The 56,358-nt window shown below is 72.3% G+C and carries 52 protein-coding genes (1 of these 52 only partly in view); 33 read left to right on the top strand and 19 right to left on the bottom strand.

Translation table 11 applies throughout. From position 1 onward, the window contains the following. Both ACIHAR_RS30695 and ACIHAR_RS30690 read right to left on the bottom strand, forming a co-directional pair. Positions 1-1,046: the 5' portion of a PH domain-containing protein gene (locus ACIHAR_RS30695; protein WP_400022725.1), read on the bottom strand. It extends 298 nt beyond the left edge of the window; 1,046 of the gene's 1,344 nt are visible here — the first part of the coding sequence; it begins with the start codon at positions 1,044-1,046; its stop codon lies off the left edge, out of view. Beyond that, entirely contained in the window at positions 1,043-1,546 is a 504-nt protein-coding gene (locus ACIHAR_RS30690; protein WP_365461571.1) for a PH domain-containing protein, read from the bottom strand. Before ACIHAR_RS30690 ends, ACIHAR_RS30695 begins: the two co-directional genes overlap by 4 nt. Before the next feature lie 31 nt (positions 1,547-1,577). Between ACIHAR_RS30690 and ACIHAR_RS30685 the strand changes: the two genes are divergently transcribed. Continuing rightward, a complete protein-coding gene (locus ACIHAR_RS30685) occupies positions 1,578-2,729 on the top strand; it encodes an NADH-quinone oxidoreductase subunit D (protein WP_384652103.1) in 1,152 nt (383 codons plus the stop codon). 131 nt (positions 2,730-2,860) lie between these two features. Here the strand turns inward: ACIHAR_RS30685 and ACIHAR_RS30680 are convergent, their stop codons facing one another. Continuing rightward, positions 2,861-4,084 (bottom strand): SAM-dependent methyltransferase, encoded by a 1,224-nt coding sequence (locus ACIHAR_RS30680; protein ID WP_400022724.1) that lies wholly within the window; start codon positions 4,082-4,084, stop codon positions 2,861-2,863. A gap of 118 nt (positions 4,085-4,202) precedes the next feature. Between ACIHAR_RS30680 and ACIHAR_RS30675 the strand changes: the two genes are divergently transcribed. The 3 genes from ACIHAR_RS30675 to ACIHAR_RS30665 all read left to right on the top strand — a co-directional run bounded on the left by ACIHAR_RS30675 (position 4,203) and on the right by ACIHAR_RS30665 (position 7,085). After that, a complete protein-coding gene (locus ACIHAR_RS30675; protein ID WP_365461565.1) occupies positions 4,203-5,405 on the top strand; it encodes a sensor histidine kinase in 1,203 nt (400 codons plus the stop codon). Positions 5,406-5,496: 91 nt separating this feature from the next. After that, positions 5,497-6,165 (top strand): response regulator transcription factor, encoded by a 669-nt coding sequence (locus ACIHAR_RS30670; protein ID WP_365461563.1) that lies wholly within the window; start codon positions 5,497-5,499, stop codon positions 6,163-6,165. Positions 6,166-6,377: 212 nt separating this feature from the next. Then, positions 6,378-7,085, top strand: coding sequence for an AAA family ATPase (locus ACIHAR_RS30665; RefSeq protein WP_400022723.1), 708 nt, complete (start codon positions 6,378-6,380; stop codon positions 7,083-7,085). A gap of 123 nt (positions 7,086-7,208) precedes the next feature. On the opposite strand, the gene ACIHAR_RS30660 is transcribed toward ACIHAR_RS30665, so the two are convergent. Continuing rightward, positions 7,209-8,315 (bottom strand): DUF5937 family protein, encoded by a 1,107-nt coding sequence (locus ACIHAR_RS30660; RefSeq protein ID WP_400022722.1) that lies wholly within the window; start codon positions 8,313-8,315, stop codon positions 7,209-7,211. 160 nt (positions 8,316-8,475) lie between these two features. On the opposite strand from ACIHAR_RS30660, the gene ACIHAR_RS30655 reads away from it, so the two are divergent. Next, positions 8,476-8,691 (top strand): hypothetical protein, encoded by a 216-nt coding sequence (locus ACIHAR_RS30655; RefSeq protein ID WP_365461557.1) that lies wholly within the window; start codon positions 8,476-8,478, stop codon positions 8,689-8,691. Between the two features lie 119 nt (positions 8,692-8,810). On the opposite strand, the gene ACIHAR_RS30650 is transcribed toward ACIHAR_RS30655, so the two are convergent. After that, complete coding sequence (locus ACIHAR_RS30650; RefSeq protein ID WP_400022721.1) at positions 8,811-10,019, bottom strand: threonine aldolase family protein; 1,209 nt, start codon at positions 10,017-10,019, stop codon at positions 8,811-8,813. Between the two features lie 431 nt (positions 10,020-10,450). Between ACIHAR_RS30650 and ACIHAR_RS30645 the strand changes: the two genes are divergently transcribed. From ACIHAR_RS30645 to ACIHAR_RS30600, 10 genes are all read left to right on the top strand, one after another. Next, positions 10,451-11,380, top strand: a complete 930-nt coding sequence (locus ACIHAR_RS30645; protein WP_400022720.1) for a Rossmann-like and DUF2520 domain-containing protein — start codon at positions 10,451-10,453, stop codon at positions 11,378-11,380. Beyond that, entirely contained in the window at positions 11,377-12,369 is a 993-nt protein-coding gene (gene panC, locus ACIHAR_RS30640; RefSeq protein ID WP_388757757.1) for a pantoate--beta-alanine ligase, read from the top strand. The genes ACIHAR_RS30645 and panC overlap by 4 nt, the downstream gene beginning before the upstream one ends. After that, entirely contained in the window at positions 12,366-14,081 is a 1,716-nt protein-coding gene (locus ACIHAR_RS30635) for an L-aspartate oxidase (protein ID WP_400022719.1), read from the top strand. The genes panC and ACIHAR_RS30635 overlap by 4 nt, the downstream gene beginning before the upstream one ends. A gap of 5 nt (positions 14,082-14,086) precedes the next feature. Then, positions 14,087-15,079 carry a carboxylating nicotinate-nucleotide diphosphorylase gene (gene nadC / locus ACIHAR_RS30630; RefSeq protein ID WP_400022718.1) on the top strand — a complete coding sequence of 331 codons (993 nt, stop codon included), beginning with the start codon at positions 14,087-14,089 and terminating at the stop codon, positions 15,077-15,079. A gap of 13 nt (positions 15,080-15,092) precedes the next feature. Then, entirely contained in the window at positions 15,093-15,890 is a 798-nt protein-coding gene (locus ACIHAR_RS30625) for a type III pantothenate kinase (protein WP_365461545.1), read from the top strand. Between the two features lie 307 nt (positions 15,891-16,197). Continuing rightward, entirely contained in the window at positions 16,198-16,896 is a 699-nt protein-coding gene (locus tag ACIHAR_RS30620; RefSeq protein ID WP_365461698.1) for a hypothetical protein, read from the top strand. A 120-nt stretch (positions 16,897-17,016) separates the two neighbouring features. After that, positions 17,017-17,196 carry a hypothetical protein gene (locus ACIHAR_RS30615; protein WP_365461543.1) on the top strand — a complete coding sequence of 60 codons (180 nt, stop codon included), beginning with the start codon at positions 17,017-17,019 and terminating at the stop codon, positions 17,194-17,196. 135 nt (positions 17,197-17,331) lie between these two features. Beyond that, positions 17,332-17,754 carry a BlaI/MecI/CopY family transcriptional regulator gene (locus ACIHAR_RS30610; RefSeq protein WP_384652129.1) on the top strand — a complete coding sequence of 141 codons (423 nt, stop codon included), beginning with the start codon at positions 17,332-17,334 and terminating at the stop codon, positions 17,752-17,754. Between the two features lie 9 nt (positions 17,755-17,763). After that, the gene (locus ACIHAR_RS30605; protein ID WP_189943627.1) at positions 17,764-18,297 is read left to right on the top strand and encodes an amino-acid N-acetyltransferase; all 534 of its coding nucleotides are present in this window, start codon (positions 17,764-17,766) and stop codon (positions 18,295-18,297) included. 225 nt (positions 18,298-18,522) lie between these two features. Then, a complete protein-coding gene (locus ACIHAR_RS30600) occupies positions 18,523-18,858 on the top strand; it encodes an Lsr2 family protein (protein WP_365461538.1) in 336 nt (111 codons plus the stop codon). Here the strand turns inward: ACIHAR_RS30600 and ACIHAR_RS30595 are convergent. Then, a complete protein-coding gene (locus tag ACIHAR_RS30595) occupies positions 18,837-19,508 on the bottom strand; it encodes an SCO3374 family protein (protein WP_400022717.1) in 672 nt (223 codons plus the stop codon). The genes ACIHAR_RS30600 and ACIHAR_RS30595 overlap by 22 nt on opposite strands. Positions 19,509-19,940: 432 nt before the next feature. Here ACIHAR_RS30595 and ACIHAR_RS30590 point away from each other — a divergent pair, with 432 nt between their 5' ends. Then, positions 19,941-22,466 carry an ATP-dependent Clp protease ATP-binding subunit gene (locus ACIHAR_RS30590; RefSeq protein ID WP_365461534.1) on the top strand — a complete coding sequence of 842 codons (2,526 nt, stop codon included), beginning with the start codon at positions 19,941-19,943 and terminating at the stop codon, positions 22,464-22,466. Positions 22,467-22,550: 84 nt separating this feature from the next. On the opposite strand, the gene ACIHAR_RS30585 is transcribed toward ACIHAR_RS30590, so the two are convergent. Next, positions 22,551-23,207, bottom strand: a complete 657-nt coding sequence (locus tag ACIHAR_RS30585; protein WP_400022716.1) for an HAD family acid phosphatase — start codon at positions 23,205-23,207, stop codon at positions 22,551-22,553. 531 nt (positions 23,208-23,738) lie between these two features. On the opposite strand from ACIHAR_RS30585, the gene ACIHAR_RS30580 reads away from it, so the two are divergent. Further along, on the top strand, positions 23,739-24,329 hold the full coding sequence (locus tag ACIHAR_RS30580) for a M23 family metallopeptidase (RefSeq protein WP_400022715.1): 591 nt from the start codon (positions 23,739-23,741) through the stop codon (positions 24,327-24,329). A gap of 104 nt (positions 24,330-24,433) precedes the next feature. Here the strand turns inward: ACIHAR_RS30580 and ACIHAR_RS30575 are convergent, their stop codons facing one another. After that, on the bottom strand, positions 24,434-25,021 hold the full coding sequence (locus ACIHAR_RS30575) for a TetR/AcrR family transcriptional regulator (protein WP_400022714.1): 588 nt from the start codon (positions 25,019-25,021) through the stop codon (positions 24,434-24,436). Between the two features lie 168 nt (positions 25,022-25,189). On the opposite strand from ACIHAR_RS30575, the gene ACIHAR_RS30570 reads away from it, so the two are divergent. From ACIHAR_RS30570 to ACIHAR_RS30560, 3 genes are all read left to right on the top strand, one after another. Next, positions 25,190-26,779: an MDR family MFS transporter gene (locus ACIHAR_RS30570; RefSeq protein WP_400022713.1), complete on the top strand. Its 1,590-nt coding sequence runs from the start codon at positions 25,190-25,192 to the stop codon at positions 26,777-26,779. Positions 26,780-26,923: 144 nt separating this feature from the next. Next, positions 26,924-27,406, top strand: a complete 483-nt coding sequence (locus ACIHAR_RS30565; protein ID WP_365461524.1) for a helix-turn-helix transcriptional regulator — start codon at positions 26,924-26,926, stop codon at positions 27,404-27,406. After that, complete coding sequence (locus tag ACIHAR_RS30560) at positions 27,403-27,837, top strand: VOC family protein (protein WP_365461522.1); 435 nt, start codon at positions 27,403-27,405, stop codon at positions 27,835-27,837. Before ACIHAR_RS30565 ends, ACIHAR_RS30560 begins: the two co-directional genes overlap by 4 nt. Before the next feature lie 41 nt (positions 27,838-27,878). Here ACIHAR_RS30560 and cseC read toward each other — a convergent pair whose 3' ends face one another. The 5 genes from cseC to ACIHAR_RS30535 form a co-directional block, all read right to left on the bottom strand. After that, positions 27,879-29,234, bottom strand: a complete 1,356-nt coding sequence (gene cseC / locus ACIHAR_RS30555) for a two-component system sensor histidine kinase CseC (RefSeq protein WP_400022712.1) — start codon at positions 29,232-29,234, stop codon at positions 27,879-27,881. 12 nt (positions 29,235-29,246) lie between these two features. Next, a complete protein-coding gene (gene cseB, locus ACIHAR_RS30550) occupies positions 29,247-29,948 on the bottom strand; it encodes a two-component system response regulator CseB (protein ID WP_365461518.1) in 702 nt (233 codons plus the stop codon). 204 nt (positions 29,949-30,152) lie between these two features. Beyond that, entirely contained in the window at positions 30,153-30,815 is a 663-nt protein-coding gene (locus ACIHAR_RS30545; protein WP_400022711.1) for a hypothetical protein, read from the bottom strand. Continuing rightward, positions 30,800-31,342, bottom strand: a complete 543-nt coding sequence (locus tag ACIHAR_RS30540) for a SigE family RNA polymerase sigma factor (RefSeq protein ID WP_365461514.1) — start codon at positions 31,340-31,342, stop codon at positions 30,800-30,802. The genes ACIHAR_RS30545 and ACIHAR_RS30540 overlap by 16 nt, the downstream gene beginning before the upstream one ends. A gap of 453 nt (positions 31,343-31,795) precedes the next feature. Further along, the gene (locus ACIHAR_RS30535; RefSeq protein WP_365461512.1) at positions 31,796-32,791 is read right to left on the bottom strand and encodes an A/G-specific adenine glycosylase; all 996 of its coding nucleotides are present in this window, start codon (positions 32,789-32,791) and stop codon (positions 31,796-31,798) included. 325 nt (positions 32,792-33,116) lie between these two features. Here ACIHAR_RS30535 and ACIHAR_RS30530 point away from each other — a divergent pair, with 325 nt between their 5' ends. Beyond that, the gene (locus ACIHAR_RS30530; RefSeq protein ID WP_400022710.1) at positions 33,117-33,956 is read left to right on the top strand and encodes a hypothetical protein; all 840 of its coding nucleotides are present in this window, start codon (positions 33,117-33,119) and stop codon (positions 33,954-33,956) included. 303 nt (positions 33,957-34,259) lie between these two features. Here the strand turns inward: ACIHAR_RS30530 and disA are convergent, their stop codons facing one another. Together disA and radA are read right to left on the bottom strand one after the other, a co-directional pair. Next, complete coding sequence (disA, locus tag ACIHAR_RS30525; RefSeq protein ID WP_365461508.1) at positions 34,260-35,384, bottom strand: DNA integrity scanning diadenylate cyclase DisA; 1,125 nt, start codon at positions 35,382-35,384, stop codon at positions 34,260-34,262. Between the two features lie 81 nt (positions 35,385-35,465). Beyond that, the gene (gene radA, locus ACIHAR_RS30520; RefSeq protein ID WP_365461506.1) at positions 35,466-36,875 is read right to left on the bottom strand and encodes a DNA repair protein RadA; all 1,410 of its coding nucleotides are present in this window, start codon (positions 36,873-36,875) and stop codon (positions 35,466-35,468) included. A gap of 252 nt (positions 36,876-37,127) precedes the next feature. On the opposite strand from radA, the gene ACIHAR_RS30515 reads away from it, so the two are divergent. Next, complete coding sequence (locus ACIHAR_RS30515; protein WP_400022709.1) at positions 37,128-38,843, top strand: hypothetical protein; 1,716 nt, start codon at positions 37,128-37,130, stop codon at positions 38,841-38,843. A gap of 158 nt (positions 38,844-39,001) precedes the next feature. On the opposite strand, the gene ACIHAR_RS30510 is transcribed toward ACIHAR_RS30515, so the two are convergent. Further along, positions 39,002-39,973, bottom strand: a complete 972-nt coding sequence (locus ACIHAR_RS30510; protein ID WP_400022708.1) for a hypothetical protein — start codon at positions 39,971-39,973, stop codon at positions 39,002-39,004. A gap of 95 nt (positions 39,974-40,068) precedes the next feature. On the opposite strand from ACIHAR_RS30510, the gene ACIHAR_RS30505 reads away from it, so the two are divergent. The 4 genes from ACIHAR_RS30505 to ilvD all read left to right on the top strand — a co-directional run bounded on the left by ACIHAR_RS30505 (position 40,069) and on the right by ilvD (position 45,231). Next, on the top strand, positions 40,069-41,001 hold the full coding sequence (locus ACIHAR_RS30505) for a Ppx/GppA phosphatase family protein (protein ID WP_365461500.1): 933 nt from the start codon (positions 40,069-40,071) through the stop codon (positions 40,999-41,001). 772 nt (positions 41,002-41,773) lie between these two features. Further along, positions 41,774-42,598 carry a sugar phosphate isomerase/epimerase gene (locus ACIHAR_RS30500; RefSeq protein WP_365461498.1) on the top strand — a complete coding sequence of 275 codons (825 nt, stop codon included), beginning with the start codon at positions 41,774-41,776 and terminating at the stop codon, positions 42,596-42,598. Continuing rightward, the gene (locus ACIHAR_RS30495) at positions 42,595-43,200 is read left to right on the top strand and encodes a TetR family transcriptional regulator (protein ID WP_365461496.1); all 606 of its coding nucleotides are present in this window, start codon (positions 42,595-42,597) and stop codon (positions 43,198-43,200) included. Before ACIHAR_RS30500 ends, ACIHAR_RS30495 begins: the two co-directional genes overlap by 4 nt. Before the next feature lie 177 nt (positions 43,201-43,377). Further along, positions 43,378-45,231, top strand: coding sequence for a dihydroxy-acid dehydratase (ilvD, locus tag ACIHAR_RS30490; protein ID WP_365461494.1), 1,854 nt, complete (start codon positions 43,378-43,380; stop codon positions 45,229-45,231). A gap of 73 nt (positions 45,232-45,304) precedes the next feature. Here the strand turns inward: ilvD and ACIHAR_RS30485 are convergent, their stop codons facing one another. Beyond that, positions 45,305-47,449, bottom strand: a complete 2,145-nt coding sequence (locus ACIHAR_RS30485) for a serine/threonine-protein kinase (RefSeq protein WP_400022707.1) — start codon at positions 47,447-47,449, stop codon at positions 45,305-45,307. Between the two features lie 181 nt (positions 47,450-47,630). Between ACIHAR_RS30485 and ACIHAR_RS30480 the strand changes: the two genes are divergently transcribed. The 6 genes from ACIHAR_RS30480 to proC all read left to right on the top strand — a co-directional run bounded on the left by ACIHAR_RS30480 (position 47,631) and on the right by proC (position 53,019). Then, the gene (locus ACIHAR_RS30480) at positions 47,631-47,954 is read left to right on the top strand and encodes an SH3 domain-containing protein (RefSeq protein WP_365461490.1); all 324 of its coding nucleotides are present in this window, start codon (positions 47,631-47,633) and stop codon (positions 47,952-47,954) included. Positions 47,955-48,000: 46 nt separating this feature from the next. Then, positions 48,001-48,522 (top strand): EamA/RhaT family transporter, encoded by a 522-nt coding sequence (locus tag ACIHAR_RS30475; RefSeq protein ID WP_400022706.1) that lies wholly within the window; start codon positions 48,001-48,003, stop codon positions 48,520-48,522. Between the two features lie 892 nt (positions 48,523-49,414). Then, a complete protein-coding gene (locus tag ACIHAR_RS30470) occupies positions 49,415-50,185 on the top strand; it encodes a class I SAM-dependent methyltransferase (protein WP_400022705.1) in 771 nt (256 codons plus the stop codon). A 331-nt stretch (positions 50,186-50,516) separates the two neighbouring features. Beyond that, the gene (locus tag ACIHAR_RS30465) at positions 50,517-51,341 is read left to right on the top strand and encodes an ABC transporter ATP-binding protein (protein ID WP_400022764.1); all 825 of its coding nucleotides are present in this window, start codon (positions 50,517-50,519) and stop codon (positions 51,339-51,341) included. Continuing rightward, entirely contained in the window at positions 51,338-52,111 is a 774-nt protein-coding gene (locus ACIHAR_RS30460; protein WP_400022704.1) for an ABC transporter permease, read from the top strand. Before ACIHAR_RS30465 ends, ACIHAR_RS30460 begins: the two co-directional genes overlap by 4 nt. 95 nt (positions 52,112-52,206) lie before the next feature. Further along, positions 52,207-53,019 (top strand): pyrroline-5-carboxylate reductase, encoded by an 813-nt coding sequence (proC, locus tag ACIHAR_RS30455; protein ID WP_365461480.1) that lies wholly within the window; start codon positions 52,207-52,209, stop codon positions 53,017-53,019. A 16-nt stretch (positions 53,020-53,035) separates the two neighbouring features. Here proC and ACIHAR_RS30450 read toward each other — a convergent pair whose 3' ends face one another. Next, on the bottom strand, positions 53,036-53,620 hold the full coding sequence (locus ACIHAR_RS30450) for a cysteine hydrolase family protein (RefSeq protein WP_365461478.1): 585 nt from the start codon (positions 53,618-53,620) through the stop codon (positions 53,036-53,038). Positions 53,621-53,707: 87 nt separating this feature from the next. Between ACIHAR_RS30450 and ACIHAR_RS30445 the strand changes: the two genes are divergently transcribed. Then, a complete protein-coding gene (locus ACIHAR_RS30445; RefSeq protein ID WP_365461476.1) occupies positions 53,708-54,703 on the top strand; it encodes a helix-turn-helix domain-containing protein in 996 nt (331 codons plus the stop codon). Here the strand turns inward: ACIHAR_RS30445 and trpS are convergent. Continuing rightward, positions 54,643-55,668 carry a tryptophan--tRNA ligase gene (gene trpS, locus ACIHAR_RS30440; RefSeq protein WP_400022703.1) on the bottom strand — a complete coding sequence of 342 codons (1,026 nt, stop codon included), beginning with the start codon at positions 55,666-55,668 and terminating at the stop codon, positions 54,643-54,645. The genes ACIHAR_RS30445 and trpS overlap by 61 nt on opposite strands. Positions 55,669-56,358 lie beyond the last annotated feature (690 nt).

Below are 56,358 nucleotides of genomic sequence, written 5' to 3'. Positions count from 1 at the left end.
GGGACGCAGCGCCCGGCGCGGCGCGGCGGCCGGGACAGCGCGGCCGTCGCCGGGACGGTCACTCCGGGCAGCACGCGCGCGATGACGGCTTCCGCGGCCGCGCGCGGGGCGACCGGCACGAGCACGGAGTTGGACGAGCCGGCCACGTCCAGCTCGATCCGCACCCAGCCCCGGCGCCGCCACAGCAGAGGCTCGACGACCCGGACGGTCTGCACGCGCCCGGGCGGCACCGTCTCGTGCGTGCGGTCCAGCAGACCGTGGTCGATGCGCAGCCCGTCCGGCGACTCGCCGACCGTCCAGTCGTACTCGCCGACGAACCGCCCCACGCTGCTCGCGCCCGCCGCGCCGAGCAGCGGCACGCCGGTCGCGAGGACCGTCCACACGCTGTGGGTGGCCAGCCACAGCACCGGTGGGACGACGAGCGCGGCGGCGAGCGCGCCCCAGGTCGCGCCGGTCAGCACCAGCGCGATCGCCAGCTCGCGCGCCGGTACGCGCAACAGCTCACGCGCCGGCGCTTCGCCGACCTCGTGCGCCGTCTCGGGCGCGAAGCCCGCCGCGCGCGCGAGCAGCTCGGCCCGCAGCGCGCGGGCCTCGGCCTCGCCGAGGAAGGCCAGCTCGTCCTTCTTGTCGGCGCCGACGACGTCGAGCCGCAGCTTCGCGACGCCCGCGATCCGCGCGAGCAGCGGCCGGGTGACGTCGATCGCCTGGATGCGTTCCAGCCGGATGTGCGCGGCGCGCCGGAACACCAGGCCGGTGCGGATGCGCAGTTCGCTGTCGGTGACCGCGAAGTGCGTGAACCACCAGGACAGGAACCCGTAGAGGGCGGCCGCCGGGACGATCACCGCGAGGGCGATCAGCAGTGTCGTCGTGGTCAGCCGGGCCAGGTGCTCCTGCGCCTGGTTGGGGTCGTGCGCCGCCCAGCCGACGAGCACCGCGACGGGCGCCCACGCCCGCCGGAACGGCGTCACGGGATGCAGCCGGCGCTCGGTGACGTCCCGCTCCGGGAGTCCGTCGCGTACGCCGTCGTCGACGCCCGGCGCTGTCACAGCCCCGCCGATCGGGCCTCGCCGAGCTCGGTGAGCCGATCCCGCAGCCGCTCCGCCTCGGCCGGGTCCAGGCCCGGGATCGTCGCGTCCGTCGCGGCCGCCGCGGTGTGCAGCTGGACGCTCGCCAGCCCGAAGTGCCGCTCGACGGGTCCGGAGGTCACCTCGACGAGCTGCATCCGCCCGTACGGCACGACCGTCTCCTCGCGCCACAGCACGCCGCGGCTGATCAGCAGGTCGTCGGCGCGCTCCGCGTACCGCCAGGAGCGCCAGTTGCGGCCCAGCATGACCCAGCCCCAGCCGATCCCCGCCAGTGGCAGCAGCGCGAACAGCGCCCACGCCGGGCCGGCGAGCAGGCTCAGCAGTACGCCGAGGCCGACGGCCGCCAGTCCCAGCCACACCACCAGCAGCAGCCGCCGCATCCGCAGCAGCCCCGGAGGCAGCCCGGTCCACCCGGGCCCCGCCCCCGTCGTCTCCACCCCAGCCGCGCTCCCCGTTTCCATACGGCCAGCGTACGTAGGAGAGACTGGGTCCATGACTCCTACGACGGAGACCACGGTCGGCATCGGCGGTGCCGCGGAGAGCACCGACATGGTGCTCAACATCGGCCCGCAGCACCCCTCCACGCACGGCGTGCTGCGGCTGAAGCTCGTGCTGGACGGCGAGCGCATCAGGCACGCGGAGCCCGTGATCGGCTACATGCACCGCGGCGCGGAGAAGCTGTTCGAGGCGCGCGACTACCGCCAGATCATCGTGCTGGCCAACCGCCACGACTGGCTCTCGGCCTTCTCCAACGAGCTGGGCGTGGTCCTCGGCGTGGAGCGCATGCTCGGCATGGAGGTCCCCGCGCGCGCGGTGTGGACGCGCACGCTCCTCGCCGAGCTGAACCGGGTCCTCAACCACCTGATGTTCCTGGGGTCGTATCCGCTGGAGCTGGGCGGCATCACGCCGGTCTTCTACGCCTTCCGCGAGCGCGAGGTGCTCCAGAACGTCATGGAGGAGGTCTCCGGCGGGCGCATGCACTACATGTTCAACCGCGTCGGCGGCCTCAAGGAGGACCTGCCGGCCGGATGGGCCTCCCGCGCGCGGGGCGCCGTCGCCGCCGTGCGCTCGCGCATGGACGTCTTCGACGACCTGGTGCTCGGCAACGAGATCTTCCGGGGGCGCACGCGCGGGGTGGGCACGCTCACCCCGCAGGCCGTCCACGCGTACGGCGTGAGCGGGCCGATCGCGCGCGCCTCGGGCGTCGACTTCGACCTGCGCCGCGACGAGCCCTACCTCGCCTACGGGGAACTGCAGGACACCCTGAAGGTGGTGACCCGGACCGAGGGCGACTGCCTCGCCCGCTTCGAGTGCCTCCTGGAGCAGACGCACAACGCGCTCGACCTCGCGGACGCCTGCCTGGACCGCCTCGCCGACCTCCCGCCCGGCCCGATCAACCAGCGGCTCCCCAAGGTCCTCAAGGCGCCCGAGGGCCACACGTACGCGTGGACCGAGAACCCTCTCGGCATCAACGGCTACTACCTCGTCAGCAAGGGCGAGAAGACCCCGTACCGGCTGAAGCTGCGCTCGGCCTCGTACAACAACATCCAGGCGCTCACCGAACTGCTGCCGGGCACGCTGGTCGCCGACATGGTGGCAATCCTGGGCTCGATGTTCTTCGTGGTCGGGGACATCGACAAGTAGAGCGACAAGTAGGGGGCGGCAACGGGTGCGCGGCGCGCCTGGGCAGGCGGGGCGCTTGGAGCCGACGGGGCGCCTGGGGCACGGCGCGCGGGGGCTGGCGCGCGGGGCGCCCGGGTGCTGCGGTGCGCCGGTCAGGCGGGCCGGGGCTCCGGACGGAACGGGTCGGGAATCCCGACCGGCTGGAGCAGCCATAGGAAGTCGCCGAGTCCGCCCGCGGCGGTGAGCTCGGCGGCCTCCCCGGCGCTCGCGAGGGCGCGTACGTAGGCCGGGGGGTTCGTGGAGGCGAGCGCGAGCGGGGGGCGCTCGCCTGAGACGCCGAGGGCGCGCAGGGCGGCGCGTTGGCTGAGCAGTCGCGCACCGGGGGGCGTGCACGCCGTCGCGCCCGCGCCCGTTCCCGCTTCCGCCCCCGCGCCCGCCCGCGTTCCTGCACCCGCCCGCGTTCCTGCTCCCGCCCGCGTTCCTGCTCCCGCGGTCCCGCCCGCGCCCGTTCCTGCTCCCGTCTCCGCGCCCGCCACGGCCTGCGCTCCCGTCTCCGTACCCGCCCCCGCCCCCGTCTGCGCCTGCGCTCCCGCCTCCGCGCACGCGTCCAGTGCCACGTGCGCCGTGATGTCGCACGAGCCGTCCGGCACGGGTGCCGTCTCGCGGCCCTCCCGGAAGCCGGTGAGCGTCCCGAACGGAGGGCGCGCACCGGCCGTGTGCGCGTAGTCCACGGCCACCGCGAGCCCCCGCGTCACACGCGAGACGGCCGACGCCCAGGCGAGGTCCCGGGGGAGCCCGATCTCCGCCCGCAGCCCTTGCTCCTCCGGCAGCGGCCACCAGCGCGCGAGCCACGCTGCGTCCGCGCCCGACACCGGCTCCCCGAGCCGCTCGGCGCCGTCCTCCCGGACGAGCACCCGCCGGGCCACGCCCGCGGAGTCCACCTCGGCGACCTCGACGGGCACGTTGTCCAGCCACTCGTTGGCGAACAGCAGCCCGGTCACCCGCGGCGGAGGTTCGGGCAGCCACACGATCCCGTCGGCGAGGCCCGGCGGGCGGGCGGCGATCTCGACGGCGTACGCGCGCGTGCGGGCGGCCACGTCGGAGGGGAGCGCGGCGAGCACGCCGGTCACCAGTTCGCCGCGGCCGGCGGCCACGTCGACGAAGTCGAGCGACTCGGGCCGCCCGAGCGCCTCGTCGACCCGGCACAGCAGCCCGGCCACGGCCCCGGCGAACAGCGGGGAAGCGTGCACGGACGTACGGAAGTGCCCGGCCGGGCCCTCGGGGCGCCGGTAGAAGCCGTCCGCTCCGTACAGGGCGGTCTCCGCCGCCGTCCGCCAGCCGCGCCACCCGCCGGGGTCCGTCACCTTCTCCACCACCTGGTCAGCCTATGCGCACGACCGATCACGGCCTCCACCTTGCGGAGTACGTCCGTCGGCCTCGGATCGGCCCTCCGGTTGACCCCTGCACGCATCGCGCTTCCCTACGCTGGGTTACGTGCAGCGCCTCTATGACTTCCTCCGCAGACACCCGACCGGGGTCGATGGCTTCTGGGCCCTCTTCCTGCTGGGTATCTCGCTCACGGCGGAGACGACACGGCAGGAGGCCACGGGCACGGACGCCCCGGCACTGGTCGTCCCGATCGTGCTCCTGTTGTGCCTGGTGATCGCGCTGCGCCGCCGCATGCCCGAGAAGATGCTGGTGCTGGCCGGCGCGCTCGGACTGGCGCAGCTGGTGCTGGACGTCCCGACCAGGGCGGCCGACTTCGCGATGCTCGTGATCGTCTACACCGTCGCGGCGACCGGCGCCCGCTGGGCCTCACGGCTCGCCCTGGCGATGGGCCTGTGCGCGGCGACCCTGGCACAGCTGCGCTGGCCGAGCGACCAGACGGGCGTGGCGGGCAACGTGGCGCTCGTCGTCTTCCAGACGGTGCCGTTCGCGCTCGCCTGGGTCCTCGGCGACTCCATACGCACCCGCCGCGCCTACTTCGCGCAGCTGGAGGAGCGCGCGGCGCGCCTGGAGAAGGAGCGCGAGGCCCAGGCGAAGGTCGCGGTCGCCGCCGAGCGCGCCCGGATCGCGCGCGAACTCCACGACGTCGTCGCGCACAACGTGTCGGTGATGGTGGTGCAGGCCGACGGCGCCGCCTACGTCCTCGACGCCGCCCCCGACCAGGCGAAGAAGGCACTGGAGACGATCTCCTCCACCGGCCGTCAGGCCCTGGCCGAGATGCGCCGCCTGCTGGGCGTGCTGCGCACCGGCGAGCACCAGGAGGGCGGCGAGTACGTGCCGCAGCCGGACGTCGAGCAGATCGAGGACCTCGTCGAGCAGTGCCGCGGCTCCGGCCTGCCCGTGGACTTCAAGATCGAGGGCACCCCGCGGCCACTGCCCAGCGGCGTCGAGCTCACCGCGTACCGCATCGTGCAGGAGGCGCTCACCAACACGCGCAAGCACGGCGGGCCGAACGCCGGCGCGAGCGTGCGCCTGGTCTACTTCGACGACGGCCTCGGCCTGCTCGTCGAGGACGACGGCAAGGGCGCCCCGCACGAGCTGTACGAGGAGGGCGGCCCCGACGGCCAGGGCCACGGCCTGATCGGCATGCGCGAACGGGTCGGCATGGTCGGCGGCACCCTGGACGCGGGCCCGCGCCCCGGCGGAGGATTCCGCATCAGCGCACTGCTCCCGCTCAAACCGGCGCACTGACGTCGACGCACGCCTCCTGTTGACACCTGTCACACCTGACACACTTTTGACGCCGCCGGCCACGGCACAGACCGAAACGGAAGAGGACCCGATGACGATCCGCGTGATGCTCGTCGACGACCAGGTGCTGCTGCGCACCGGGTTCCGGATGGTGCTCGCCGCCCAGCCGGACATGGAGGTCGTGGCGGAGGCGGGCGACGGTGTCGAGGCCCTCCAGGTGGTGCGGTCCACGGCGGTCGACGTGGTGCTGATGGACGTGCGCATGCCGAAGCTGGACGGCGTGGAGGCCACCCGGCGCATCTGCGCGGAGGCCGGTGCGCCGAAGGTGCTGATCCTGACCACCTTCGACCTCGACGAGTACGCCTTCTCCGCGCTGAAGGCGGGCGCCTCCGGCTTCATGCTCAAGGACGTGCCGCCCGGCGAGCTGCTCGCCGCCATCCGCTCCGTGCACAGCGGTGACGCGGTGGTCGCCCCCTCCACCACCCGCCGTCTCCTCGACCGGTTCGCGCCCATGCTGCCGAGCGCCGGCAGGGAGCCCCAGCACAAGGAGCTGGAGCGGCTCACCGAGCGGGAGCGCGAGGTCATGGTGCTGGTCGCCCAGGGTCTGTCCAACGGCGAGATCGCGGCCCGGCTGGTGCTGTCCGAGGCGACCGTCAAGACCCACGTGGGCCGCATCCTGACCAAGCTGGGGCTGCGGGACCGGGTGCAGGTGGTGGTCCTGGCGTACGAGACGGGTCTGGTGCGCGCCGGGGGGCACTGAACCGGGCCCACCCGGGCCCACGAGGGCCCACCCGGGGTTGGCCCTGCGGTCCTCGGTCAGCCCTGCGGTCCCCTGCCGGTCCCGCGGTCTCCGGTCGGTCTTGCGGTGCCCGGCTGGTACTGCGGCCCCCGGTCAGCCCTCCGATCCCTGCCGTCCGGGTCGAACCCGGGGAACGTCACCCGCGCGCGACCGGCGCCCACTAGGGTCTGCGCATGCTCCTGTGGATCAACGGCCCCTTCGGCGGCGGCAAGACACAGACGGCACACGAGATCCGGCGGCGCCTGCCCGGCAGCGTCGTCTGCGACCCCGAGCACGCAGGCTTCGGCCTGCGCCGGATGCTCCCGCCCGACCTCCGCGGCGCCCGCGGCGGGACGCCGCTGATCGAGGACTTCCAGGACCTGGTGTCCTGGCGGCAGGGCGTCGTCGAGGTGCTGGACCTCGCTCTGACCGAGCATGACGGCGTCGTGATCGTCCCCATGACCGTGACGCACTCCGGCTACTTCGACGAGACCGTCGGCCGGCTGCGCGCACTCGGCCACGACGTCCGCCACTTCACCCTCCTCGCGGAGCGGGAGACCGTTCTGAGGCGACTGCGCGAGCGTGGCCTCGGGCACCTCCTCCCGTACGCCGCGGGACGGAGGGCCGGGAGGAAGGCGGCCACGAAGAGGACGGGCGGCCGGAACGGCGGTCTCGGTCTCCGTCGTGAGAGCTGGGCCGTCAGGCAGCTCGACCACTGCCTGGAGCGGCTGCGCGAGCCGGAGTTCGCCGAGCACCTGTGGACGGACCACTCGACCGTGCCCAAGACGGCGGACCGCATCGCCGTCCTCGCCGGTCTGATGCTGCGGCCGAACACCGAGGGCGCGCTGCGGACACGGCTGCGGCAGGCGGGGGTCGGACTGCGGCACATCCGCTTCGACTGACGCCCGGCCGGCGGCGCGGTCCTGGAAGGTGTCCGCAACGTCTCGCATGGCCCGCGACGCCTGGTACGCGCTCCCGCCGCAGGCCCCGCCCTCCGGGCGGACGACGCGACTTCGCGCGCACCCCTAGCGGAGTATCCCTTCGAGGAAGTCGCTGCCCAGCCGGGCCACCACCGTCACGTCCAACTGGTGCAGCACGTACCGACCGCGCCGGCGGGTGGTGACCAGGCCCGCCTTCTTCAGGACGCCGAGGTGCCGGGATATCTCGGGCGCCGTCATGCCGTGCACCTGGGCCAGCTCGGTCGTGGTGTAGGTGCTGCGGGCCAGGAGGCGGCAGATCCGCATCCGTACGGGGTGGGAGAGCGCGGTCATGCGCAGCGTGAGCTGCTCGACCGAGGGCGGCGAGGCCAGCTCCGGCGAACCGACCGGGTAGTGCACCACCGGCTGCCAGCCGTACCGGTGCAGCACCATCAGGTGCGGCCAGCCGAGGCTCGTCGGGACGAACAACAGGCTCCCGTCCGCGGTGGCCGTGCGGCCCTCGACCAGTTTGTCCACGGTGATCCGCGCGGCGTGCTCGTCCAGCGTCACGGCGGAGGACACCGACGCGCACGCCTCCGCCAGACCCTTGCGGTGCAGCAGCTCCGTCTTGTGGCGGGCGTCCGCGGCCAGCGGGTGGCAGACCCGGGCCCACACGTCGGCGAAGAACGCCTCGTCGCAGTCCTGGAGGAACTGCCGCAGCCAGGCGCGCACATGGGGCGGGTCGTCGAGGAGCCGACGGGTGAAGCGCACCTGCCGGGGCCCGCGCGAGGCGGCCAGTTCCAGGGCGCGGCGGTGCAGGGCGGGGTCGGAGAGGACCCCCTGGCCCGGTAGGTCGTACCCGGGCGCGCAGGTGAACTCGAGGGCGGAATCGACGAACTGTTCGTCCGTCAGCTTGTCCAGGAGGTCCAGATCCTCGGCGAGGGTGGCGCCCGGCAGGGTGCCGGCGCCGGGGACGCCCGCGCAGGGCAGGAAGAGGTCGGAGAACGTCGTCCGCCACAGGAAGTCGGCGTCGCACATCCGGTCGGCCAGATGGGAGTCGAGGCGCGCGGTCACGCTCGTGACCCAGCCCTGCAGGCCGGGGTGGTGCCCCGGCTCGGACAGCGCGTGCAGCGCCATGCCGAGTTCGGCCAGGGGAGAGGGGACGATCGCGACCCTCTCCGGCCGCAGCCCCGCGATGTCGATGCTCACGCTCATGCCCTCATGGTGCACGCCGCCACCGACAACGCCGTCCTCGATTGACGGCCGCCGTCAATCGACGCGACGCGGCGCACCGGCCCGGCGCACGCTGAGGACACCCAAGGCGACCGCGGAGCCTTCCGGATCCCCGTTCCCACGTCCTGAAGAGGCACCGGCCATGAGCATCACCCAGCAGTACGCCCTCGACGTCCACCGTGCCCGGAGGCACGGCGAGCCCCTCCCGCCCGCGCCAGGCGCCCACGACTGGCAGGTCGTACGCGAAGTGCGCGACCACCACCGGTTCCGCGCGGTCCTCACCGGCCGTCCGGCCCACGGGCGGATACGGCGGGCCCTGCGCCGGCTGCCGCACCCGCGCCCCCGCTCCACCTGCTGAGCGCCCACCGTCACCCCCGCCGGTCACCGTCACACGCCGGTCACCCGTCCCGTGGTCAGCCGTGCACCTCGGTCACCCGTCCCGTGGTCAGCCGTGCACCTCGGTCACCCGTCCCGTGGTCAGCCGTGCACCTCGGTCACCCGCCCGGCGAAGTCGGCGACCGCCGCCCTCACGTCGTCCGCGGTCCACTCCAGGCCCGCGGCGCCGACGGTGACCTCGGTGAAGGACAGGCCGGGCCCGCCGCGGTCCCAGGCGGCGGCGAAGAGCATCGCCTTCGTCCGCTCGGCCTGGAGCGCCGCCGCTTCGGCGAGCACGTCCGCCTCGTACGGCAGCCAGACCTGGAACTCGTGGGTGTGCGGCACCTCCGGGTGCACCCGCGCCCACGGCAGGCCCGCCTCGGCGAACCCTTCGCGGAGCGCTGCCGCCACCACGCGCGCGTGGGCGACGTACTCCGGCAGCCTGGGCAGCTCACGCTCCAGACCGACGAGCGCCGACAGCGCCGTGGGGAACTGCTGGAAGACCATGCCGCCGTAGCGGTGCCGCCAGACCCGGGCCTCCTCGACCAGCGTCCTCGGGCCGGCGAGCGCGGCGCCGCCGAAGCCGCCGAGGGACTTGTAGAACGACACGTAGACGCTGTCGGCCAGGCCCGCGATCTCGTCCACGGGGCGGCCGAAGTGGACGGTGGACTCCCACAGGCGCGCGCCGTCGAAGTGCACCACCGCGTCACGCTCGCGCGCCGCCTCCACGACCTCCGTGAGGTCGTCCCAGGAGGGCAGCACGAAGCCCGCGTCCCGGAGGGGCAGTTCCAGCATGAGCGTCCCGAAGGGCTCCTCCAGGGCGCGCACCTCGTCGGCCGTGGGCAGCCGGGGCTCGCTCGTCACACGGACCGTACGCAGCCCGCTGACCGTACCGAGCGCCCCTCGTTCGTGCACCTCGGGATGGGCCAGCGCGTGCAGGGCGACGGCGGGGTTCCCGGTGCGCCCGGCCCAGCAGCGCAGGGCGACCTGCTGCGCCATCGTGCCCGTCGGGAAGAAGGCGGCCGCCTCCGTCCCCAGCAGCGCGGCGACCCGCTCCTCCAGGGCTCCCACCACCCCGTTGCCGTAGATGTCCGCGCGCTCGTCCAGGTCGTGGACCTCCGGGGCGGCGTCGTGCAGCAGCGCGAGCCGCTCGCGGAGCGTGCCCAGGAAGCCGGGGCGGACCAGGACGCGCTCCGCCTCCCGGAACGCCGCCGCCCGCCGCTCCCGCAGACGCTCCCGCGCCGACTGCTCCGCGCCCTCTTCCCCGCTCGATCCGCCGTCCCGAACGCTCACGTCCGCCGTCTCCGTCATGCTCCGGATCATGCCGTGCGCCGCGCGCCGGGCACACCCGTTTCCCGGCGACCACGGTCCCGCCTTACCGGACGGCCACGGATCCGCCGTCCCGGCCGCGGCCACAGTTCCGCCGTCCCTCAGCGGCGGCCACGGAGTCGTCGTTCCCGGCGGCAGATACGGGCGCGCCGTCCCCTCCGCGGCGGCCACGGATACGCCGCCCCCAGCGGCGGCCACGGATTCACGCCCCCCGCCCGGCAGCTACGAATCCGCCGTCCACCCGGGCGGCAGCCACGGATCCGCCGCCCCCCACCCCGCGGCGGCCACGGATTCACCGTCCCCAGGCGACCCACAGCCTGTGGACGACCGGACGCTCCGGGAGGCGATCGCGTTAACATGACGAGAAATCGTCCGGTACCCGGAGCGGACTGGAACGGGAAGGCCACCGTCGAGTGAGTACAAGCCAACAGCCAGATCCCAGGGACCGCCCGGCGCGGCTCGCCGTCGGCGTCGTCGGCGCCGGCCGCGTGGGCCCCGCGCTCGCCGCGTCCCTTCAGCTCGCCGGGCACCGTCCGGTCGCCGTCTCCGGCGTCTCCGACGCCTCCCGGCGGCGGGCCGCCCTGATGCTGCCCGACGTGCCGCTCGTTTCTCCCGCCGAGGTCCTCAGGCGCGCCGAACTGGTTCTGCTGACCGTCCCCGACGACACCCTGCCCGGCCTCGTCGAAGGCCTCGCCGAGACCGGCGCCGTACGGCCGGGGCAACTGCTCGTGCACACCTCCGGGCGGTACGGCGCGCGCGTCCTCGACCCCGCCCTGCGCGCGGGCGCGCTGCCGCTGGCCCTGCACCCGGCGATGACCTTCACCGGCACGCCGGTGGACGTGCAGCGCCTGGCCGGCTGCTCCTTCGGCGTCACCGCGCCCGACGAGCTGCGGCTGGCCGCCGAGGCCCTCGTCATCGAGATGGGCGGCGAACCGGAGTGGATCGCCGAGGAGAACCGGCCGCTCTACCACGCTGCCCTCGCCCTGGGCGCCAACCACCTGGTCACGCTGGTCGCCCAGTCCATGGAGCTGCTGCGCGCGGCCGGCGTCGAGGCCCCCGACCGGATGCTCGGCCCGCTGCTGGGCGCGGCCCTCGACAACGCGCTGCGCTCCGGCGACGCGGCGCTCACCGGCCCCGTGGCGCGCGGGGACGCGGGCACGGTCGCCGCGCACGTCTCCGAGCTGCGCAAGCACGCCCCGCAGGCCGTGGGCGGCTACCTGGCGATGGCCCGCGCCACCGCCGACCGCGCGCTCGCGCACGGGCTGCTCAAGCCCGAGCTCGCCGAGGACCTTCTCGGGGTACTCGCCAACGGGACCGACGGCGCCGAGGGAGATGCCGGATGACCACGACCCTGCTGCGCACCGCCGACGAACTGCACGCACGCACGCGTGCGGACCGCCGGGCCGTCGTGATGACGATGGGCGCCCTGCACGACGGCCACGCCACCCTCGTCCGCACCGCACGGGAGATCGCCGGGCCGGACGGCGAGGTCGTCGTCACGGTCTTCGTCAACCCGCTGCAGTTCGGCAAGGGCGAGGACCTCGACCGCTATCCGCGCACCCTGGACGCCGACGTCAAGCTCGCCGAGCAGGCCGGCGCGGACGTCGTGTTCGCCCCCTTCGTGGACGAGGTCTACCCGGGCGGCGAACCCCAGGTCCGCATCAGCGCGGGACCCATGGGGGAGCGCCTGGAGGGCGCCTCGCGCCCCGGCCACTTCGACGGCATGCTCACCGTCGTCGCCAAGCTGCTGCACCTCACCCGGCCCGACGTGGCCCTGTTCGGGCAGAAGGACGCCCAGCAGCTCGCCCTGATCCGCCGCATGGTGCGGGACCTGAACTTCGGCGTCGAGATCGTCGCCGTACCGACCGTGCGCGAGGACGACGGACTGGCCTTGTCCAGCCGCAACCGCTACCTCTCCCCGGCCGAGCGGCGCACCGCGCTCGCGCTGTCCCAGGCGCTGTTCGCGGGCCGCGACCGGCACGCCGCGCAAGAGGCGCTGCGGGCACGCGCGCGTGAGGTGCCCGCCACGCACGCGCGCGCCGAGGCCCTCAGCGCCATAGGGGAGTCCCGTGCCGCCGCCGACGCGCACGCCGTCGCCAAGGCCGTCCCCGGCAGCGCGGCGGCCGTCCGCGCCGCCGCCCGCCTCGTCCTCGACGAGGCCGCCCGGCTGAGCCCGCCGCTGGAGCTGGACTACCTCGCGCTCGTCGACCCGTCCGACTTCACCGAGATCGGGGACGACTTCACCGGCGAGGCCGTCCTCGCCGTCGCCGCCCGGGTCGGGACGACCCGGCTGATCGACAACCTTCCCCTCACCTTCGGAGCCGCCTCGTGACCAGCACAGGCATACGACTGCACGCGCCCGCGCCCGGGTGGTCCATCTCCGCGGACGTCGTGGTCGTCGGCTCCGGAGTCGCCGGCCTCACCGCCGCCCTGCGCTGCGAGGCCGCGGGCCTGACGACGGTCGTCGTCACCAAGGCCCGCCTGGACGACGGCTCCACCCGCTGGGCACAGGGCGGCATCGCCGCGGCCCTCGGCGAGGGCGACACCCCCGAGCAGCACCTGGACGACACCCTGGTGGCGGGCGCGGACCTGTGCGACGAGGGCGCGGTGCGCATCCTGGTCACCGAGGGCCCCGACGCCGTACGGCGCCTCATCGACACCGGCGCCCACTTCGACGAGTCCTCCGAGGGAGGACTGGAACTGACCCGTGAGGGCGGCCACCACCGGCGCCGCATCGCGCACGCCGGCGGCGACGCGACCGGCGCGGAGATCTCCCGCGCCCTCGTCGAGGCCGTACGCGCGCGTGGACTGCGCACGATCGAGAACGCGCTCGTGCTGGACCTGCTCACGGACGCCGACGGCCGCACCGCCGGCGTCACCCTCCACGTCATGGGCGAGGGCCAGCACGACGGCGTGGGCGCCGTGCACGCCCCCGCGGTGGTCCTCGCGACCGGCGGCATGGGCCAGGTCTTCTCCGCCACCACCAACCCGTCGGTGTCCACGGGCGACGGCGTGGCGCTCGCGCTGCGCGCGGGAGCCGAGGTGAGCGACCTGGAGTTCGTCCAGTTCCACCCGACCGTGCTGTTCCTCGGTCCCGACGCGGAGGGCCAGCAGCCCCTCGTCTCCGAGGCGGTCCGCGGCGAGGGAGCCCACCTGGTCGACGCGGACGGCGTGCGCTTCATGCTCGGGCAGCACGAACTGGCCGAACTCGCCCCCCGCGACATCGTCGCCAAGGGCATCATGCGCCGCATGCAGGAGCAGGACGCCGAGCACATGTTCCTCGACGCCCGCCACTTCGGCGCCGACATGTGGGAGCACCGCTTCCCGACGATCCTGGCCGCCTGCCGCGCGAACGGCATCGACCCGGTCACCGAGCCCGTCCCGGTCGCCCCGGCCGCCCACTACGCCTCCGGAGGCGTGCGCACCGACTCCCACGGCCGGACGACCGTCCCGGGCCTGTACGCGTGCGGCGAGGTCGCGTGCACCGGCGTGCACGGCGCGAACCGGCTCGCCTCCAACTCCCTCCTCGAGGGCCTCGTCTACGCCGAGCGGATCGCCGCCGACATCGCGGCGAACCGGGCGGACGACGGCCTCCACGCGCGCGTGCCCGCACCGGTGGAGCACCCCGAGACCCCCGCGCACCCGCTCCTCGCCCCCGAGGCCCGCTTCGCCATCCAGCGGACCATGACCGAGGGCGCGGGCGTGCTGCGCTCCGCCGAGTCGCTGGAGAAGGCCGCCGACCAGCTCCAGCGGCTGCACGCCGAGGCCCGCGACGCCCTCGACGAGAACGGCAAGACCGCCGAGCCCGGCGTCGACACCTGGGAGGCCACCAACCTCCTGTGCGTGGCCCGCGTCCTGGTCGCCGCCGCGCGGCTGCGCGAGGAGACCCGCGGCTGCCACTGGCGCGAGGACCACGCCGAGCGCGACGACACCACCTGGCGCCGTCATATCGTCGTACGGCTGAATCCGGACCGGACGCTCGCCGTACACACCACCGATACCGCAGACTTCCCCCCGACCCGGCAGCACCAGCAGGAGCAGTGACAGAAGTGAGCACCCCCGAGGACCTTCCCCTCGTCCAGAACGGCGGCTGCGGCGACGGCTGTGCCTGTGGCGCCGACGCCGTAGCCGACGGCGACGAGGAGTACCTGGAGTGCGGGCTGGACCCCGCGCTCGCCCAGCTCCTGGCCGACGCGGGCCTCGACCCGCTGGAGGTCGAGGACATCGCCAACGTCGCCATCCAGGAGGACCTGGACCACGGCGTGGACGTGACGACCGTCGCGACCATCCCCGAGGACGCCGTCGCCACCGCCGACTTCACCGCGCGTGAGGCGGGCGTGGTGGCGGGCCTCAGAGTCGCCGAGGCGGTGATCTCGGTCGTCTGCTCGGACGAGTTCGAGGTCGAGCGGCACGTGGAGGACGGCGACCGCGTGGAGGCTGGCCAGAAGCTGCTGTCGGTCACCACGCGCACGCGTGACCTGCTCACCGCGGAGCGCAGCGCCCTCAACCTGATGTGCCGCCTGTCGGGCATCGCCACCGCCACGCGCGCGTGGGCGGATGTCCTGGAGGGCACCAAGGCCCGCGTGCGCGACACCAGGAAGACCACGCCGGGCCTGCGCGCCCTGGAGAAGTTCGCCGTCCGGTGCGGCGGCGGGGTCAACCACCGCATGTCGCTGTCCGACGCGGCCCTGGTCAAGGACAACCACGTGGTCGCCGCGGGCGGTGTCGCCAAGGCCTTCGAGGCCGTACGCGAGGCCTTCCCGGACGTGCCGATCGAGGTCGAGGTCGACACCCTGCACCAGCTCCGCGAGGTCGTGGACGCCGGCGCCGACCTGATCCTGCTGGACAACTTCACGCCCAACGAGTGCGCGGAGGCCGTCGGCATCGTCGGCGGGCGCGCGCTGCTGGAGGCGTCCGGCCGGCTGACCCTGGACAACGCCAAGGCGTACGCCGACACCGGCGTCGACTTCCTGGCCGTCGGAGCCCTGACCCACTCCTCGCCGATCCTCGACATCGGCCTGGACCTGCGAGCGGCGGAGTAGGCGGGAACCGGCCATGCTGCTGACGATCGACGTGGGGAACACGCACACGGTGCTCGGCCTGTTCGACGGTGAGGACATCGTCGAGCACTGGCGGATCTCGACGGACGCCCGCCGTACGGCCGACGAGCTCGCGGTGCTCCTCCAGGGCCTGATGGGCATGCACCCGCTCCTCGGGGTGGAGCTGGGCGACGGCATCGACGGCATCGCCATCTGCGCGACGGTCCCCTCGGTGCTGCACGAGCTGCGCGAGGTCACCCGTCGCCACTACGGCGACGTGCCGGCCGTACTCGTCGAACCCGGCGTGAAGACGGGCGTCCCCATCCTCTTCGACAACCCCAAGGAGGTCGGCGCCGACCGCATCATCAACGCGGTCGCGGCGAACGAGCTCTACGGCGGCCCCGCGATCGTCGTCGACTTCGGCACGGCGACGACGTTCGACGCGATCAGCGCGCGCGGGGAGTACGTCGGCGGCGTCATCGCCCCCGGCATCGAGATCTCGGTGGAGGCCCTGGGCATCAAGGCCGCCCAGCTCCGCAAGATCGAGGTGGCCCGCCCGCGCAGCGTGATCGGCAAGAACACGGTCGAGGCGATGCAGGCCGGCGTGATCTACGGCTTCGCGGGCCAGGTCGACGGGGTCGTGAGCCGCATGGCGCGCGAGCTCGCGGACGACCCGGACGACGTGACCGTGATCGCGACGGGCGGCCTGGCACCGATGGTGCTGGGCGAGTCCTCGGTGATCGACGAGCACGAGCCGTGGCTGACCCTGATCGGCCTGCGGCTCGTGTACGAGCGGAACGTGTCGCGTATGTGACGCGAGCGGGGTGCGTGATGCGCACCCCGCCCGCTACGGCACAGACGCCGGCGGTGCGCTTCCGCCCGGCACCGGGACAGGCGGGGCACGTCCTCCGGCCCGGCCGGCCTGCCAGGAGCGGCGAGTGGGCCGGAGCCCGAGAAACCCGGGCGTGGGCCGGCTCCTGAGCACCTGATGGGCCCACCCGTGTGACCAGGTGCGGGCCGACCGGCGGACATCGGCACGCCACACCCGCACCTTATGTCGAACTTGTCTGATTAGCGCGTACTGTCGCCGCATGCCCACGCCACACGGATCCCGCGGCGGCATGGCGTTCGGCGCGGAGGAGCTGCGTGTGCTCCGCCGCGCCCTCGCCCTCGCCCTCCACCCCGGCCACGCCTCGGCCGAGGACGTCCAGGACTGCCATCGCCTCGCCGAGTCCCTCGACGAGGCGATGCGTGAGGCCGCCCGGATGCGGGCCTTCCTGGTGGCCGACCTCGCCCGGTACCGCGCCGCACTCCCCGGCACCGCGGCCGGCTACCTCACGCTCCTCGCGGAGGTCCTGGGCGCCGGACACCGGCCCGATCCGGACGACCTCGCCGCCCTGCGCGCGCTGCGCGGCAATCCGACGGCCGCCGCCCTCCTGGCCCACTGCCAGGCCCTCGCCGAACAGGACGTACGCGCCCGTCTCGCGCGCCGTACGGCCCAGCACGGCACTCCCGCGACTCCCCTCGTCCCCGCGTCCCGCAAGCGCCTCACGGCGCTCCCCGGCGGCCTCTCCGGCGCCGCGGGGGAGGAGGCCGGGGAGCGCGTCGCCCTCACCGTCGGCGGCCCCGAGGAGAAGCCCGGGAGGACACCCGGAGAGAAGCCCGCCGCACCCCGCCCCGGTCCCGGTCCCGTCCCCGTGAAGCCCGCCGCTCCCGATCCCGGCCGCCGGCCCATCCCCACGCCGGGCGAGGTCTTCCCGCGCCGCAAGCCCGCCACGCCGCCCGCCCAGCCCGAGCAGGAGAGGCTCGCGGTCGGCTGAGGTTCCCGGTCGGGACTGCTGCGGCGCGCCGGCCCCGTCCCGACGTGGCTACCCGTCGGGGCGGCTGCGGCGCGCCGACCCCGTCCCTGCGTCCCGCCCCTCCGTGGCTACCCTGGACCCATGGACTACGTCTCCGCGCTCGTGCCCCCGTTCGTCATGGCCGTGCTCTTCATCGGTGTCATCAGGGTGATCGTGAAGACCCAGGGCGGGGCCAACAAGGCCAAGGAGGACGCGGCCGTCGACGCCGCCCTCGCGCGAGCGGAGGGCGCCCGCCAGGCCCCCGCACAGCACGACGCCTGACACCGCACGTCCCAGGGCGTACGGCTCCCGCCCGCGGAGCCGTACGCCCTTTTTGTTCATTTTTGATGATGAAAGTGCATGTCCGGCACGCCATCGACCGGATCTACCACTATTGTCTGAAGTGTGCCTCGCCCCTTGGGAGAACTCGAAGACGCGGTCATGACGCGGGTGTGGAAGTGGAACCGCCCGGTGACCGTTCGAGAAGTCCTGGAAGACCTTCAGCAGGAACGGTCCATCGCCTACACCACGGTGATGACCGTTTTGGACAATCTCCATCAGAAGGGCTGGGTGCGCCGTGAGGCGGAAGGCCGGGCCTATCGATATGAGGCGGTCTCCACCCGCGCCGCCTACGCCGCGGCCCTGATGAACGACGCCTGGGCGCAGAGCGACAACCCGGCCGCCGCTCTCGTCGCCTTCTTCGGGATGATGAGCGACGAACAGCGCGGGGCGCTGCGGGACGCCGTACGCATCGTCCAAGGTCCGGAATCATCCGAACCCGCACAAGCGGCGAGTGGCGGGGAGAACCCCGGCTCGGCAACGGAGACCGGCGGGCGATAGCGTCCGCACATGTCAGCACAGAGCCCCGAAGTCAGCGCTAAAGCCATCACCGTCCGCCGGGCCCGGACCAGCGATGTCCCCGCCGTACGCCGTCTCCTTGACGCGTACGTGCGTGACGGCATCCTGCTCGACAAAGCGACGGTGACGCTTTACGAGGACATCCAGGAGTTCTGGGTCGCCGAACGCGACGACAACGCCGAGGTGGTCGGCTGCGGCGCCCTGCACGTGATGTGGGAAGACCTCGCGGAAGTCCGCACACTCGCGGTGAAGCCCGGCCTGAAGGGCGCCGGCGTGGGGCACCAGTTGTTGGAGAAGTTGCTGCACACCGCCCGCTGGCTCGGCGTTCGGCGCGTTTTCTGCCTGACCTTCGAAGTGGACTTCTTCGGCAAGCACGGCTTCGTGGAGATCGGCGAGACACCCGTCGACACCGATGTCTACGCAGAGCTCCTGCGTTCCTATGACGAGGGCGTCGCGGAGTTCCTCGGACTCGAACGAGTGAAACCGAACACCTTGGGCAACAGCCGGATGCTTCTGCATCTGTGATCGTCGAGCCCTTTCCGGACCGACCGGCCTTGCCCGGGTTCCCTATGTCCGAAACGCGTACGTTTCCGGACGGAGGCCGGTCCGTGGGCCTCTCCCAGGGGTTTGTGTTTTTCCAGCAAAAGCGGTTTGCTTTCCGACGTACTGCAGTACTGCATATAACAAGGGCGGCGAAACGGCGGACGCCGCAGACCCCCGGCCCTCACGTTATCGATGAAAGGAAATCCGGTGGCACAGAAGGTTCAGGTCCTTCTTGTCGACGACCTCGACGGCGGCGAGGCGGACGAGACCGTGACGTTCGCGCTGGACGGCAAGACCTACGAGATCGATCTCACGACGGCCAATGCGGACAAGCTGCGCAGCCTTCTCGACCCCTATGTGAAGGGCGGTCGTCGTACCGGAGGCCGCGCTTCGGGCGGACGCGGAAAGACGCGCGCCGCTTCCGGCGGCAGCCAGGACACCGCGCAGATCCGCGCATGGGCGAAGGAGAACGGTTACGAGGTCAACGACCGTGGCCGCGTTCCCGCGTCCATTCGCGAGGCTTACGAGAAGGCCAACGCCTGAGCGCTCGCGCGCCGCAGCCGGACACGGTGACAATGCGTTGCCAGCGTGTCCACCCACCGCACCAGATCGGGGGCGCCCCCACCGCCCCCCAAGGCCGACACCGTCGGCAGCGAGGCCTCGACCTCTCGCCCGGCCTCGGGGGGCCGCACCCACACGGCGGCCCCCTGTGCAGGCCAGGGAGGCCGGGAACACTCCGGACCCGGAGGCAGGGGCGCCTCGATGACGCCGCCCGCTCCGACCGCCCTCAGATCCAGCGGCAGCGCCCCCCACTCCAGCCACCGCAGGATCCCCGGCAGCTCCTCCGCGCTCCCCGCGGCCACCAGCAGCCGCATCCGGTCCCCCTCTACGGCCACCGGAGAGCCCGGCGCCAGGCGCCTCAGCGCCGCGTGACCCGCCTCGGCCGGCACCTCCAGGACGTCGAAGCGCACCCCTACCGAAAGTCGTACCGGCTTCCCGGGCACCGTCGGCCACCCCAGTTCGTTCTCGTACCAGCCGCGGGTGCGGTCGGAGGGGCCGGCCGGATCGGGCGGCTCCGCCGGACCGGCCGGAGCGGCGGGATCGAGCACCCTTCGGGAGAGGGGAACCGTGGATGCCGGAGAAGCGGCCGCGGGAGAGGCCGGAGGGCCGACCGGCGGGACTGAGCCAACCATGCCGAGTGCAACCGCCCGGACACCCTTCAGGTCACGCACCGTGTTCACCCCAATGCGTGGCGTGGCGAAAAAGGGGGGCGCGGGGCGCATCCGGAGGCGCAAGGTTGTTCGCCCGTAGCGGAGGGAACCGGTGCACGCGGCATGGAGTGTCAGTCCCAGCGGGTAAGACATCCCTAGTGGGAGGGGGCGACACGCAGGAAAGGCGGCCTCGCGTTCGCCATCGGCGTAGTGATGGTGGGGGTAACTGCCTGGCCTGCGGGAACATCGTCTCGCACCATCGGGTTGGAGCAGATGTCGGCGTTAGCGGGGTCAGGAGGCCATCGACGGTGTCGGCAGTTGGAATGAGCGGTCCCCGCTTGCGGGACTAAGCTGCGGAAGGACAGGGAGGGGAAGTTCCCCCCACTGCCTGACCGCTCTGAGGAGCGATTAACGATGTTCGAGAGGTTCACCGACCGCGCGCGGCGGGTTGTCGTCCTGGCTCAGGAAGAAGCCCGGATGCTCAACCACAACTACATCGGCACCGAGCACATCCTCCTGGGCCTGATCCACGAGGGTGAGGGTGTCGCCGCCAAGGCCCTTGAGAGCCTCGGGATTTCGCTCGAGGCGGTCCGCCAGCAGGTGGAGGAGATCATCGGCCAGGGCCAGCAGGCCCCGTCCGGGCACATCCCCTTCACCCCCCGTGCCAAGAAGGTCCTGGAGCTGTCGCTCCGCGAGGCCCTTCAGCTGGGCCACAACTACATCGGCACGGAGCACATCCTGCTCGGCCTGATCCGTGAGGGCGAGGGCGTCGCCGCCCAGGTCCTGGTCAAGCTGGGCGCAGATCTGAACCGCGTGCGGCAGCAGGTGATCCAGCTGCTCTCCGGTTACCAGGGCAAGGAGACCGCCACCGCCGGCGGGCCTGCCGAGGGCACCCCCTCGACGTCCCTGGTCCTCGACCAGTTCGGCCGGAACCTCACCCAGGCCGCTCGTGAGTCCAAGCTCGACCCGGTAATCGGGCGCGAGAAGGAGATCGAGCGGGTCATGCAGGTGCTGTCCCGCCGTACCAAGAACAACCCGGTGCTGATCGGTGAGCCCGGCGTCGGCAAGACCGCCGTCGTCGAGGGCCTCGCCCAGGCCATCGTCAAGGGCGAGGTGCCCGAGACCCTCAAGGACAAGCACCTCTACACCCTGGACCTCGGCGCGCTGGTCGCCGGCTCCCGCTACCGCGGTGACTTCGAGGAGCGCCTGAAGAAGGTGCTCAAGGAGATCCGCACCCGCGGCGACATCATCCTGTTCATCGACGAGCTGCACACGCTGGTCGGTGCGGGTGCCGCCGAGGGCGCCATCGACGCGGCTTCCATCCTGAAGCCGATGCTGGCCCGCGGTGAGCTGCAGACCATCGGTGCGACCACCCTGGACGAGTACCGCAAGCACCTGGAGAAGGACGCGGCCCTGGAGCGCCGCTTCCAGCCCATCCAGGTCGCCGAGCCGTCCCTGCCGCACACGATCGAGATCCTCAAGGGTCTCCGTGACCGGTACGAGGCGCACCACCGCGTCTCCATCACCGACGAGGCGCTGGTCCAGGCCGCCACCCTGGCCGACCGGTACATCTCGGACCGCTTCCTGCCGGACAAGGCGATCGACCTGATCGACGAGGCCGGTTCCCGGATGCGCATCCGCCGGATGACCGCTCCGCCGGACCTCCGCGAGTTCGACGAGAAGATCGCCGGCGTCCGCCGTGACAAGGAGTCCGCGATCGACTCGCAGGACTTCGAGAAGGCCGCCTCCCTCCGCGACAAGGAGAAGCAGCTCCTGGCCGCCAAGGCCAAGCGGGAGAAGGAGTGGAAGGCCGGCGACATGGACGTCGTCGCCGAGGTCGACGGCGAGCTGATCGCCGAGGTCCTCGCCACGGCCACCGGCATCCCGGTCTTCAAGCTGACCGAGGAGGAGTCCAGCCGTCTGCTCCGCATGGAGGATGAGCTGCACAAGCGGGTCATCGGCCAGAACGACGCCGTCAAGGCGCTGTCGAAGGCGATCCGCCGTACCCGCGCGGGTCTGAAGGACCCCAAGCGTCCCGGTGGTTCGTTCATCTTCGCCGGCCCGTCCGGTGTCGGTAAGACCGAGCTGTCCAAGGCGCTCGCCGAGTTCCTCTTCGGTGACGAGGACGCGCTGATCTCCCTCGACATGTCGGAGTTCAGCGAGAAGCACACGGTGTCGCGTCTCTTCGGTTCGCCCCCCGGCTACGTGGGCTACGAAGAGGGCGGCCAGCTGACCGAGAAGGTCCGCCGCAAGCCGTTCTCCGTCGTCCTCTTCGACGAGGTGGAGAAGGCCCACCCGGACATCTTCAACTCGCTGCTGCAGATCCTGGAGGACGGTCGCCTGACCGACTCCCAGGGCCGGGTCGTGGACTTCAAGAACACGGTCATCATCATGACGACCAACCTCGGCACCCGGGACATCTCCAAGGGCTTCAACCTGGGCTTCGCGGCCTCGGGTGACACGAAGACCAACTACGAGCGCATGAAGAACAAGGTCTCGGACGAGCTCAAGCAGCACTTCCGGCCCGAGTTCCTCAACCGCGTCGACGACGTGGTCGTCTTCCCGCAGCTGACCCAGGCCGACATCCTCCGGATCGTCGACCTGATGATCGGCAAGGTGGACGAGCGCCTGAAGGACCGGGACATGGGCATCGAGCTCTCCCAGTCCGCCAAGGAGCTGCTCGCGAAGAAGGGTTACGACCCCGTGCTCGGTGCGCGTCCGCTGCGCCGCACCATCCAGCGCGAGATCGAGGACTCCCTCTCCGAGAAGATCCTCTTCGGCGAGCTGCGCCCCGGTCACATCGTGGTCGTGGACACCGAGGGCGACGGCGAGGCCGCCACCTTCACCTTCCGGGGTGAGGAGAAGTCGGCGCTTCCGGACGTCCCGCCGATCGAGCAGGCGGCCGGCGGTGCCGGGCCGAACCTGAGCAAGGACGCGTAGCCGTCACGGCCCCAGCGGGGCCACGTGAGAGGGGCCGGTGCTTTCGGGCACCGGCCCCTTTCGCATGCCTGAAAGGAGCCGCGACTACGACAACTGCCCGTCGTAATCCGGCAGCTTGAACGTCTTCTCGGCGTGGCCGCCCGACAGGTCGGTGGCGCTGTTGCCGATGTTCGCGATGATCGTGTAGCCCTTCTTCTCGATGTCGACGCGCTGAGCGGTCTTGTAGACGGCGACATCCTTGAACAGGTCCAGGAAGCCGCGGACGTAGAGCCCGGAGACCCGATAGCCGACGTTCCCGAGGTTGTAGTCGGTCACCCCGGCGATGATGCCCGGGCGGGCGGTGACGAAGAAGAGCGAGACGCCGTGCTCCTGGGCGTACTTGGCGACGTCCAGGACCGGCTTGTTGGCCGGCTGCGGGTAGCTGAAGCCGAAGTCGGTCTCCAGCGAGGTGTTGTCGATGTCGAGGACGATCGCCTGCTTCTCGCCGGGCTTCGTGGCGGCGATGCGCTGCTTCAGGTAGGGCAGGGCCTGGTTCATCACGGCCTGGCAGTCCGCCTGCCAGGTGGCGTAGTCGACGTCCTCCGCGGCGGCGGTGGCAGCGGCCGTGGCGACGGTGGAGGTGCCGGTGGACGTGCCGGTGGCCGGCGCGGCCTGGGCGCCGGCCGGGACGGTCATCGCGGCGACGGCCGCCGTGGCCGCGGCGGTGAGGGCGATGCGGCGCGTCCAGGTGCCTCTGCTCATGGTGTGGGGGTCCTCTCGCGTCCATGGCGCTGCGGATGTCGTGGGCATGCTCATCGAGATGCTCATCGAGGGGAATGGCTTGAGGGCAACCAGCGGGTTACTGGACGGTAGAGGAGCTTGAGAGCCCCGTCACACCCCCGTGCATGCATCGTGACGCGCGCCACAACCCGCAGTGGGGGCAAGGGAGTAGCCCCCGTCACATCGCGAAGTCCCTTGAGCGGGGTGGCTCGTGACGTGCCGCACAGGACCTACGTCACGTACTACACGGAGTAGTACTGAGGGCGATTCGGACAAAAGGGAATTGCGCCTCTGTTGCCGGCCAGGCCGCAGGCCCCCTGCGTGCTGCGGGGCCGAATCGGCGGAAAGAGCGGACTGTCAGGAAGTGTCGGTTTTGGGAGGGGAGTACTAGTTTCGGTCGTAGGTCACACGTTTGAGGCTTTGTGGGTGCTCGGGTTACCAAGGTGAGGCCCCATCCGGCGGACGTCCGAACGTCGGGTGGTTTTCTCTGTCACCGGCCCCCATGAGGTTTCGATGTTCCAGCGCGTCACGTTCCGTTCCGCCCGTACGTCCCTGCTCCGCTCCCGCGTGGCCGTCGGGGCCGCCGCCCTCGGCGCCTCGGTCGTGCTGGGGACCGGAGTGGCGTCCGCCGCCCAGCCCGCCGCTCAGCCCGCCGCCCAGCCCGCGGTGAAGGCCGCCGCCGCCACCTCCTGGGTCAAGCCGGTGGCGCACTACACGAAGTCCGCCAGCTTCCACCAGGCCGGCGCCATGTGGCAGTCCACCCACAGCGGGCAGGACTTCGCCGTCCCGAACGGCACCAAGGTCATGGCCGCGCACGGCGGCACCGTGGTCAAGGCCGGCGGCAACGGCGCCGGTGACGGTCCCGCCTACGGCAACGCCGTCGTCATCAAGCACGGCAACGGCACGTACTCGCAGTACGCCCACCTGTCGCGCGTCGACGTGAAGATCGGCCAGATCGTCAAGACCGGCCAGCGCATCGCCCTGTCCGGCAACACCGGCAACTCCAGCGGCCCGCACCTGCACTTCGAGATCCGTACGACCGCCAACTTCGGCTCGGCGATCGACCCGGTCTCCTTCCTGCGGGGCAAGGGCGTCAGCATCTGACCCGGCTCTGTCTCAGAGCCTCCGGCACGGCTCTGATCCAGCAGGGCGCCTGACACGGCTCTGGTGGGGCAGGACGCCGCCGGACGCGGCGGCCCCGCCCTGGGTCACGTGCCCTGGTGGGCCTGGGTGACCAGATCGACGGCGACCTCGAGGATGGCTTCGCGCTTCTCCTCGGGGTCGCCGTCGAGGTCGTGCAGGAAGTGCATGCCGGCGTGCAGCGTGATGAGGGCGCTGACGCAGCGGACCTGGTCGGCCAGGGGTGCGTCCGGGTCGATGATGATGTCCCGCAGGCCGCTCATACGGTCCTTGAAGGAGTCACCGATCCGCAGCTCCCGGACGGTCGCCTGGTTCTCCTGCATGAAGCGGAAGAGCGGGGCGGCGTCGGTGAGGATCTGGCTGTAGCGCCGAAGGATCTCCCGCTTGGTCTCCAGCGTGTGCGGCTGATCCTTGCCCCACTCGATCAGGTTCTCGATCGGCTTCGTCAGATCCGCGAAGATGCTGACGATGATCTCTTCCTTGGTCTTGAAGTGGTAGTACAGGGCCGCCTTGGTGACCTCCAGACGCTCCGCGATCTCGCGGAGTGAGGTCTTCTCGTAGCCCTGCTCGGCGAAGAGTGCGAGCGCCACGTCCTGGATGCGCTGGCGGGTGTTGCCGCGCCGCTGCTGCCTGGTGCCGTCCATGGTGACGTCCATCCTCGTACTCCGCGGGCTTCCGCGGAAATCCCGTGCCGTTCGGTAAGAAGAACTTACCTGCCGCCCGGCCGGAACTTACTTGACGCCCGGCTAGTTGCCGGTCTACTTTCCCAGCGTAGTGAACTAGCCGGTCGGCAAGTAAGTTGGCGGCCTGGGGGAGTGGGAACGATGGCGGACACAGCAACGGATGAGCCGGGCACCGGCACACCCGACGGACAGCCGAAGAACGTACGGGTCGTGATCCTCGCACTGATGATCACGATGATGCTCGCGATGCTCGACAACATGATCATCGGCACCGCGATGCCCACGATCGTGGGCGAACTCGGGGGCCTGGAGCACCTGTCGTGGGTGGTGACGTCATACACCCTCGCCACCGCCGCCTCCACACCTATCTGGGGCAAGCTCGGCGACATGTACGGGCGCAAGGGCGCCTTCCTGAACTCGATCGTGATCTTCCTGATCGGATCGGCGCTGAGCGGCATGGCCCAGGACATGGGCCAATTGATCGCCTTCCGCGCCGTGCAGGGCCTGGGCGCCGGCGGTCTGATGGTCGGTGTCATGGCGATCATCGGTGACCTGGTTCCGCCGCGGGAGCGCGGCAAGTACCAGGGCATGATGGCCGGCGTGATGGCCATCGCCATGATCGGCGGACCCCTCGTCGGCGGCACCATCACCGACCACTGGGGCTGGCGCTGGGCCTTCTACATCAACCTGCCGCTCGGCGTGGTCGCCCTGGCTCTCATCACCGCCGTCCTGCACCTGCCGAAGAAACGGTCCCAAGCGCGCATCGACTACCTGGGCGCCGCACTGCTCACCATCGGCATCACCTCCATCGTGCTCGTCACCACCTGGGGCGGCACGGAGTACGCCTGGGGCTCCGCGCGGATTCTGGAGCTGACCGGAATCGGCGTCGCCGCGCTGGTCGGGTTCGTCTTCTGGCAGACCAGGGCAGCCGAGCCGATCGTGCCCCTGCACATCTTCCGCAGCCGCAACTTCACGCTGATGTCCCTCATCGGCTTCATCACCGGCTTCGTGATGTTCGGCGCGACCCTCTTCCTGCCGCTGTACCAGCAGTCCGTGCAGGGCGCGTCCGCGACCAACTCCGGGCTGCTGCTCCTGCCGATGCTCGGCGCGATGCTCGTGACCTCGATGGTCGCGGGCCGGATCACCACCAGCAGCGGCCGCTACAAGGCCTTCCCGATCGTCGGTGGCGCCCTGATGATCGTCGGCCTCTACCTGCTGTCCACGATGGACACCGGTACCTCCCGCCTGACCTCCGGTGTCTACATGGCCGTCGTGGGCCTCGGCATGGGCTGCCTGATGCAGATCACCATGCTGGTCGCGCAGAACAGCGTGGAGATGAAGGACATGGGCGTCGCCTCCTCGTCGACCACCCTCTTCCGTACGCTCGGCTCCTCCTTCGGCGTCGCGATCATGGGTGCGCTGTTCAACAGTCGGGTCGAGGACGTGATGGCCGAGCGGGCCGGCGCACTGGGCTCGCAGGTCACCGAACAGTCCGCGCAGCTGGACGCGGCCAGCCTCGCCAAGCTGCCGGCGGCGGCCCGGGAGGCCTACCAGTACGCGGTGTCCGACGGCACCCACGCCGCCTTCCTCCTCGGCGCGGTGGTGGCCGTGATCGCGCTGGTGGCGGCCGTCTTCGTCAAGGAGGTGCCGCTGCGGGGAGCCGGCCCGAAGCCGGAGGGCGCCCCGGACGGCGCCGCCGCGTCGAAGGCCCCGGTGGTGGAGGCCGTCTGACCCGGTGACCAGGGGATGCCGCCGCCCGCCGGCAGGGGACGGCGGCAGGCCCGGAACCGCACATCGAAAGGCCCCCGGGGAGCGTCCGCCCCGGGGGCCTTCCGGAGGTGACGGGCCTGGTCGGGGCCGTGTCACCATCGACCCATGGACAAGACGCGGCAGTTGCGGCTGGCCAAGGACGCCATGGACCGCGACTGGTCCGACCCGGAGCTCGACCTGGACGCGGTGGCCGCCCACGCCGGCTACTCCCGCTACCACTTCGTCCGCGCCTTCAAGGAGACGTACGGCGAGACGCCCGGCCAGTATCTGACCCACCGCCGTATCGAGCGGGCCGAGGAGATGCTGCGCAGCGCCGACCTGTCGGTGACGGAGATCTGCCACCTCGTCGGTTTCAGCAGCCTCGGCACCTTCTCCACCCGCTTCAAGACCCGCACCGGGCTCACGCCCACCGAGTACCGGGCCACGCACGTCGGACGCGGGGCCGCGCTCATCCCCGGGTGCTACGCCATGCTGTGGGCCGGGGGCTTCCCCAGCGCAACATTGAGGAAGCGCCCCGCATCCGGCTCTGCCTACGGTGACGGACGGGAACCGAACCCATCCGACTCCGACGGGAGAGCAGAGCCATGATCAAGGGCCTGGGCATCACCACCGTGTGGACCTTCGACCAGCAGCGCACCAAGGCCTTTTTCACCGAGAAGCTCGGCTTCGAGGTGCGCACCGAGCTCGCCATGGGCGACATGCGCTGGGTCACCGTGGGGGCCAAGGACCAGCCGGACGTCGAACTGGCCCTGATGAGCCTGGACGGTCCGGGCCTCGACCCCGAGTCCTCCGAGGCGCTGAAGAAGCTGGTCGCCAAGGGGGTCATCGGTGCCGGTGCCTTCCGCACCGACGACTGCCGCGGAGACTACGAGACCTTCAGCGCGCGTGGTGTGGAGTTCGTCCAGGAGCCGCAGGAGCGCCCCTACGGCATCGAGGCGATCTTCCGTGACGACAACGGCAACTGGTACTCGCTGACCGAGCGCAGTGAGGAGCTCGACTTCTCGAAGGACTTCGGCTGAGGCTGCCGGCGCGGCGCGGCGCGGCGCCGCGCGCGGGGCTCCTACTGCCCCGGCAGCGGCAGCATCGGATAACTGCCCGTGTTCGTCGGCGCGTGCTCGGGCAGCCACAGGACGGCGACGGCGCCCTCGGCGGGTATGTGCTCCGGTGACGCGACGGGCCGTACGTTGCGGAAGGTCAGGCGGGCGCCGAGGACGCGGGCCTGGCCCGCGGCGATGGTGAGGCCGAGTCCGTGGCCGTGGCCGGCGCGGTCGCTGCTGCCGGTGCGGAAGCGGCTCGGGCCCTCGGCCAGCAGGTCCTCGGGGAAGCCGGGGCCGTGGTCGCGGACGCGGATGACCCGGCCCTCGACGGTGACCTCGACCGGCGGTTTGCCGTGCCGGGCCGCGTTCGCGAGCAGGTTGAACAGCACGCGCTCCAGGCGCCGGGGATCGGTGGTGACCATCGACTCGTGCACCACGCGGACCTCGACCTCCGGGTCCTTGGCCGCGACGCGCCGGCTGACGAACTCGCCCAGCAGGATGTCCTGCAACTCGGCGCGCTCCGAGGCCCCGTCGAGCCGGGCCACCTCCAGGACGTCCTCGACGAGGGTGCGCATGGCCTTCGCCCGGTCCAGGACCAGCTCCGTGGGCCTGCCCGGCGGCAGCAGCTCGGCGGCCGTGAGCAGTCCCGTCACGGGCGTCCGCAGCTCGTGCGCGATGTCGGCGGTGACCCGGCGCTCGGCGTCCAGCCGCTGCTGGAGCGCGTCGGTCATGGCGTCCACCGCGCTCGCCAGGTCGTCGGTCTCGTCGCGGACGATCCCGCCGATGGCTTCCCGTACCCGGACGTCCGTCTCGCCCTTGGCGACCTGGTTCGCCGCGGCGGCCGCCTTGCGCAGCCGGCGGGACAGCTGCCCGCCGATGAGCACACCGAGCGCGCTGCCGCCGAGGACGACCGCGATGGAGCCGATCACCAGGGCCTGGTCGAGGTCGTAGAGGATGTCGGTGCTGCGGTCGGTGAAGCCGGTGTGCAGGGAGAGCACATGGCCGTCCTTGACCGGTACGGCCGCCCAGATGTCCGGCGGGCCGCCGGCGCGGTCGGAGACGAAGGTGGCCCGGCGGCCCTCCGCGACCTTCTTCCGCAGCTCCGGCGGCAGGTTCGGGTCGTCGAGCTTGATGCTGGGGAAGTTGGTGCGCCCGGACGCCTCGTAGGTGCGCTGGGCGATCCGGACGCGCTCGTCCGCCAGGTCGCGCGCGTTGTCCAGCATGGACACCCGGGCCGCGTTGTGCACGACCAGGCTCAGGGCGACCGCCACCAGGGCGCCGACCAGCGCGATGGCCGCGCTCAGCTTCCACCGCAGGCCGGTGCGGATGCCCGCGCGCTCGACACGGGCCGGAACCAGGTGCCGCAACATCACCCGCATACCCCGTCCCGCTCAGGCCTTCAGCTTGTAGCCGAAGCCGCGGACCGTCTCGATGCGGTCCTGGCCGATCTTGGTCCGCAGCCGCTGCACATGGACGTCGACGACGCGGGTGTCCCCGCCCCAGCCGTAGTCCCACACGCGCTCCAGCAGCCTGTCCCGCGACAGGACCGTGCCCGGGGCCGAGGAGAACTCCAGCAGCAGGCGCATCTCGGTCGGGGTGAGCGCCACCGGCTGCCCGGCCCGGCGCACCTCCATGCCCTCGGTGTCGACCTCCAGGTCCCCGAAGGTGAGCACAGCGCCCGAGGCGTCGGCACCCGGCTCGCCCCGGTCCCCGCCGCCCGCGTGGCCGAAGCGGCGCAGGACCGCCCGGATCCGGGCGACCAGGACGGCGCCGTCGAACGGTTTGGTCACGTAGTCGTCGGCGCCCGCCTCCAGACCCAGGACGACGTCGATGGAGTCGGCGCGCGCGGAGAGCATGATCACCGGCACGGTGGACTCGTCGCGGATGCGCCGGCACAGGCTCACGCCGTCCAGGCCGGGCACCATGACGTCCAGCAACGCGATGTCGGGACGGTCGGCCCGGAACGCCTCCAGGCCGGACAGGCCGTCGGGCATCGCGGTGACCACGAAGCCGTCCCGCTCCAGGGCGAGCTGGGTGGCCTCGCGGATGACATCGTCGTCCTCGACGAACAGGACGTGGGTCTGGTCTGCCATCCCGGTGCTCTCAGTCCTCGTGGTGTCGGTCGTACGTCTGTGTCACAACTGCCGGATCGCTGGTGGATCACGGCCGTTCGCTGTCGGTTCGCTGTCGGTGCGCCCCTTCATGGGACGCGCGCAGCGCGTGGTGCGTTCACTCGTTCATCGGTCCGGGCGGCCCGAACGGTTCACGCGGGGCGAGATTCCTTCGCGAGCGGTTGGTCAGCCGCCCTCGGGCGCCGGCGTGGCGTCCTCGCCGGCGACGCTGCTGTAGTCGTTGTGCCAGCTGTACTCCTTGACGAAGCGGTCCGTGGCCCAGCGGTACGTGATCACGTTCTCGCCGGACGGGCTGGAGACCGCGTCGCCCTTCTCGTACACCTGCTGGGTGACCACGAGGTCGCCGCGGTCTATCTCCGCGTAGACCGGCGGTTCCTCCGCCTTGAACACGTTCGCGTACCGGCCGTCCGCCTCCCGGTACACGTACGAGCCGACACCGACCGCGTCGCCGCAGGTCAGCACGTTGACGACGATGTCGTCGCCGGAGCCGCCGGTGAGGTCGCCGTAGGACACGTCGACCGGGTACCTGTCCCCGGCGCACGGCTTCAGTCCGCGCTTGACCTCCGCGGAGACCGCGGGGTCGTCCTTGACGAGCCGGACGGCGTCCACGCGGGCGGGCGTGTCGGTCGGAGCGGCCGACGGAGAGGCCGTGGCGGCGCCCGCGACCGCGTCGGCGTGGGCGGGCCCCTCGTCACGGGCGCCCGTGCCGCCGGTGGCGCACGCGGACATGAAAAGGGCGAGGGCGGCGAGCACGACCGCCGCCGTGATCGCCGCCTGGATGGTGCCTCGGGCCGGTGTGGGCCCGGCCTCGGTCAGGCCGCCGCGCAACGCTCCCGCTCCTCACGCTCCAGCGCGCGTGCGTCCAGATCGCGGGCTTCCAGCTCCTCGCGGAGCCGGGCGAGCGCCCGGTGCAGCGTGCTCTTGACCGTTCCGGCCGACATGCCGAGGGCGGCGGCCGTCTCCTCCGTGGACATCTGCTCCCAGTGTCGCAGCACGACGACACTGCGCTGCTTCGGAGCAAGCACCTTCATCGCGTCCATCAGCAGAGCGCGGTCCGCGTGCTGCTCGGTGGAGTCGTCCACGGAGGCGTCCGGGAGCTGCTCGGTGGGGACTTCCTCCAGCTTGCGGGCACGCCACCACTCGGTCCGCGTATTGATCATGACCCGGCGCAGGTAGGCGTCGGCGAGCCGCTTGTCCGCGATGCCCTCCCAGCGGCCGTACGTCCGTGCCAGCGCCGTCTGGAGCAGGTCCTGCGCGTCGACCGGGTCCGGCACCAGTCGGCGGGCGCTGCGCAGCAGCGCGTCCTGCCGGGTACGGACGTACTCCTCGAACTCGAGCACCTCGCCCTGCGTCATGGTCAACCGCCTCCGTGTCCCCGTTCCGGCGGCTCTCGCCGCCGGTTCCTGCCTGTAGGTCTGTGGCCCTCGTGTCCCTGCCGGGCACGGGAACGAAGCTACGGAGGTGTTGTCACGGCACTGTCCGAGGGAGCCTGCGGCTAGCCCTCGGCTGTCCGTCGGTTGTGTAACGGACGCAGGTTCGGGGTAAGACCCTGCGCCGAATGATGCGTGTATGGGGTGGTTCGCACGGGCGGCGGGTGTGACGAAGGCTCGGCGTGAGCCGTGAGACCACCCGCGCGCCTGTGATGTGACGGTGTGCCGGCGGCCGTGCACGCCGGATCACAGCGGCCGTGTCGACCCGGTCGCGGCGGCCGTGTACGACGAGGTCGCGGTGACCTGTCGACCCGGTCGCGGCGACCGTGCGAGTCGGATCACGGTGGCCGTGTCGACCGGGTCCGGGCGGACGGTGTGTCAGGTCAGGGGCAGGCGGTACAGACCGCCGGGCAGCGGCTCCACCAGACCGTCCGCGACGAGACCGTCCAGGGCACGCGCCCGTTGCACCGGCTCGTGCCACACCCGGTCGAGGGCCACCTGCGGCACGGGCGCGTGCGCGTCCCGCAGCACGGCGAGCAGCTTGCCGCGTACCTGCCGGTCCGTACCGGCGTACGTCTGGCCCCGGCGCGGCGGACCGTCGTGCTCCGGCTTGCCGGCGAGCCGCCACGCGCACTGCGCGGCGATCGGGCAGTGGTGACAGGTCTCGTTCTTCGCCGTGCACACCAGTGCGCCGAGCTCCATGGACGCGGCGGCCCAGCGGGCGGCGGTCCTCTCGTCCTCGGGGAGCAGGGCGCGGGCCAGCTTGCGCTCGGCGGCCGTGGTGGCGTTCGGCGGGTACTGCACGCCGGTCACCGCGCGCGCGAAGACGCGGCGCACGTTGGTGTCCAGCACGGCGTGCCGCTGGCCGTAGGCGAACGAGGCGACGGCGGCGGCCGTGTACTCGCCGATGCCGGGCAGCGCCAGCAGCTGCCCGTGGTCCGAGGGCACGTCGCCGCCGTGCCGCTCCGTTATGGCCACCGCGGCGCCGTGCAGCCGCAGGGCACGGCGGGGGTAGCCGAGCCGGCCCCATGCGCGGACCGCCTCACCGGGGGCCTCGGCGGCCAGGTCGGCGGGGCGCGGCCAGCGCGCGAGCCACTGCTCGTAGACCGGCAGGACGCGGTTCACGGGCGTCTGCTGGAGCATGAACTCGCTGACCATCACGCCCCACGCGCCCGCCTCGGGGCGCCGCCAGGGCAGGTCGCGGGCGTGGTCGTCGAACCAGTCGATGACGGGGGAGTGCAGATGCGTGCCGGAGGGCTGCCCGGCAGGGGGTCGGTCGGTCGTCGCGGGGGGCGGCTGCTCGTCGAGGAGGGGGCCGGAGACGGCGTCGGCGTCGGCGGGGCTGCTGTGCGGGGGCTTCGTGGGCGCAGTCATGGCCCTTCGATCCTGCCATGCGGACCGGTGCACACGCGCGTACCGCCACCCGGCGGCGTGGGGCGCGGTGGCACCCTGGCGGGCGCGATTCCTGGCGACCCGTAGCTATGGCCAGAGGTGCAAGCGACGCGAATGCGAAAGATCAGGTTGGTCACGGACCGTGGCGACAGCCTCCGGATCGTCACGTCCTGCGACCGGCCGGGTGTGCCGCGCGGGCACAAGTCGGCGGCGGGGACGCCGTGTCCAGGATGATGATCCGGAAAAGTTGTGATCGTGGCGGCGGGTGGGGCCAGGGAACGCGGCGATCTCTCGTACAGTTTGCGCCGTGGGATCTCTGCGCAATCCGGTCGGGCCGCTTCCCTCCTCCATCTACTGGCGACGGAGGGTCGTACTGCTGTCTGTGGTCGCCCTGTTGGCGCTGCTGATCACCTGGATCGTCACCGCCGGCGGAGGTGGTGGGAAGAACGGCGCGGACGGGTCCAACGGCAAGAACCCCGCGCCCTCCATCACGCCGGGGCCGTCCGGATCCGGGCCCGCCATCAGCCAAAACCCGGGCGGGCGCGACGAGTCGGGCGACGAGGACTCCGGCGGGTCCGGTTCCGGCTCCGACACGGGATCGGGCGACGGCGCGGGGTCGGGCGACGCCGACGCGGGCAGCGGCGGCGGTTCGGCGGGGGCCGGTGGGTCCGGTGGGTCCGGCGGCTCGGGTGGCGGCTCCGTCGGCAGTGGTTCGTCCACGGCGCTGCCCGCGGGGACCACCTTGCCCAACTGCACCGCCAGCGTCGTCACGTTGAGCCTGCGCAGCGTTCGCAACACGTACGCGCCGGACCAGAAGCCCACGTTCCAACTGACCGCGAAGAACTCCTCCACCAGCGACTGCAAGGTCGATCTCGGGCCGGAGAACGCCGTTCTGACGATCACTCAGGCAGATGGTGAGGACGACTACTGGTCCTCCGCCGACTGTCCCAAGGTGTCCGGGAGCGTGCTGTACCGCGTGCCGGCGGGTGGCACCTTCACCTACACCCTCGTCTGGGACCGCAAGCCGAGCGCGCCGGAGTGCGCGACGCCTCCGGCGGGGGTGGCCGGCGCCGGGACGTACCTGGTGGAGGCGAAGGCGCCGGGGTTTGCGAAGGCGCAGACGTCGTTCGTGCTGGACAACGACTGAGGCACGGCCGGGAGCGGCAACCACTGCGACGGCAACCACTGCCACCGCGACGACTGCAACGGCAACCACTGCAACGCGGCCGGCAACGACCGAGGCGGGCGGATGCCGACCGGGCGGGCGACGAGGACTGGACCCCGGCCGGGAACGATCGAGGCGGGCCGATGCCGACCCGACGGGCCTGGAACGACCGAGTCGGACCGCGTCATGACCGACGGGCTGCGTCAGGGCTGACGGGATGCCCGGGGGGTGGCTGGTGCGGCGAGCCCGGCGCCTCCACGGGTCACGTCCGTCCTCACCCCTCGTTCAGACGTACCGCTCCAGGATCGAGGACTCCGCCAGCCGCGACAGTCCCTCGCGAACGCTGCGTGCCCGCGCCTCGCCCACGCCGTCCACCGTCTGGAGGTCGTCGACGCTCGCGGCGAGCAGCTTCTGCAGGCCCCCGAAGTGCTCCACCAGGCGGTCGATGATCGCGCCCGGCAGACGCGGGACCTTGGCCAGGAGGCGGAAGCCGCGGGGCGAGACCGCCGAGTCGAGGGCCTCGGGGGAGCCGGTGTACCCCAATGCGCGCGCCACCGTCGACAGTTCGAGGAGCTCGGCGTGGCTGAGGGCGTCCAGCTCGTACAGGGCCTCGTCGACCGTGCGGGAGCGCTTGGCCGTCGGCTCGGGGACGTAGTCCCGGACCACCAGGCTGCGCTCCGGTTCCACGCCCGCGATCAACTCGTCGAGCTGGAGGGCGAGAAGGCGGCCGTCGGTGCCCAGTTCGACCACGTATTCGGCGATTTCGGTGGCGATGCGACGCACCATCTCCAGGCGCTGCGCCACCGCGGAGACGTCCCGGACCGTCACCAGGTCCTCGATCTCCAGCGCCGACAGCGTCCCCGCGACCTCGTCCAGGCGGAGCTTGTAGCGCTCCAGGGTCGCCAGCGCCTGGTTGGCGCGGGACAGGATCGCCGCCGAGTCCTCCAGCACGCGGCGCTGGCCGTCGACGTAGAGCGCGATCAGGCGCATGGACTGGGAGACCGAGACGACGGGGAAACCGACCTGTTTGCTGACCCGGTCCGCCGTACGGTGCCGGGTGCCGGTCTCCTCGGTGGGGATCGTGGCGTCCGGCACGAACTGGACGCCCGCCCGGAGGATCTTCGACAGGTCGGAGGAGAGCACGATGCCGCCGTCGAGCTTGCACAGCTCGCGCAGGCGGGTGGCGGTGAACTCGACGTCCAGGACGAAGCCGCCCGTGCACATCGCCTCGACCGTCTTGTCGGAGCCCAGCACGATGAGCCCACCGGTGTTGCCGCGCAGCACCCGCTCGAGGCCGTCGCGCAGGGCCGTACCAGGAGCCACCGCACTGAGCGAGGCGCGCATCAGGCCGTCGGCACCGGAACTCCCACCGGACTTTCCGGGAGCTGCCGCCCGGTCGTTGGCTGCCACTGCACTCCTCCGGTCGCAGGTTCTGGGGCGTTCCCGTTTCGCGCACTCGGTTCGTACGGACGGGCGAGACCTGGGCAAAGTCTACCGGCGCTCCTCCTCGTCCCGTGGGGCGTCCCGGCGACGGGAGCGCGGCAGGACCCGCAGGGCGTCCCCCATGTCCGCGACTTCGAGGACCTTCATCCCGGGAGGGATCTTGCCGGGATCGCCCGGCACGAGGGCGTGTGTGAAGCCCAGGCGGTGGGCCTCGGCCAGCCTGCGCTGGACGCCCGTGACCCGTCTGACCTCGCCCGCGAGGCCCACCTCGCCGATCGCGACGAGGTTCTTGGGCAGGGGGGTGTCACTCGCCGCGGAGGCCAGCGCGAGGGCGATCGCGAGGTCCGCAGCGGGCTCGGACAGCTTCACCCCGCCGACCGTCGCGGAGTAGATGTCCCGCTTGCCGAGGGCGCTGATGCGGCCGCGCTGCTCCAGGACCGCCAGCATCATCGAGACCCGGGACGTCTCCAGACCGGACGTCGTCCGGCGGGGGGAGGGGATCTGCGAGTCGACCGTGAGCGCCTGCACCTCCGCGACCAGGGGGCGGCGGCCCTCGAGGGTGACCGTCAGGCAGGTGCCGGGGACCGGTTCGTCACGACGGGTCAGGAAAAGTCCGCTTGGGTCGGCAAGTCCCGTGATGCCCTCGTCGTGCAGTTCGAAGCAGCCGACCTCGTCGGTGGCGCCGTAGCGGTTCTTGACGCCTCGCACCAGGCGCAGGCGCGCGTGCCGGTCGCCCTCGAAGTGCAGGACGACGTCCACCAGGTGCTCCAGGAGACGCGGGCCGGCGATCGCGCCGTCCTTGGTGACGTGGCCCACGAGCAGCGTGGACATGCCGCGTTCCTTGGAGGCGCGGATCAGGGCGCCGGCGACCTCGCGGACCTGGGCCATGCCGCCGGGCGCCCCGTCGATCTCCGGGGACGCCACCGTCTGCACCGAGTCGAGGATCAGCAGCGACGGCTTCACCGCGTCCAAGTGGCCGAGGACGGCCGCCAGATCGGTCTCCGCGGCGAGATACAGGTGGTCGTCGATGGCGCCGATGCGGTCGGCGCGCAGACGGACCTGGCTCGCCGACTCCTCGCCCGTGACGTACAGCGTGCGGTGCTCGTCGCTCGCGGACTTCGCGGCCACGTCCAGCAGCAGCGTGGACTTGCCGACGCCCGGCTCGCCGGCCAGCAGGACGACCGCGCCGGGGACCAGCCCGCCGCCGAGGACGCGGTCCAGCTCGGGCACGCCGGTGGGGCGGGCGGTGGCCTGACGGCCGTCGACCTGGCCGATGGGCAGGGCGGAGGTGGTGACGCGCCCCGGCGTCGTCGTACGGACCGCGGGCGCGCCGTACTCCTCGATCGTGCCCCAGGCCTGGCATTCGGGGCAGCGGCCGAGCCACTTGGCCGTCTGCCAGCCGCATTCCGTGCAGCGGTAGGACGGGCGGTCCTTGGTGGTCTTCGTACGGGCAGCCATGGGGGAAACCGTAACCGGCGGGACTGACAACGGGCCGCGCCCGTGGAGGAGCGTGGGCCGGTCCCGGCAGGGGACACACCGGGCCGGGGCGCCCGTCCGGGGCCACACCCCCTGCGAACCGGCCACCCCCGCCACGAACGGGCCACGGAACGCCTCGCTCCTGTCCCCTTATGAGGGATCGTTTCACCCGTACGGATTAAAAGGACTGAAGGGGGCAGAGCAGGCCGTTCCGCGACGCCTACGGTCGCACCGATGACGAGCAGCAGTCCGGAAACCTCGACCCGCACGACCGGCGCACACCGGGCGCACAGGGAGGCGCGCGACCGCGCTGCGGCGCGCACGCCGGCGCAACGGCCCCCCGCGCGCTACGAGCCGTACCTGGACGGCCTGTTCACCTACTGCCTGTCCGTCCTGTGCGACCACGACACGGCCACGGCGGCGCTCGCGGACGCCCTCGCGCTCGCCGAGCGGCGCGGGCAGCGCGTCCCGGACACCACCGCGGACCGCAGGGCCTGGCTGTACGCGCTGGCCCGCTGGGCGTGCCTGCGCAAACTCGCCGAGGCCAAGCAGAAACGTCAGGCCACGCACGCGGCAGGCCGCAACGGCCACCGGGCCGGCGGCGCGAAGTCCGCCGGCCCGTCCGTGTCCGAGGAGGTCCAGGAGCGGCGGCGGCGCGAACTCGCCCTGCTCGCCTGGCCGGAGGCGGCCGGTACCGCCCCGGAGCAGCGCGAGGCGCTCGAACTCGCCGTACGCCACCAGCTCGCCGCCCACGAGGTCGCCGCCGTGCTCGGCATGGACCACGCCGCGGCCCGCGAGCTGCTCGCCTCCGCCGCCTGCGAGGTCGAGCGCACGCGCGCCGCCCTCGCCGTCGTCGAGACGGGCGGCTGCCCCGGTGTGGCCCGCCTCACCGGCGACCACCAGCTCGTGCTCAGCGCCGCCCTGCGCCGCGAACTCGTCCGGCACGTCGACGACTGTCCGCGCTGCCGGCGTGCCGCCGAACGCGCGGTCCCCGGCCGCTGGCCCGGCGCCGGGGTCACCCCCGCCGAGCTGCCCGTCCTGGCGGCGCCCCGCGCGGAGCTGCACAACGCCCTGGCGCGCCTCCCGCGCGCGCGGGGAGCGGCGGCACCCCGCTTCGACCGGCGGGGCTTCCCCATGGACCCCAAGGACCGCGCCGCCCGCCGGGACCGCTTCCGCGCGCGTGCCATCACGACGACCGTCGTCGCCACCGTCGTCGCCGCGCCCGTGCTCGCCCTGTGGGCCGCGTACCGGGGCACGCCGACCGCCGAGGCCGACGGCCGCTCGGCCACCGCCAGCGAGGCGCAGGGCCCCGACAGCCTCGACGGCGAGCCGACCGGCGGCTACCAGAACGCCGGGAACGCCAGCACCCGGCCCGGTTCCGGCCTCACCAAGGACGGCGAACCGGACGTCTCCGTCGAGGTCGTCAGCGTCACCGGACGCGGTGGGAACGGCGCCGGGAGCCTCTCCGTGACCGCCGCCAACAGCGGTGACACCACCCTGATCACCCTCACCGCCTCCTCGGACGCGGGGAAGCCGGTCCGCTGGTCGGCGACCACCGGGACCCCCTGGCTGTACCTGAGCCGCTCCACGGGCACGCTGGAGCCCGGCGAGTCGGTGACGATCAAGGTGTACGTCGACCACCTGCGGGAGCCCTCCGGCCCCTGGCACGCGCGCGTGGCGATCGCCCCCGCGGGCGCGGTCGTCTCCATCGACGGCTTCGGCACCGCGCCGGCCCCCACGAAACCGGGTCCCGGCACCCCCTCCGATCCACCCCCCTCGACGGACCCGGAGCCGACCCCCACCGGCTCGCCCTCCACCGGCCCCACACCGAGCACCCAGCCGACCTCGCCCGACCCGCAGCCCACACCCGGCGACCCGTCGCCGTCCGGCCCGGAGGATCCGGCGCAGCCGTCCGGGGACGCCGGCGACCCGCATCCCGCCACCGACTGAGCGTGCTGTCGGACCCGGCCCCGCACCCGCTGAGCGTGCTGTCGGACTCCGCCCCGCACCTGCAGGACGTGCCCTGGCGCCCGTCGTCCCGGAGGCCCCGCGGGCCGGTTCAGCGCCCCTCCGTGGCCCCGGGAGCCGGGCCCGGGTGCGCCGGAGCGTCAGTCGACCGGATCGACGGCATCGCCCTCGACGCCGCTACCACCGGGGGCACCGGGGCTGCCGGGACCGCCGGGGCCGACGGGACCGCCGGGACCCTCGGGACCGACCCCCGGATCCGCCGGGTGCGGCGCCAGCAACGGCAGCCGCGAGGCGAGCCGCTCCTCACACAGTTCGACCAGGCGGTCGTAACCGGCCTTGCCCATCAGCTCGGTCAGCTCCGCCCGGTAGGACACGTAGACCGGCTCCCCCGCGCCGTGCGCCGAGGTCGCCGACGTGCACCACCAGTGCAGGTCGTGGCCGCCCGGACCCCAGCCGCGGCGGTCGTACTCGCCGATCGACACCTGCAGCACGCGCGTGTCGTCGGGCCGGTCGATCCAGTCGTACGTACGCCGGATCGGCAACTGCCAGCAGACGTCCGGCTTGGTCTCCAGCGGCTCGCGGCCCTCCTTCAGGGCCAGGATGTGCAGCGAGCAGCCGGCGCCGCCCGCGAAGCCGGGGCGGTTCTGGAAGATGCACGAGCCGTTGAACGGGCGGGTCTGGCGGGAACCGTCCTCGTCCTCCGACACCCAGCCGCCGCGGGTGCCTTCGTCGTGGTGCTGCCAGATGTCGGGGGTGAGTCGCGCCACATGCTCGGCGACCCGCTTCTCGTCGTCCTCGTCGGAGAAGTGGGCACCCAGCGTGCAGCAGCCGTCGTCCGCGCGGCCCGCCTGGATGCCCTGGCAGCCGCTGCCGAAGATGCAGTTCCAGCGAGAGGTCAGCCATGTCAGATCGCAGCGGAACACCTGCTCGTCGTCCGCCGGATCAGGAAACTCCACCCACGCGCGCGCGAAGTCGAGGCCCTTCTCGTCCGCCGCGACCAGGGCCTTCGTCGACTTCTTCGATGACTTCATCTGCGAAGAACCTTTGGTGGATTTGGCCGTCTTGGGAGCCTTGTCGGCCTTTTCGTCCTTCGCCTTTTTCGTCTTTGGCACGCGTCCAGGGTAAGTCGACCGGGCCGTCTCTCAGCACGGTCTCAGGCTCCGCACGCGAGGCAGCGGACAGGGTGGCTGGCAGTAGCGTGCCCTACATGAGACTCGGTGTCCTCGACGTGGGATCGAACACGGTGCATCTGCTGGTGGTGGACGCGCATCCCGGCGCGTGCCCGCTGCCCGCGCACTCGCACAAGGCGGAGTTGCGCCTCGCCCAACTTCTCGACGGGAGCGGGGCGATCGGCTCCGAGGGCGTCGACAAACTGATCACGGTGATCCAGGAGGCTCTCCAGGCCGCCGAGGACAAGGGCGTCGAGGACGTGCTCCCGTTCGCGACCTCCGCGGTGCGTGAGGCCAGCAACGCCGACGACGTCCTCGCGCGCGTGCAGGCCGAGACCGGCGTCGAACTGCAGGTCCTCACCGGCGCGGAGGAGGCCCGGCTCACCTTCCTCGCCGCCCGCCGCTGGTTCGGCTGGTCCGCCGGCAAGCTGCTGGTCCTCGACATCGGCGGCGGCTCCCTGGAGATCGCGTACGGCATCGACGAGGAGCCCGACGCGGCCGTCTCCCTGCCGCTCGGCGCGGGCCGCCTCACGGCCGGCTGGCTGCCCGGCGATCCCCCCGACACCGAGGACATACGGGCCCTGCGCCGGCACGTGCGCGCGGAGATCGCCCGCACGGTCGGGGAGTTCAGCCGCTTCGGCGCCCCCGACCACGTCGTCGCCACGTCGAAGACCTTCAAGCAGCTCGCCCGCCTCGCCGGCGCCGCCCGCTCGGCCGACGGCCCGTACACCCAGCGCGAGCTCAAGCGGGAGTCCCTGGAGGCCTGGGTCCCGCGCCTGGCCGGCATGACCGTCGCCCAGCGCGCGGAGCTCCCCGGCGTCTCCGAGGGCCGCGCGGGCCAGCTCCTCGCCGGAGCGCTGGTCGCCGAGGGCGCCATGGACCTGTTCGACGTGGACACGCTGGAGATCTGCCCGTGGGCGCTGCGCGAGGGCGTGATCCTACGGCGGCTCGATCACCTGCCGACGGCCTGAGGCGCGGGCGCCGGAGCGGACTCCCGCGCGGGTTCCCGGGCGGGCTCGGCCACCGACCGGGCAGGCCCGGGAGCATGACCGTGGCAGGCGACCACCGGAACCGGTCATGACCGCCGCGGGCGGCCAAAGGGAGCCTGGTCATGACCGCCGCGGGCGGCCAAAGGGAGCCTGGTCATGACCGCCGCGGGCGGCCAACGGGAGCCTGGTCATGACCGCCGCGGGGGACCACGAGAGCCTGGTCATGACCGCCGCGGGCGGCCACGGGAACCCCGTCCCCGGTTCCGACGAAACGGCGACAGGGCGGCCCGGGGTGACGCCGGCGGGCTTCCCGGCTTCCCCACTGCCGACCCTGCTTTTGCGGGTCCGTGCTCGACCGGCCCTGCTACTACGGGTCCGTGCCCGGCCGGCCCCGGGTCCCGGCTCGGCCAGCCCTGCGGGCCCGGTCCGGCCGACCCGCCTTCGCGGGCCCGGTCCGGCCGAACCCGCCTTCGCGGGCCCGGTCCGGCCGAACCCGCCTTCGCGGGCCCGGTCCGGCCGAACCCGCCTTCGCGGACCGGTCCCGCCAGCCCCACCCCCGCCACCCTCGCCCCCGCGGTCGACGTCGGCGCGCACGTGAAGTACGCCACCCCCGCCCCCCACACGGCACCCCACCGAGCCCTCGCTCCGCCCCCCTCCCCACCAGGCCATCCGCGTGGCCGGTTCCCCCGCCCGCGCGGAGGCGGCACGGCGGCACGCTCCCCGGCGTGGAGCGCGGGACCGTACGCTGTCCTTCGTGGCAGAACCAGTGGTGCGCATCCCGGATGCGAAGGTCGCCCTGTCGACGGCCTCGGTCTATCCGGAGTCGACGGCGACGGCCTTCGAGATCGCCGCGCGCCTCGGGTACGACGGCGTCGAGGTCATGGTGTGGAACGACCCGGTCAGCCAGGACATCGACGCGCTGCGCCGGCTCAGCGACTACCACCAGGTCCCGATCCTGGCCGTCCACGCTCCCTGCCTGCTCATCACCCAGCGGGTGTGGTCGACCGACCCGTGGGTGAAGCTCCAGCGGGCGCGCGCCGCGGCCGACAAGCTCGGGGCGACCACGGTCGTCGTCCATCCGCCCTTCCGCTGGCAGCGGCAGTACGCGCGCGACTTCGTGCAGGGAATCTGGCGGATGGCGGACGAGACGGACGTACGGTTCGCCGTCGAGAACATGTACCCCTGGCGCTACCGCGACCGCGAGATGCTCGCGTACGCGCCGGACTGGGACGTGACCAAGGACGACTACCGGCACTTCACGATCGATCTCAGCCATGCCTCGACGGCCCGGACGGACGCGATCCACATGCTCGACCGCATGGGCGACCGCCTCGGGCACGTCCACCTGGCCGACGGGAACGGCTCCGCCAAGGACGAGCACCTCGTCCCCGGCCGCGGCTCCCAGCCCTGCGCCGAACTGCTGGAGCGCCTGGCGCTGAGCGGCTTCGACGGGCACGTCGTCATCGAGGTCAACACACGGCGCGCGATGTCCAGCGCCGAACGTGAGGCCGATCTCGCGGAGGCCCTGGCCTTCACGCGTCTGCACCTGGCCTCCGCGGTGAAGGTGCCCCGCCGGTGACCGACGCCGGTGCCCGCCGCCGCGGCCGCCCCCCGCGCGCCGAGTCCGCCGACACCCGCGACCGCATCCTCACCGCGGCCCGTGCCGAGTTCTCCGAGCGCGGCTACGAGAAGACCTCCGTACGGGGCATCGCGAAGGCCGCCGGGGTCGACTCGGCACTGGTCCACCACTACTTCGGCACCAAGGAACAGGTCTTCGCGGCGGCCGTCGAGGTCGCCTTCGCGCCCGCGCTGCACGCCCCGGAGACCGTGGCCGAGGGCCCCCTGGACGGCATCGGCGAGCGGCTGACCCGCTTCATCTTCGGTATCTGGGAGAACCCCACCACCCGTGCGCCCCTGCTGGCGATCGTCCGCTCGGCGGTCAACAACGAGACCGCCGCGGCCGTCTTCCGCCGCCTGGTCGCCTCGCAGCTGCTGCGCCGCATCGCCGTCCAGCTCGACCTGCCCGACGCGGAACTGCGCTCCGAGCTGGCGGCCGCGCAGCTGGTCGGCACGGCGATCCTGCGGTACGTGATCAAGCTGGAGCCGTTGGCGTCGGCGGACCTGGAGCAGATCGTCGCGCGGCTCGCGCCGGTGGTGCAGGGGCACCTCACCGGCCCCTGAGGCCCGCCGACCTGGCCCGATCGGCCTCGGCACCCGCCGGCCGCCGATCGCGTCCGCCCGTGAGGCCCACCGGCACCCACGAGACACGCGTCCCGCATTCCGGACACTCCGTCCCGCCCCCTGGATGAGCGGCGTACGCTCATTAACAGCCCTATCTGTCTGAAGGAGCGAGCGACGATGCCCGAGCTGAGGTCCCGCACAGTCACCCACGGCCGCAACATGGCGGGCGCCCGCGCCCTTATGCGCGCCTCCGGTGTACCCGGTGCGGACATCGGCCGGAAGCCGATCATCGCGGTCGCCAACAGCTTCACCGAGTTCGTGCCGGGCCACACGCACCTCCAGCCGGTCGGCCGGATCGTCAGCGAGGCGATCAGGGAGGCCGGCGGCATCCCGCGCGAGTTCAACACGATCGCCGTCGACGACGGCATCGCCATGGGCCACGGCGGCATGCTCTACAGCCTGCCCTCCCGCGACCTGATCGCGGACAGCGTGGAGTACATGGTCGAGGCGCACTGCGCCGACGCCCTGGTCTGCATCTCCAACTGCGACAAGATCACCCCGGGCATGCTGAACGCCGCCCTGCGGCTGAACATCCCCACGGTGTTCGTCTCCGGCGGCCCCATGGAGTCCGGCCGCGCCACCCTGGTCGACGGCACGGTCCGCACGCTCGACCTGGTCGACGCGATCTCCGACGCCGTGAACGACAAGATCTCGGACGAGGACATCCTCCGCATCGAGGAGAACGCCTGCCCGACCTGCGGCAGCTGTTCCGGCATGTTCACCGCCAACTCGATGAACTGCCTGACCGAGGCCATCGGCCTCTCCCTCCCCGGCAACGGCTCGGTCCTCGCCACCCACACCGCGCGCAAACAGCTGTACGTCGACGCCGCGCGCACGGTCATGGACCTCACCCGCCGCTACTACGAGCAGGACGACGAGACGGTCCTGCCGCGCAACATCGCCACCTTCTCCGCCTTCGAGAACGCGATGGCCCTGGACATCGCCATGGGCGGCTCGACCAACACGATCCTGCACCTGCTGGCGGCGGCGCAGGAGGCGGGCGTCCCCTTCGGCCTGAACGAGATCGACGCGGTCTCGCGCCGGGTGCCGTGCCTGGCCAAGGTGGCCCCGAACGTCGCCAAGAACCGCACGTACTACATGGAGGACGTGCACCGCGCCGGCGGCATCCCCGCCCTCCTCGGCGAACTGCACCGCGCGGGCCTGCTGAACGAGGACGTGCACGCCGTCCACAGCCCCTCCCTGGCGGACTGGCTGAAGACGTGGGACGTCCGCGGAGGCTCCCCGTCCCCCGAGGCCGTCGAGCTGTGGCACGCGGCCCCCGGCTGCGTCCGCTCCGCCGAGGCCTTCTCCCAGTCGGAGCGCTGGGAGGCGCTGGACGAGGACGCCGAGGGCGGCTGCATCCGCTCCGCCGAGCACGCGTACAGCAAGGACGGCGGCCTGGCGGTCCTCAAGGGCAACCTCGCCGTCGACGGCTGCGTGGTGAAGACGGCCGGCGTCGACGAGTCGATCTGGACCTTCGAGGGCCCGGCGGTCGTCTGCGAGTCGCAGGAGGACGCCGTCCAGAAGATCCTCACCCAGCAGGTCAAGGAAGGCGACGTCGTCGTCATCCGCTACGAGGGCCCCAAGGGCGGCCCCGGCATGCAGGAGATGCTCTACCCGACCTCGTACCTGAAGGGCCGCGGCCTCGGCAAGGCCTGCGCGCTGATCACGGACGGCCGCTTCTCCGGCGGCACCTCGGGCCTGTCCATCGGCCACGCCTCACCCGAGGCGGCCGCCGGCGGAACCATCGCCCTCGTCGAGGACGGCGACCGCATCCGCATCGACATCCCGAACCGCACGATCGAGTTGCTCGTCGACGACGCGGAACTCGCCCGCCGCGAGCGGTCGTTGAACGGCGTGTACGCCCCGCAGAACCGCGACCGCAAGGTCTCCGCCGCCCTGCGCGCCTACGCCGCGATGGCCACGAGCGCCGACAAGGGCGCGGTCCGCGACGTGTCCAAGCTGGGCTGACGACCGCGCCGAAGGGGCCGCCTCCGTCATCGGGGGCGGCCCCCTTCGCGTGTCGGGGCTGCGGGGCCGGGCCTCACCAGGCCGACGGGGTGCGTCCGTCGACGGCGAAGACCGTCCCGTCCGGCGCGCTCCCGTACACCCGCCCGTCCACCACGACCGGCGCGGGCTGGTTGGGCGTCACACGGTCGGAGTTCGCTCCCAGGCGAGCCGGAGTCTGCCCGAGGAGCCGACCGGTACGGGCGTCCACGGCGAGGAGCCGTCCGTCCGCCGCGACGACGTACACATGCCCGCCGTCGGCGACCGGCGCCGAACCGCGGCTGACGCCCGTCTCCAGGCTCCACACCCGCTCGCGCGCCGCCATGTCGACGGCCTCCAGCGAGCCGCCCGTGCCCAGCAGGTACACGACGTCCCCGTGCACACCGGCCGACGGGTCCTGGCGCGGCACCGGCAGCTCCACCCTGTGTTCCGACCCGGACTCGGGGTCGTAGCGCACGACGGCGTCGGTGAACCCGGTCGCGTTGTCGACCGACAGGAGGAAGACGGTCCCGTCGTGGCTGCCGACGGGCTCGAGCGTGCCGTCCAGCCGCGCCTCCCACCGCACGTCGCCGCTGCTCGGGTCCACGGCGGTGACCTCGGTCGTGCCCGAGCCGGAGACGCTCGTCGCGTACGCCGACGGGTCCCCGGCGAACGAGGAGAAGTACGGCGTGCCCTGCCCCGGCACCGCATTGCTCCAGGCGGCCTCGCCGGACGCGCCGTCCACGCCCGTGACCGTCCCGTCGGCGGAGGTGACCAGGAGCATGTCCCCGGCGGCGTGCAGCCCGCTGTGCTCGGGCATGTCCGCCTCCCAGCGCACCTCGCCCGAGGCCGGGTCGAGCCCCTCCAGACGCGATCCCTGGTCCGTCAGCGGCTGCACGAGGCCCCCGGCGAGCACCGGAGGCCCGCTCGGGCGCGACTCGGCGACGGCGTGCTTCCACACGAGAGCGCCGTCGGCCGGGTCGAGCGCGAAGACCGTCCCCGCCTGGGCGCACAACAGCTTCCCGGCTCCGTACGAGCACAAGGGAGCGCTCTGCGCGGCGGACACCGGCTCGGCCTCCCACGCCTCGAACGCGGCCGGCGCCGTCCGCGGGCTCGAGTCCTGGGCGGCGGGGGAGTCGCCGAGCCACCGGACCGAGGCGAACGTGCCCCCGGCGACCAGGCACAGCACCCCGGCCACCAGGGCCACCCGCCGCAACACGCTCCGCCGCGGCCGCCGCACCGCGTCCTCGCCGCCGGGAGACGCCACGGACCCCGCACCGTCACCTGCCGGGGCATCCGCCCCGGAGCTCGCCCCGGAACCCGAAGCCGGCTCCTCCGTCCGCGGCCCCGGTATGAACGCCTGCGTGTCGTACGAGGCCGCCACCGACCGCAGCTCCCGCATCAACTCGTCCGGCGTGGGCCGTTCCTCGGGCTCCTTGGCGAGACAGCGCAGCACCAGCGGTGCGAGGTTCTCCGGCACGCCGGTGAGATCGGGCTCGTCGTGCACCACCTGGTAGGCGACGACGTACGGACTGTCGGAGTCGAACGGCCCCCGCCCGGTCGCCGCGTGCACCAGCACGGACCCGAGCGCGAAGATGTCGGCGGCGGGCCCGACCTCCCGCGGGCGCCGGAACTGCTCGGGCGCCATGAACGGCGGCGTGCCGATCAACTTCCCCGTCTCGGTGCGCAGTTCGCTGTCCTTCGGGCGGGAGATGCCGAAGTCGATGACCTTCGGGCCGTCCTCGGCGAGGAGCACGTTGCTGGGCTTCAGATCCCGGTGCACCACGCCGACGCGGTGGATGTCGCGCAGCGCCTCCGCGAGTCCGGCCATCAGCCGCCGCAACTCGCCCGCGCCCATGGGCCCGTTCCGCTTCACGTGGTCCGAGAGTGTGGGGCCCGGAATGAACAGCGTCGCCATCCAGGGCCGTTCGGCCTCCGGGTCGGCGTCGACGACGGGCGCGGTGAAGGCACCGCTGACCCTGCGCGCGGCCGCCACCTCCTGCCGGAACCGCCCCCTGAACTCGGGGTCCCTGGCGAACTCCGCGTGTACGACCTTCACCGCGAGCTTCATGCCGGAGGTGCTGCGGGCCAGGTGGACCACGCCCATGCCACCCGAGCCCAGACAGGACTCCAGCGGGTAGTGGCCGGCGTACTCCGGAAGTTCCGCTTCCGCGCCCATGCCGGTGTTGCGCTGTGGCGCCATGGACCACCCCCGTGCTGTTTCGGCCGCGCCGGCGACGCACGGAGCCTAGTCGATGACTCGTACGAGACCGAGGCGACTTGCTAGCCTCCGCGTGCGAGTTGCGTACATGTGTTTCATCTCGTGATGCAGGGGAATCAACGAGGCCCCATGCCACGCATGGGTCCAACGGGGGAGGTTTTACATGTCTGTCGACCACGTGGAAGAGATCGAGAACGGTGACGAGGCCCAGGCCCTGACCACGGCCACCGCTGCGACGGTGCCCTACTACCCGGTCGCCCCGGGCGTCCGCCTGAACGTCCGCAGAGGCCCCGGCACCGGCTACAGCATCATCCGTGTCCTGCCCGAGGGCTCCAAGGTCGCGATCTACTGCCAGACGCCGGGCACGACCGTCAGCGGCCCGTACGGCACGTCGAACATCTGGGACAACATCGGCAACGGCGAGTACGTCGCGGACGCGTACGTGAGGACGGGCAGCGACGGTTACGTCGCCTCGCGCTGCGCCTGACACACCCCTTTGGGAGCCCGCCCCCGGCCGGCGTCATAATCGTCACGTGAGCGACGAAAACGGCACCCCGGACACCGTGGCGGGCTCCCCGGGCCGGGGCACCCCCGGCGGCCCCCGCCCCGAGCCCCTCCGCTTCTTCGGCACCACCTGGGTGCACCACGACGGCGGCTACACGCTCCGCCGCATCGCCGTGGCCGCCGGCTCGCTCCTCACCGCGGTCGCCTCCTGCCTCGTCCTGCGCTTCGCCTACCAGGGCCTGGCCCTGGCCGACACCGGCAGCTTCGTGACCCTGCTGGTCGTGGTGATGTTCGCGGTGTGCAGCGCACTGGCCTTCGGACACACCTGGGAGAGCTTCCGCAAGCGCCCCGACCCGGACCGCCAAGCCTCCCTGCGCGGCCTGCTGGCCATCGGCTTCGTCGGCGCTCTGCTCGCCTACTTCCTCCGCTCCCTCACCGAGGCCCCCGGCGAGCGACTCCACCGCCAGGAGTACGCAGCGGCCTGCACCCAACACGCACGCCGCACCACCCGCCGCACCGGCAACCCCTCCAAAAAACGCCGCCGCCCCTGAAACCCCACCTTCCCGCAGCAACTCCGACGACGTCCCACAGCAGCGGCTCGCCCGCATCCACCACACCCGCCGCCCGGGGAAGTCCCCCGGCAGCAGCGCCACGCACCCGACACGCCGGCGCCCCCGCCGTGCCGCGAAAGTGCTTCGGGCAGCAGTGACGGCCACCCCGCACGCGCGCGGCCGCCGCCTCGCGGAAGTGATCCCGGCAGCATCGACGGCCAGCCGCCCGCTCGCGCAGCCGCCGTCCCGCGGCCCGGCAGCGCCGTCCACCCCGCACCCTGCCGCAGTCGCCGTCCTGCGGAAGCGCCCCCGCCGCCCCGGCGGCCACCCGGCATGCTCCCGCACCCGCTGTACCCGGAAGCGCTCCCGGCCGCTCCGGCGGCCGCCCGGCATGCTCCCGCACCCGCTGTACCCGGAAACCCCCCGCCGCTCCGTCGGTCAACCCACCCATTCCCGCAGTCGCGCGCTCCCGGGAGTGGGGCGTGGCGGTGCGGCGCAGCCCGCCGCCTGGATGGTCCCAGTACCGGCGCACTGTGGCAGCGGGCAGAGGGGCACGACCCGCGGCGGGCTCGCCGCACCGCCACGACCCCGACCCACCCACCGGGGAGCCGGCGTCCGCCCAGGACAGCGCGCAGTGCTAGGACTCCACCCTCGCCCGCCGGGGAACCGGCCTCCCGCCCAGGACGGCGCACCGCCAGGACTCCGTCCCGCCCTGGGGCAGCCGGCGCCCACCAGACACCCGCCGCCCGCCCGCGACCGCGCCGCACCGCCGCGACTTCGCCCGCACCCCCCGCCCCACCCCGCCCGCCCCACGTCCGCCCGCCCGCACCCCCGCCGCACTCCCGCCCACGGCCACCTTCCCCTCCCCATCCACCCCCGTCACCATGACCCCATGACGGCTCACTCCCACACCGCCCGAGCCCACTCCTTCAACTCCGCCGCGGCCCAGTACGCCGCCAACCGCCCCTCCTACCCGACCGCCCTCCTCGACGCGGTCGAGGACATGGCCGGCCGCCCCCTCGCCGGCGCCCGTGTCGCCGACGTCGGCGCGGGCACCGGCATCGCGACCGCGCTCCTGCAAGCCCGCGGCGCCGACGTCCTCGCCGTCGAACCCGGCGACGGCATGGCGGCGCAGTTCCGCCGCACCCTCCCCGACGTGCCGATCGTCCGCGGGGACGGAAACCACCTCCCCCTCGCCACCGCCTCCCTCGACTTCCTCACCTATGCCCAGTCCTGGCACTGGACCGACCCGGTCCGCTCCGTCCCGGAGGCCCTGCGCGTGCTGCGCGCGGGCGGCGCCCTGGCACTGTGGTGGAACACGAGCGCGCTCGACGTGCCGTGGATCGAGGCGCAGATGGACCGGATCCAGCGTCACTTCGACATCGACGAGGACCTCGTCCTGAACGGCAACGGCACCCCCACCGCCCTCGCGGACACCGCCGGCCGCCTCGACTTCGCCCGCCGCCGGGTCCGCTGGAGCCGCCGCGTCCCCGTCGACACGCACCTGGCCAACATCGGCAGCCACTCGATCTTCCTCGTCCACGGAGAGGAGAGCGCCGCCGCCTTCCTCACCGAGGAGCGCCGCCACCTTCTGTCGCTCTTCCCCGACGGCGCCGTGGAGGAGACCTACGACGTCGAGCTCCTGCTCGCCACCTGCCCCTGACCACCTGGGCCCGGGTTCCCCCGACACGCCGAGACTCCGCCGTCCCCGCGCGGCGCCCAGATCTTGTGGACCGCGCACACGTGGTCCAGGTGTCGCAGCCCACTCAGCTCAAGCCGTACCTCAAACCCTGCAGAACCCGACGGGGGAGGGGGCGCCACTGGGCGGATGGACACGCAGGCAAGCGACCCGGACCGTGGCCCCTCCGGCACCGCCCCCTCCCGCGCGGCAGGACACCCGCGCCGCCCCCTCCCGCGCGGCAGCGCACCCGCACCGCCGCGCGCCGTGCCCCCACTTGACGCCACTCCGCCCCGGCGAGATTATTCATCGCATGATGAATTACGAGGGTTCAGGACCGTCAGGACCACCACCGGACACAGCGACCCGGACCGAGGCGACCCCGGCCGTCCACGCCTCCGCCCTCACCGTCGTCCGAGGCCCCCGCACCGTCCTGCGCTCCCTCGACTTCACCGTCCCCCGCGGCCAGATCACCGGCCTCCTCGGCCCCTCGGGATGCGGAAAGTCGACCCTGATGCGCGCGATCGTCGGCACCCAGGCCAAGGTCACCGGCACCCTGGACGTCCTCGGCCGCCCCGCGGGCGACCCCACCCTCCGCACCCGCATCGGCTACGTCACCCAGGCGCCCTCCGTCTACGACGACCTGACGGTCCGCCAGAACCTCGACTACTTCGCCGCGATCCTCCAACCGGGCCGCGCCGCAGCCGAACGCCGCCACGACGACGTCACCCGGGCCATCGCCGACGTCGACCTCACCAGCCACGCCGAGGCCCTCGCCGGCAACCTCTCCGGCGGCCAGCGCAGCCGCGTCTCCCTGGCCGTGGCCCTCCTGGGCACACCGGAACTCCTCGTCCTCGACGAACCGACCGTCGGCCTGGACCCCGTCCTCCGCCGAGACCTCTGGCAGCTCTTCCACGACATCGCGGCCACCCGCGGAGCGACCCTCCTCGTCTCCTCCCACGTCATGGACGAGGCCGAGCGCTGCCACCGCCTGCTGCTGATGCGCGAGGGCGAGATCCTCGCCGACGGCACCCCCGACGCCCTGCGCACCCGCACCGGGTCCGACACGGTCGAGGCGGCCTTCCTCCAGCTGGTCGACGAGGCGACCCAGGCCTCCCGCACCAAGGAGCAGACCCGATGAGCACACCGACGACCCCCGCCCCCACCACGCCCTTCAACCTCTTCCGCACCACCGCCACGGCAGCCCGCGTGCTCCGCCAACTCCGCCACGACCCACGCACGATCGCCCTGATGATCCTCATCCCGTGCGTGATGCTGTTCCTGCTCCGCTATGTCTTCGACGGCGCCCCCCGCACCTTCGACGGCATCGGCGCCTCCCTCCTCGGAATCTTCCCGCTGATCACGATGTTCCTGGTGACCTCCATCGCCACCCTCCGCGAACGCACCTCCGGCACCCTCGAACGCCTCCTCGCCCTCCCCCTCGGCAAAGCCGACCTGATCGCCGGCTACGCGCTCGCGTTCGGCGCCCTCGCCATCGTCCAGTCCGCCCTCGCCACCGGCCTCGCGGTCTGGTTCCTCGACCTGGACGTGACCGGCAGCCCCTGGCTCCTCCTCCTGGTGGCCCTCCTCGACGCCCTCCTCGGCACGGCCCTCGGCCTCTTCGTCTCCGCCTTCGCCGCCTCGGAATTCCAGGCCGTCCAGTTCATGCCGGCGGTGATCTTCCCCCAACTCCTCCTCTGCGGCCTGTTCACCCCACGCGACACCATGCACCCGGCCCTCGAAGCCCTCTCCGACGTCCTCCCCATGTCCTACGCCGTCGACGGCATGAACGAGGTCCTCAGGCACACGGACATGACCGCCGCCTTCATCCGCGACGTGCTGATCGTGGCGGGCTGCGCCCTTCTGGTCCTGGGCCTCGGCGCGGCGACCCTGCGACGCAGGACGACGTGAGCCGACGTCCCGCCCACCGGACACCCACCGCACCCCCGGGTCCCCCGATGCGAGGATGAGCGAGGACGACGCACACCTCCGGAGGACACCCCGCCATGACCCAGAAAGTCGCAGTCCTCGGCACCGGCAAGATCGGCGAAGCCCTGCTCAGCGGAATGCTCCGCGGCGGCTGGCCCCCCGCAGACCTCCTCGTCACCGCCCGCCGCGCCGACCGCGCCGAGGAACTCCGCACCCGCTACGGCGTCACCCCGGTCACCAACGCCGAAGCCGCCAAGACCGCGGACACCCTCATCCTCACGGTCAAACCGCAGGACATGGGCACCCTCCTCGACGAACTCGCCCCCCACGTGCCCGCCGGCCGCCTGGTCATCAGCGGAGCCGCCGGCATCACCACCTCCTTCATCGAGGACCGCCTCACCACCGGCGTCCCCGTCGTCCGCGTCATGACGAACACCCCCGCCCTCGTCGACGAGGCCATGTCCGTCATCTCCGCCGGCAGGCACGCCAGTGAGGCCGACCTCGCCCACGCCGAGGAGATCTTCGGCTCCGTCGGCAAGACCCTGCGCGTCCCCGAGTCCCAGCAGGACGCCTGCACCGCCCTCTCCGGCTCCGGCCCGGCGTACTTCTTCTACCTGGTCGAAGCCATGACCGACGCCGGCATCCTGCTCGGCCTCCCCCGCGACAAGGCCCACGACCTCATCGTCCAGTCCGCGATCGGCGCCGCCACGATGCTCCGCGACAGCGGCGAGCACCCCGTCAGACTTCGCGAGAACGTCACCTCGCCCGCCGGTACCACCATCAACGCCATCCGCGAACTCGAGAACCACGGCGTACGAGCGGCCCTCATCGCCGCCCTCGAAGCCGCCCGCGACCGCAGCCGCGAACTGGCCTCCGGCACCAAGGACTGACCCCCGCCGGGGGCGGTCACCTCGCTGCGTCCACCACCTCCCGAGTGGTCACCACCCGCGCGAAACCGCCCCCGTGCAACGACACCGCCGAGGCCTGCGCCACCTCCTCCGCACTCCGCCGCCAGCCGAACGGCCCCTCCAGGTCGAAGGTGTACGTGGCGTCATACGCCACCAGCACGTCGTACCCCAGGTTCCCGCCCATCCGCGCGGTCGTCTCCACGCACATGTTGGTCTGGATCCCGGCCACCACGACCTGGGAGATCCCCTCCGCCTTCAACCAGGCGTCCAGATCCGGCGTGCCGTAGAAAGCCGAGTTGACGGTCTTCGTGACGAACAGCTCCGCCCCCGCCCCCTTGCCGCGCCGCTCCTCCACGTACTCCTTGAAGTCGTTCCCCTCGTACCCGGCACGCAGCGGCGACCCCGGCTTCGACGAGTCGTGCCGCACGAACACCACCGGCCGCTCCGTCGCCTGCCACACGTCGATGAGCCGAGCGATGTTGTCATCGGCCCCGGGGTTGTTCCGCGGCCCCCAGAAGCCGGCCTCCTCGAAGCCCTTCTGTACGTCCACAACCAGCAGCGCAGCGTTCTGTGACATCTCCATGCCGACGATCCTGCCGCCGGACCGGCACCCACCCCAGAGGACGGAAAGACAGCGATCGATGGTTTACTGCCAGGTGTGGAGGCACCCATGGAGACCCCGTACCACGTAGCCCTCGTGGCCTTCCCGGGCGTCCGCGCCTTCGACGTCTCCGTCATCACCGAGGTCTGGGGCGTCGACCGCACCGACCGCGGCGCCCCCGCCTTCGACCTGCGCCGCGTCGCGACCGACACCGCGCCCATCCCCATGCGCGGAGGGCTCGCCCTCCACCCCGACCGCACTCTGGCCTGGCTCCCCCACGCCGACCTGATCCTGATCCCCGGCCTCGACGACCACCTCACCCCCGCACCCGGCCCCGTCCTCGACGCCCTCCGCCACGCCCACGCCCGCGGCACCACCCTCGCCGCCCTCTGCGGCGGCGCCTTCACCCTCGCCCAGGCCGGCCTCCTCGACGGCCGCCGCGCGATCACCCACTGGAACCTCGTCGACCTCCTCCGCACCCACCACCCCGAGGTCACCGTCGTCCCCGACGCCCTCTTCATCGAGGACGACAACATCTGGACCGCGGCCGGCACCGCAGCCGGCATCGACCTCTGCCTCCACCTCGTCCGCACCGCACACGGTGCCGAGACAGCCGCCACCATCGCCCGCTCCATGGTCACCGCCCCCTTCCGCACGGGCACCCAAGCCCAGTTCATCGAGCGCCCCACGCCGCACACGGACCGCGACGCCGACACCCTCGCCACCGTCCGCGAGCACGCCCTGCGCCACCTCCACGAACCCATCACCGTCGCCGACCTCGCAGCCCACGCCGGCATGTCCCCCCGCAGCTTCACCCGCCACTTCACCGCGGAGACCGGCACCACCCCCCTCCGCTGGCTCCTCGACCAGCGCCTCGCCGCAGCCCAGAAACTCCTCGAACGCACCGACCTCCCCATGCCCGAGGTCGCCCGCCGCGCCGGCTTCGGCAGCGAGGTCACGATGCGCCAGCACTTCGCATCGCGCCTCGCCACCAGCCCACGCGCCTACCGCGCAGCGTTCAGCACGGGCTCCGCAACGGGCGGCAGCAGCCCGATCGCGCGATAGGCCGCATCCACCACCGGCCGGGCCATCGCCCGAGCCTTCTCCGCACCATCCCGCAGCACCCCCTCCACATACACAGGATCAGCGCACAACTCCTTGTGCCTGGCCTGCACGGGCCGTAGAACCTCCACCACAGCCTCGGCGGTGTCCTTCTTCAAAGACCCGTACGACTCATATACACCGCCCAAGGCCTCCGGGTTCCCACCCGTACACGCCGCGAGGATCTCCAGCAGATTCGCCACCCCGGGCCGCGCCTCCCGGTCGTACACGACCTCCCGCCCGCTGTCGGTCACGGCCCGCATGATCTTCTTCCGCACGGCGTCCGGCTCGTCCAGCAGATAGACGATCCCCGGCCCGAAGTCGTCGCTCTTCCCCATCTTCGACGTCGGCTCCTGCAGGTTCATCACCCGCGCGGCCACCGCCGGATGCGTGGCCCTCGGCACCACGAACGCCTGCCCGTACCGCTGGTTGAACCGCAGCGCCAGATCCCGGGCCAGCTCCACGTGCTGCGCCTGGTCGTCCCCCACAGGCACCTCGTCCGTCGCGTACGCCAGGATGTCCGCGGCCATCAGCACCGGATAGGTCAGCAGCGAGAGCCGCACACTCCCGCCGCGCCCACGCTCGCGTGCGGCCTTCTCCTTGTACTGGATCATCCGTCGCATCTCGCCGTCGGTGGCCACGCACTCCAGCAGGTACGACAGCCGCGCGTGCTCGTCCACGTGACTCTGCACGAACAGCGTGCACAGCTGCGGGTCCAGCCCCGCAGCCAGCAGCAGGGTGGCCGTCTGCCGGCTGAGGCGCCGCACGCGCGCCGGATCGTGATCGACGGTCAGCGCGTGCAGATCGACGACGCAGAACAACGCGTCCGCCCGGTGCTGGTCGACCGCGGCCCACTGCCGCATGGCCCCCAGGTAGTTCCCCAGCGTCAGGTGCCCGGTCGGCTTGACCCCACTGAAGACCCGCTTCATCTCTTCACCTCCTGGTCGAGGCCGCCGCACCCGGCCGGCCGCTCCTCAGGAGGGAGAAACAGAAACGGCCGCCGAGGCGGCGGCCGTTGAGCGCATACGCGAGTCGGGCCGCCGTCAGGCGGCCCACCACTGCTGGGTACACGTACGCGTGGACATGTCGTCCAGAGTACGCCTCCGGGATGCGTCCGGGGCGCGGGTTGACACACCCCGGTCGGATACGTAGTGTTCTCCGGGTTGTCCGATGTGAGCGCCGACCACGGTCGGTCCCCGGACAGCCATTCCGCAAGTACCAACCACTTCTCGACGAACAGTCGATACGTCTGTCGTCGCGTCGTCGGCATGTGTATTCGCGAAATGAGGAATCCGCGTTCGAAAGAACGAAGGCCTCGATTGGCTTCGGGAGCCGGGAATCCGCTAAAGTCTCACTCGTCGGAACGGCCGAAGGGCCGGGAGGACAACCCCCTCTGACGGGGAATCAGGGCCGAAAGGATCTGATAGAGTCGGAAACGCCGGAAAGGAAACCGCGAGAGCGGGGACCTGGAAAGCATCGAGGAAATCGGATCGAGAAAAGATCTGATAGAGTCGGAAACGCAAGACCGAAGGGAAGCGCCCGGAGGAAAGCCTGAGAGAGTCTCTCGGGTGAGTACAAAGGAAGCGTCCGTTCCTTGAGAACTCAACAGCGTGCCAAAA

This window comes from Streptomyces sp. NPDC052016 (genome assembly GCF_044548445.1).
Taxonomy (GTDB): domain Bacteria; phylum Actinomycetota; class Actinomycetes; order Streptomycetales; family Streptomycetaceae; genus Streptomyces.
This window is presented reverse-complemented; position numbering and strand designations above follow the sequence as displayed.

What these genes read in the sequence shown, in the direction of transcription:
- ACIHAR_RS30515 (WP_400022709.1), top strand. Translation starts at nt 37,128, where the DNA reads ATGACGAGCAGCAGTCCGGAAACCTCGACCCGCACGACCGGCGCACAC.
- ACIHAR_RS30685 (WP_384652103.1), top strand. Translation starts at nt 1,578, where the DNA reads ATGACTCCTACGACGGAGACCACGGTCGGCATCGGCGGTGCCGCGGAG.
- ACIHAR_RS30445 (WP_365461476.1), top strand. Translation starts at nt 53,708, where the DNA reads ATGGAGACCCCGTACCACGTAGCCCTCGTGGCCTTCCCGGGCGTCCGC.
- ACIHAR_RS30565 (WP_365461524.1), top strand. Translation starts at nt 26,924, where the DNA reads ATGGACAAGACGCGGCAGTTGCGGCTGGCCAAGGACGCCATGGACCGC.
- ACIHAR_RS30480 (WP_365461490.1), top strand. Translation starts at nt 47,631, where the DNA reads ATGTCTGTCGACCACGTGGAAGAGATCGAGAACGGTGACGAGGCCCAG.
- ACIHAR_RS30575 (WP_400022714.1), bottom strand. Translation starts at nt 25,021, where the DNA reads ATGGACGTCACCATGGACGGCACCAGGCAGCAGCGGCGCGGCAACACC.
- cseC (WP_400022712.1), bottom strand. Translation starts at nt 29,234, where the DNA reads ATGCGGGTGATGTTGCGGCACCTGGTTCCGGCCCGTGTCGAGCGCGCG.
- ACIHAR_RS30655 (WP_365461557.1), top strand. Translation starts at nt 8,476, where the DNA reads ATGAGCATCACCCAGCAGTACGCCCTCGACGTCCACCGTGCCCGGAGG.
- ACIHAR_RS30590 (WP_365461534.1), top strand. Translation starts at nt 19,941, where the DNA reads ATGTTCGAGAGGTTCACCGACCGCGCGCGGCGGGTTGTCGTCCTGGCT.
- ACIHAR_RS30690 (WP_365461571.1), bottom strand. Translation starts at nt 1,546, where the DNA reads ATGGAAACGGGGAGCGCGGCTGGGGTGGAGACGACGGGGGCGGGGCCC.
- ACIHAR_RS30465 (WP_400022764.1), top strand. Translation starts at nt 50,517, where the DNA reads ATGAATTACGAGGGTTCAGGACCGTCAGGACCACCACCGGACACAGCG.
- ACIHAR_RS30485 (WP_400022707.1), bottom strand. Translation starts at nt 47,449, where the DNA reads ATGGCGCCACAGCGCAACACCGGCATGGGCGCGGAAGCGGAACTTCCG.
- proC (WP_365461480.1), top strand. Translation starts at nt 52,207, where the DNA reads ATGACCCAGAAAGTCGCAGTCCTCGGCACCGGCAAGATCGGCGAAGCC.
- trpS (WP_400022703.1), bottom strand. Translation starts at nt 55,668, where the DNA reads ATGAAGCGGGTCTTCAGTGGGGTCAAGCCGACCGGGCACCTGACGCTG.
- ACIHAR_RS30625 (WP_365461545.1), top strand. Translation starts at nt 15,093, where the DNA reads ATGCTGCTGACGATCGACGTGGGGAACACGCACACGGTGCTCGGCCTG.
- ACIHAR_RS30615 (WP_365461543.1), top strand. Translation starts at nt 17,017, where the DNA reads ATGGACTACGTCTCCGCGCTCGTGCCCCCGTTCGTCATGGCCGTGCTC.
- panC (WP_388757757.1), top strand. Translation starts at nt 11,377, where the DNA reads ATGACCACGACCCTGCTGCGCACCGCCGACGAACTGCACGCACGCACG.
- cseB (WP_365461518.1), bottom strand. Translation starts at nt 29,948, where the DNA reads ATGGCAGACCAGACCCACGTCCTGTTCGTCGAGGACGACGATGTCATC.
- radA (WP_365461506.1), bottom strand. Translation starts at nt 36,875, where the DNA reads ATGGCTGCCCGTACGAAGACCACCAAGGACCGCCCGTCCTACCGCTGC.
- ilvD (WP_365461494.1), top strand. Translation starts at nt 43,378, where the DNA reads ATGCCCGAGCTGAGGTCCCGCACAGTCACCCACGGCCGCAACATGGCG.
- ACIHAR_RS30670 (WP_365461563.1), top strand. Translation starts at nt 5,497, where the DNA reads ATGACGATCCGCGTGATGCTCGTCGACGACCAGGTGCTGCTGCGCACC.
- ACIHAR_RS30470 (WP_400022705.1), top strand. Translation starts at nt 49,415, where the DNA reads ATGACGGCTCACTCCCACACCGCCCGAGCCCACTCCTTCAACTCCGCC.
- ACIHAR_RS30505 (WP_365461500.1), top strand. Translation starts at nt 40,069, where the DNA reads ATGAGACTCGGTGTCCTCGACGTGGGATCGAACACGGTGCATCTGCTG.
- ACIHAR_RS30560 (WP_365461522.1), top strand. Translation starts at nt 27,403, where the DNA reads ATGATCAAGGGCCTGGGCATCACCACCGTGTGGACCTTCGACCAGCAG.
- ACIHAR_RS30540 (WP_365461514.1), bottom strand. Translation starts at nt 31,342, where the DNA reads ATGACGCAGGGCGAGGTGCTCGAGTTCGAGGAGTACGTCCGTACCCGG.
- ACIHAR_RS30585 (WP_400022716.1), bottom strand. Translation starts at nt 23,207, where the DNA reads ATGAGCAGAGGCACCTGGACGCGCCGCATCGCCCTCACCGCCGCGGCC.
- ACIHAR_RS30605 (WP_189943627.1), top strand. Translation starts at nt 17,764, where the DNA reads ATGTCAGCACAGAGCCCCGAAGTCAGCGCTAAAGCCATCACCGTCCGC.
- ACIHAR_RS30460 (WP_400022704.1), top strand. Translation starts at nt 51,338, where the DNA reads ATGAGCACACCGACGACCCCCGCCCCCACCACGCCCTTCAACCTCTTC.
- ACIHAR_RS30665 (WP_400022723.1), top strand. Translation starts at nt 6,378, where the DNA reads ATGCTCCTGTGGATCAACGGCCCCTTCGGCGGCGGCAAGACACAGACG.
- ACIHAR_RS30580 (WP_400022715.1), top strand. Translation starts at nt 23,739, where the DNA reads ATGTTCCAGCGCGTCACGTTCCGTTCCGCCCGTACGTCCCTGCTCCGC.
- ACIHAR_RS30620 (WP_365461698.1), top strand. Translation starts at nt 16,198, where the DNA reads ATGGCGTTCGGCGCGGAGGAGCTGCGTGTGCTCCGCCGCGCCCTCGCC.
- ACIHAR_RS30450 (WP_365461478.1), bottom strand. Translation starts at nt 53,620, where the DNA reads ATGGAGATGTCACAGAACGCTGCGCTGCTGGTTGTGGACGTACAGAAG.
- ACIHAR_RS30660 (WP_400022722.1), bottom strand. Translation starts at nt 8,315, where the DNA reads ATGAGCGTGAGCATCGACATCGCGGGGCTGCGGCCGGAGAGGGTCGCG.
- ACIHAR_RS30570 (WP_400022713.1), top strand. Translation starts at nt 25,190, where the DNA reads ATGGCGGACACAGCAACGGATGAGCCGGGCACCGGCACACCCGACGGA.
- ACIHAR_RS30650 (WP_400022721.1), bottom strand. Translation starts at nt 10,019, where the DNA reads ATGACGGAGACGGCGGACGTGAGCGTTCGGGACGGCGGATCGAGCGGG.
- ACIHAR_RS30595 (WP_400022717.1), bottom strand. Translation starts at nt 19,508, where the DNA reads ATGGTTGGCTCAGTCCCGCCGGTCGGCCCTCCGGCCTCTCCCGCGGCC.
- ACIHAR_RS30535 (WP_365461512.1), bottom strand. Translation starts at nt 32,791, where the DNA reads ATGACTGCGCCCACGAAGCCCCCGCACAGCAGCCCCGCCGACGCCGAC.